We start from the raw sequence: 56207 nt of genomic DNA on the forward strand, positions 1-56207 counted from the left end.
ATCTCAAGCATTTCATCCTGATTTTCGATATGCTCGAAAACATGCCAAAGAGTAATAGCGTCCAGACTGTGATCTTCGATAAGATTAAGATCATTCAAAATTTTCGCCTTTGAAATTTTACTTTGAGCGGCTTTTCTTGCATCTGCATCCGGTTCAAATCCGAAAGTTTCGAAATCGTTTTCAATATATTTTACAAATTCCCCTGCGCCGCAGCCATAATCCAGAACTTTTGATCCTTTAGGAATACGATCCAGCAGAATGGTTTTTTTATATTGTAAATTAAATGACTGTAAAAATTTATAGAGCTTCTCTTTTAAGCTTCCTGAATCCTGATGATGGGAAATATAATCTTCGCTTTCGTAATATTTTGAAATATTCGGTGGGATAGGGAAGGTTCTGAAAACCCCTTTGGTATCTGTTTCTTTTATTTCAAAAACTTCCCGGGAAAGAAAATGATCTTTTATTTTCATTTGATGGTTTTCTTTTATATTAAAAAATTAAGATATTCAGAGCATCTGCCAAGCTCATAAATACCTTAATTTTTGCCTTTAATTTTTAAATGTTTCACGTGAAACATTTTTATTTTAACGTCCTAAATACACCAGTAAAACATTAATATCTGCAGGTGACACCCCACTGATCCTTCCGGCTTGCGCTATGGTCTTCGGTCTTACATTGGTCATTTTCTGTTTAGCCTCTGCGGAAAGACTGGATATCTTTGAATAATCAAAATCTTCAGGAATTTTAATGTTTTCCAGACGGTTCAGTTTGGCTACATTTTCCTTTTCCTTTTCAATATATCCTCTGTATTTAATATTCACTTCAGCCTGTTCCCGTACTTCTTCATCATAGTTGGAGGAAACTTCGTTAATAAAATCGATTTCATCCAGTTTTTCCAGCGTCATATTCGGCCTTGTAAGAATCTGTGCTGCGCGGTACGCCTGATCTACAGGACTGCTTTCGATGGTCTCGAGGATCGGGTTGATAATTCCCGGCTTTAAAGAAGTTTCCCGTAAGAAGGCTTCAAGTTCTTCACTCTTAGTTACTTTCTCCTGTACTCTTTGCAGACGGTCTTCTTTTGCTAATCCTAAATCAAATGCTTTCTGGGTTAATCTGATATCGGCATTGTCCTGTCTCAATAAAAGCCTGTATTCTGCTCTGGAAGTAAACATCCGGTATGGTTCTTCTGTTCCTTTTGTAATCAGGTCATCAATCAGGACCCCGATATAGGCTTCGTCCCTGTTAAGGATAAATTCGTCTTTTTCCTTTACTTTATTATGGGCGTTGATCCCTGCAATCAGACCCTGTCCGGCGGCTTCTTCATAACCTGTAGTTCCGTTGATCTGACCCGCAAAATATAAATTATCGATCAGTTTGGTCTCCAAGGTATGCTTGAGCTGGGTAGGAGGGAAGTAGTCGTATTCAATAGCATAGCCCGGACGGAAAACTTTTACATTTTCAAATCCCGGGATGTGTTTCATAGCTTTGATCTGTACATCTTCCGGAAGGGAAGAGCTGAATCCGTTTACATAGATTTCTACGGTTTTCCAACCTTCCGGCTCGACGAACAGCTGATGCCTGTTCCTTTCGGCGAAGCGGTTGATCTTATCTTCAATACTCGGGCAGTATCTTGGCCCTAAGCTCTGGATCGTTCCGTTGAACATCGGACTTCTGTCGAAACCTTCACGTAAAATATCATGAACCGTTTCGTTGGTATAAACGATATGACAGCTTAATTGTTTGGTTAATTTAGGCGTATCCAGATAACTGAACTTTTGCGGGTTTTCATCACCTTTCTGTTCTTCCATTTTAGAATAGTCCAGGCTTCTTCCATCCACTCTCGGTGGAGTACCGGTTTTCATTCTTCCTGCTTCGAAACCTAAAGAAACCAATTGCTCCGTGATTCCGAAAGCACGGGGTTCACCCATTCTTCCACCTCCCAGCTGCTTGTCTCCAACATGGATCAGACCATTGAGGAAAGTGCCGTTGGTAAGAACCACCGACCGGCCTCTGATCTCGATACCTAAAGAGGTAACCACACCTGTCACTTTGTTATTTTCAACAATAAGCTGTTTTACCATGTCCTGAAAGAAATCAAGATTAGGTGTATTCTCTAATGCCAGACGCCATTCTTCCGCGAAGAGCATCCGGTCGTTCTGTGTTCTGGGAGACCACATAGCAGGACCTTTGGAAAGATTCAGCATTTTGAACTGTATGGCAGATTTATCCGCTATAATTCCTGAATATCCGCCCATGGCATCAATCTCCCGTACGATCTGCCCTTTGGCAATTCCGCCCATGGCAGGATTACAGCTCATTTGTCCGATGGTCTGCATATTCATGGTAATAAGCAGGGTTTTCGAACCTAAATTTGCAGCTGCGGCAGCAGCTTCACATCCTGCATGCCCGGCACCTACTACGATTACGTCATATATTTCTGAAATCATTTTATCGCTTGTTTTAAGCCTTATATTTTATTATTTTTTTACAAATGTTTCACGTGAAACATTATCTGTTTTTCAGTCTTAAACTGTTTACATTATGTTCTCATCTAGCCCCGGTCGCAGCTTTTGTCTGAGCTCGTTTTCTTTTCTGAAAGAAAACAGCGAGTGCGGAGAGCGGGATGAAGCTCCTTAAAAATAAGCAGGGCCTTACAGGTATTTGACTAAATAATGATCTTCTTTCTCCCGCATCTGCTTTTCCTCTTCCTCTGTTTTATCTTTGTACCCGCAGAGATGAAGGATCCCGTGAGCCAATACACGCCTCAGTTCTTCTTCATAATTGCCGGATAGGGTAGAGGCGTTATCGGAAATGCGCTGCAAAGATACAAAAATCTCTCCGCTTATGGTCCTGCCTTTTACATAGTCAAATGTAATGATATCAGTATAGTAATCGTGCTGGAGATAGTCCTGGTTTACTTTCAGCAGATAGTCGTCATCACAGAAAATATAGTTGATTTCGCCCAGCTTTTTTTCTTCCGAAAGAATGATTTCTTCCAGCCATGCCGTATAATTCGTATTTACCGATTCCGGTAAGTTTTCGTAAAAAAATTGTATCATTGTAATTAAAACCAGTGTCCTAAAATAACACTGAATATGCCTTTTTGATTGTTTTTAAGAGAGTGACTGAAGTTCACTTTGATTTGTCCGAAAGGAGATTTGTATCCTGCCGTAAGTCCTACGGAGCTGTAGTTTAATTTCACCGCATCCTCAAAAGAAATATCATTGGAAAGATTGGCAAAAGAAAAGTTTCCGCTCAGAAAATAATTTTTATTGAATTTGAACTGGAGATCGTTCGAAGCCAGAATCACATTGTTGGTATTCAGCTGGGCAAAATAAAACCCGGAGAAACTTCTGAAGTTCACAATATTCTGCTCAAAGATTCCGCCCAGCCTGTATTTATAAAATTCCGGAAGGTTTTCACCCAGCGTGATTCCTCCGTAAAGATTCAGCCTGTAAGAAAACTGTTTTGAAATAGGGATATTTATCCTGATGTCCGCTTTAATCTGAACCAGCCTGCGGTCTACTTCGGATTTAAGCAGATCGATCACTTTCCCTTCTGCATTGATGTAGATGCCGCGGGTAGGGAAGTCCCTGTCATTCTGGGTATCGCTTTTCAGAAATACATAAGGATTCAGGAAACGGTTGTATCTTTTATTGTCGCCGTTAAATTCCGCTTCGAAATAGTCGTGGCTGATTCCGCCGCCGACCGCAAATTTATCTTTCCAGATCGACTGCAGGTAGACTTCGTTCCGGAGCCATTCCCATTTGTCCACTTCATTATTGCCGGCATCCCTCAGGTTGAAGCTCATCCCGGAGGAGTAGATTCCGAAGCCGGGAATGTATCCGTTGTCGATAAAATAGTTTAAATAATATCTGGGTTTGTCTCCTACGATGACATCCAGGGAAAGATTGGAATTGCGGAATAAAAGCCGTTTTGCTGAATAATTAACCAGCAGGCCGGTTTTGAAAATTTCGTCGTAATGCAATCCGAATTTGATGAAATGTCTGGCATCATCTTCGGTAACGTAGAGCTTCAGATAATTGGCTTTGCTGTCAGAAATAATATCATAGTTGATGAATTTATAATTATTCGTAGCAACCAGTTTGTCAATTTTTTTATTGATGCTTCCGTAGGTTTGAAGAGAAGGGAGGCGCAATCCCATTTTTCCGAGGATATAGTTTTTCCCGTAGATTCTGTTTCCTTCGACGGCTACGCTATCGATCTTGTAAACATTGGAATAAATAGGGCTCATTTGCTGCCTTATACGGTCAAACGGCCGCTTAGGGAGCTGGTCCAGAATATCTGCATATTTTAAGCCCTCTGCATACCCGCTGTCAAGAATTTTTTTCTTGTCATCATAGCTCGTAGCAGTCATGCCCTGTAGATTGGGTTTGATATTGATATCGGTATATTTATACTGCCGCTCTGTATCTTTTTTTATTCCGAAATCGATAACCTGGTTCAGAATAGCGATAATGCTGTTCAGGTCTTCTCTTTTGGAGAGATCCTGATTAAGATCTACTCCGATGACGATATCGATTCCTTTATCTTTTAAAGGCTTTGAAGGGTAGTTTACCGTCATAGCTCCGTCGATATAAATACTGTCGTTGATTTTTACAGGATCCATAAGCGAAGGAAAAGCGGAACTCGCCATGATGGATTGTACGAGATCTCCTTTTTCAAAAATCTGCATGTTCCCGCTTTCCAGATTCGTGGCCACACACATAAAAGGAATCGGTAGTTTTGAAAAATCTTCAATGCTGGAAACGTTTTTGAAAAGCTCTTTCAGCAGATAAACATTTTTCTGTCCGGAACTGATGGAGGAGGGAAGGTTGATCTTTCCGTTTTTCAGCGGAATCGATAAAAGGTACTTATCTACCGATTTATTGAAGAATGTCGTTTCCTGGCGTTTGGCTTTCGGATCAGTAATCAGGGAATAGAAATCGGTATCCATGACAATCTTTTCGATTTCCTTTCCGGAATAGCCGGATGCATAGAGGCCACCGACAATTGCTCCCATACTGGTCCCGGCAATATAGTCTACCTTTACGCCTAAAGAATCCAGTACTTTAAGAACGCCTACATGAGAAAATCCTTTGGCGCCGCCACCGGCAAGTGAAAGCCCGATTCTGGGATTTTTGGGAATCACCAGATCTTTTTTTATCTGAGAATGGACAAAGAGCAATTGAAATGCAAATAAAATAATCAGGAGCTTTCTCATAATTTTGTGGCTTAATCTTTTACATAAATCCGTTTTACACGGGGCGAGATAGAAGTCAGAACTTCATAGGTTATGGTTTGGCAGTAGGCTGCAAATTCTTTTAAGGTTGGCTTCGCATTGAATATGGTTACCGCATCACCTTCTTTCACATGTGAAATGTGATCGACATTAATCATCATCATATCCATACAGATGCTTCCGACAATAGGGGCAAGGGTCTTATTAATTCCAACATTTCCTATCTGATTCCCGATCAGTCTCGGGATACCGTCTGCATAACCTACAGGAAGGGTTGCTATCTTTGTCGGATGTTCTGCTTTAAACCGGCGGCTGTATCCTACTGATTCTCCGCTTTGCACCACTGAGATCTGGGAAATGACGGTCTTGAAACTTACCACAGGTTGCAGCTGCCTTTGTATGGCCTTATTTGAGGATTCTCCCAGCATTCCGATTCCGATTCTTACCATCTCAAACTGATATTCAGTATAAGAAGTGATCCCCGAAGAGTTCAGGATGTGGCGGATCGGAGCATAGCCCAGCTTTTCTATAATATACGATGAATTTTTTTCGAATGTTTTTAGCTGATTCAGGGTAAATTCTTTTTCTTCCGGCATATCTGAAGACGAGAGATGGCTGAAAATACTCTGCACTTTAACATTCATTGAATTTAAAGTACTGCTGAGCTGATCCAGTTCATCTTCCTTAAAACCAAGACGGTGCATGCCGGTTTCCAGTTTGATATGAATAGGATATTCTTTGTCACAGCCGGATTTCTGAACGGCATTATAGAATAATTCCAATACCCGTAAACTATAAATTTCCGGTTCCAGATTATAGGCAATCACGGTTTCATAGCTGTGCTGCTCAGGATTCATCACAATGATCGGTATGGTAATTCCCTTTTTACGGAGTTCCACGCCTTCATCTACAAAAGCAACCCCTAAATAATCAATGTGATGATGCTGCAGAAATTCGGAGATCTCGTAACTTCCCAGTCCGTAGGCATTGGCTTTTACCATTGCCATCATCTTCGTAGAAGGTTTAAGGAGGGACTTATGATAATTGATGTTATGGAGAATGGCATTTAAATTGATTTCCAGCACCGTGTCATGCTTTCTCAGCTCAAGAATATCTTTTAATTTCTCGATCTCAAATTTTCTTGCGCCCTTTAACAAGACAAGCTGGCTCTCCAATTCATTAAGATGCCTGCTGTCAATAAGTTCCTGAGTACTGATGAAAGTAAAAATTTTAGATTTAAATAATTCACTGAATTTTGATATTTCATCTCCGATCAGGAAGACTGAATCAAATTGCTGTTCGTTGACCAGATCGGAAACTTCTTCGTAAAGCTCTTTGGAATTGGAGTTTACTCCTAAGATGTCAGTCAGCACCAGAGATTTCTTCGGCTTTTTGTATTCATTAAGAAATTGAAGGGCTGTTTTCAGGGAATCCAGATCAAGATTAAATGAATCATTGATGACGATATTGCCCCTCACGCCTTCGATGGCTTCAAGCCTCATTTCAACGGCCTTCAGCGCGTTGATTTTTTCAACGATCTCGTGATTTCCAATATTCAGCTCCTTTAATACTGTAATAAGTGCCAAAACATTGGTTAATGTCGCTTCGTCTCTCTGATGTACCGGAAATGAAATTTCTTCCCCGAAATATCGGGCTATAACATCTTCATTTTTCTGAAGACTATTTTTATAGTAAACCTGATTGTGCTCTTTAAAGCCGTAGGCAATTAATTTTTTACCGGAATATAATTCTTTGATTTTTTTTTCAACCAGAGGATGATCGCCATTGTAAATGATCACCTTGGAGTTTCTGAAGAGCTTAATCTTTTCGTCAATCAGTTCTTCTTCTGAGCTGAAGTTGGCCAGGTGAGCCGTTCCGATATGGGTAAGCAGACCGATCTGCGGGTGAAAAACAGATTCCAGTATTTCCATTTCTTCCGGCCGGGAAATCCCGACTTCAAAAATTCCAAGTTCGTGAGAACCGTTGACCTGAAGAAGCGATAGGGGAAGCCCGATCTGCGAATTGAAACTTTTCGGGCTTTTTACGGTAGGGAACTCATTCCAGAGACATTGATACAGCCATTCTTTTAGAATGGTTTTTCCGTTGCTACCGGTAATTCCTATCGTTTTCAAACAGGAATTTTCAAAATGATACCGGGCTAATTTCTGGAGAAAGGCCAGTGAATCCTCTACAATGATCCAGGTGATATTTTCAAACTGCGGATCATGATGTTCGGAAATAATGATATCGATGCCACGGTCTATAGCTGCTTCAATAAATTTTTCGCCGGAATTTTTAGACGTATTGATCGCAATAAAAGCCGTGTTTTTGGTAGAATAGATAATCCTGCTGTCAAAAGCAATATTCCGGATGATTAAACTTCCGTTTCCTACAATTTCTGCATTGGTGATCTTTGCAATAGCTTCTGCTGTATAATTCATTTATAAATCGTCTGTGATAAATTTTTTGTCTTCGTCCTGATAATTATTATACAAACGTAATATTTTCAGGGAGTCCGGTTCTAATTTGTAAATAAGGGTCGTTTGTTCCGTGATTAAGAATTTGTGATAATCAGGAAATTTTTCCAGCTTCTGAAAGACTGCTTTTCTGTCAGGAATCAACTCTATTTTATGGTTTAGAATACCTATAAAGTTCCGGTATTCTTTATAAGAAAATCTGGTCCCGATATAATCTTCAATCTGCTCCAGGTCCTGTACTGCAAATTTAGACCACTTTATTTCCATATTTGTTTATAAAGCGTTCTTTGGAAATTTTCATGACTTTATCATGAGAATAGAAAATTCCGTTTTCGAAATCATTTTCGGCTTCTTCAAGAGACTGAAGAAGCGATTTTTCCGGTTCAATAATTTCCGCGATTCTCAGCAGTTCTTCCGGAAGGAACTTTTTCTCTTTCATTTTCCGGAAGAAAGTAGGCTCGGAAATCCCGCTCTTTTCAATAATGTATTTCATTTTGAACGGCGAATTTTTTAGAATCTCGTCAATGGAATTGCTGATTTTTATATAATTTTTGATTTCCAATATCATTTTCCGATAGTTTTTACTATTATATTTTAAGCAAAAATACGAATAAATTTGATATTAAATTAGTTTTTATCCAAAACTTCATCTACAAAAACCCTCCGGCTTACGGCTTCGTAAGCTTCTGTCTCTCCGAGTTCTACCAGGTCTTTGCCTTCGGAAATTCTCATTGAATAATTGGCAAGATTGCCGGTTCTTCTGCAGATGGCATGTACCTTTGTGACGTACTCCGCGGTAGCCATCAGGTTGGGCATGGGTCCGAAGGGTCTTCCGAGGAAATCCATATCCAGCCCGGCAATCACGACCCGGACGCCGCTGTTGGCAAGCTGATTGGCAATATACACAATGCTTTCATCGAAAAACTGGGCTTCGTCTATTCCTACGACATGGCAATTGGAGGCCAGCAGCAGAATCTCGCTGGGGTTTTCTACGGATGTGCTGCGGATCTTGTTCTGATTATGCGAAACGACGTCTTCGTCCGAATATCTCGTATCCAGTTTCGGTTTAAAAATTTCCACATTCTGTCCCGCCATTTCGGCTCTCCTGAGCCTCCGGATCAGCTCTTCTGTTTTTCCGGAAAACATTGAGCCACAAATTACTTCCATCCAACCGCTTTGTTTGGAATGATTAATTGTATTTTCTAAAAACATTTGTTAAATTAGCAGTATATTTTCAAGATCAAAAGTAAGCAATTTTAACAAGATTCTTCTATGCAGAACATCCAAGATTTAAAGGAAAAAATTTTTTTTGAATCCAGGAATATCATTGGTATTCTGGACAAAATAAGCCATGTCGACGAGCTTTCGTCCAAGCTGGATCTGGTGGAAGAGCTGGCCGAAAGAATTTCTTTCCTGCGTCTGCTGGAAAAGAATATTACCTATTTCGGAAATGAAAATTATTCGCCGGTTCCGGAAAATAACGAAAATTTTTACCGATCCGGTGAAAATGATGAAGTAACAGAAGAAGAAGCCATTTTCAACAATGAACTGAATGAAATAAAACCCGGCGGTTACTCAGATCAGGTGACTGAAGAAGAGGCGATTTTCAATAACCAGTTAAATGAAATTGTAGAAGAAGAACTTCACGAAACCTTAGTGAATTTTGCAGAGGAAAATAAAGAAACGGATGTTCAGGAAGTGCTGAATGAAAATTTAGGCATTTTTAACGATCAGCCAGATGAGAATAATGAACCTGAAAGTCCTCATACCAATGCAGAAGAGAATAATTTTCCGGATGAAGAAGAAAATCCTTCTGAATCTGATCCTGATGATGAAAAGACGGAGAAAGAGGCCGTTTTCAATAACCAGCTGAATGAAATCGATGAATTTGAAAATGAAATTTCGGATAATGAAGGGGAAATTTTAAATTCTTTCGAGGAAGAAGAAAGGATCCTGAATAATTTTGAATCTGCTTCGCAACCGATAGAGCACCCGGCTGAAGAATCCAGTAACCCGCCGATTTCGTCCAACGTGATGATGGAGCAGGGGGAAATGGCTACCGATACTTCCGGTATGGAAAATATTGTAAACGATCTTAGAAATGAAACGGCAGAGGAAGAGAGGCAGGAAGAATCTGTTTTGGAGGAAACTAATGACAGAAGAAAAATTGTAGACATTGAAACGCCGGTTTCTGAAGAAGAAAGAAATTCGGATGAAAACTCTGAAAGCCTTGAAGCATACCATGCTTACAATTATGATAAAAAAATAAAGCTGGCCAATATCAGAGGCCTGAAAGCCGTTCAGTCATTTTTTGATGAAGATCATCTTACAAGTGGGCAATCGGCAGAAAAATCAGCTTCTGTAGAAAAAGAAGATACAGGGAGTATTTTAAAAACCAATATTCCGGATAATTTTATGGAAGCGGAAAAGAAAAAGCCTGAGTTCAAACTGGATTTAAATGACCGGATTGCCTTTTCCAAAACCTTATTCGGAGGAAGCCAGTCTGAGCTGAACGAAGTAGTGGCGAATCTCAACAGCTTTAAAACGCTGGAAGAGGCAAAGGAATACCTGAGCGACCTCTATTATTCCAGAAAATGGAATAAAGTGGATGAATATGCCCAAAGGCTTTGGATATTGGTGGAAAATAAATTTTTATAAACTTAATTTTGAGCGGAATCCTATATTTTGTTCCCACGCCGGTCGGGAACCTCGAAGATATGACCTTCAGAGCGGTAAATGTCCTGAAAGAGGTTGATTATATTTTATGCGAAGACACCAGAACTTCCGGAATTCTTTTGAAGCATTTTGAGATTTCAAAACCCTTGAAATCCTATCACCTGCATAACGAGCATCAGGCAACTGAGAAAGTAATCACAGACCTTAAAAACGGCCAGAACATTGCCATCATCACCGATGCGGGGACTCCCGGAATTTCAGATCCCGGTTATCTGTTGGCCAAAGCCGGTTCGGATCATCATATTGAAATGATCTGCCTTCCCGGCGCTACAGCTTTTGTTCCGGCACTCGTGGTTTCAGGATTGCCCAATAACGAATTTCTGTTTGCCGGATTCCTTCCGCAGAAAAAGGGTCGTCAGACCAAGCTGAAACAGTTAGCAGAAGAAAAAAAGACCATTGTCCTGTACGAAAGTCCGCATAAGATCAATACCACCCTGGAACAGATCAGGGAATTCTTCGGTGAGGAGACCAAAGCAAGTCTGAGCCGCGAAATCTCCAAAAAATTTGAAGAGACCAAACGCGGAACAATTCTTGAACTTATTGAATTTTCAAAAAGCAAGACCTTAAAAGGCGAAATCGTCCTCATCGTAAATAATTCCATTTAATTGAAAAAATTAATTTTCGTACTGTTTTCGTCGGTCTGCTTCGGACAGACAGATCAGTATAAGCAGATCCTGTTAACCAGAAAACTGGGTAAAGAAGTCCGTTCCTATTCAAAAGGTTACGGGATATTTACTGATGCCAAAACCGGAAAAGCAGGAATTGTGGATTCACTGGGAAATATTACGTTTGATTATCCGGCAAAAAGTGAAATTTCTCCTCTTTGGAAAAACCGCTTTGTTCTGAAAGCAAAAGCCGGAAAAGAGAATGGAAAAACGGCCGTTATCGATGCTGAAGGAAAAGAAATCATCCCGATGGACCTGTTCAAATTCAGGACCTGGGAAAATAAAGACCGGCTGATCTGTACGAAACAGGGAAGAGATAGAGTCTGTGATTTTAACGGAAAGGAAATTATTCCCTTTTCAGAAAAAATTGTATTCGGAAGCGAGAACAGGTTTTTCGTGAAAAATAACGGGATCTGGCTGATCTATGATTTCAGCGGGAAAAAAATTTCCGGCCGGGAGTTTGCGGAAGATCTCCGGTTTTATAAAGGCAGGGCCTATCTTACCCAGGGGGAAAAATCCGGTGAAGTGATTGATAACAACGGGAAAACCATCAGTACCATTTCCGGCCATAATGTAGATAATATCAATGCTTTTCCTTATCTGATTACCCTGGATGTTGCCAAGGAGAGATACGGAATTATCGATGAAAAAGAAAAGGTGATCGCTGATGAAATATACGAACAGGCATTCGTAGGAAGAGAATATATTTATCTTACAAAAGACGATAAAGTAAGCATCTTTTCAAAGAAAGAAGGCAAACTGTATGATCTTGATTACCATTATGTAAACCCTCTTTTTAATGGTCTTTTCAAAACGTCGCAGGACCAGGCAAACCCGAAGACTGCCGTTGTGCGCCTTAATGGAGAAATTGTCTTTCCAAAAGAATACGACAGGGTGGAAGGGCTTACTATTTCCGGCGGGAGATATCTGTATCTGAGAAAAGAAAAAGAGGAAAAAATTTTAGATAAAGATTTAAAAAATATTCTGAATGACGACTACGGAATCGAAAAAATATTCCCGAATGCCCTTATTCTGAACCGAAATGATACCTATTATACCTTTTCTCCAAAGACCGGGCAGTATAAAGAATTAAAGACCCTTAAAGAAATCAGGGAATCAGAACTTTATCCTGCACTTGTCGGGAAAAACGGCGATAATCTGTACGGAATGATGGATGAAAACGGTAACGAAATGGTTCCTTTCGTCTATGATGACATCACTACTTTCCTGGGGGCCGATGAATTTATAGTGAAGAAAAACAACAAATTCGGAGTAACCAATCATCAGAACGAGCCGCTGACGGAAATAATTTACGATAGATTTCTCCATGATAAAAAGGGTATCAGGCTCACAAAAAGCAAAGAATCCGAATTCATTTATTTCACGGAACAGAAGGACCGGGATTTTACCGATTGATCAACCGTAATGTCTTTATGACAAAAAACAGCTGAGAAATTTTGCTAAAAGAGTGATTTAAAATGTAATGAACAACATTTTATAATATCTTTGCGCACTGTTTTATTTCTGTAAAACTCAATAATAGATAGTAGCCGGATTTCAGAGGTGAATAGATTAGAAAGTAAATAATTGTCATATATATGAAACTATTAGAAGGAAAAGTAGCGCTAATAACGGGAGCTACACGAGGAATCGGTAAAGGAATTGCTGAAATGTATGCTCAACAGGGGGCAAAAATAGCATTCACCTATGCCGGATCGGTAGAGAAAGCAAAGGAATTAGAAGCATCTTTAAGTTCTGTAACGCAAATTAAAGGGTACCAGTCGGACGCATCGGATTTTGATGCTGCGCAAACTTTGGTGGATGAAGTGATGGCTGAGTTTGGTAAAATTGATATTCTGATCAACAATGCAGGAATTACAAAAGACAACCTATTGTTGAGAATGTCTAAAGAAGACTGGGACAAAGTAATCAATGTTAACCTGGATTCCGTATTTAACCTTACAAAAGCGGTAATTAAGCCGATGATGAAGGCAAAAGCAGGATCGATCATCAATATGACTTCGGTAGTTGGTATCAGCGGAAACGCAGGCCAGGCCAATTATGCGGCATCCAAGGCAGGAGTAATCGGTTTTACAAAATCGGTAGCTTTGGAACTGGGTTCAAGAAATATCCGTTGCAACGCTATTGCTCCGGGGTTTATCCAGACTGAAATGACAGATGCTTTGGATGACAAGGCAAAAGAAAAATGGAATGAATCGATCCCAATGAAGAAACTCGGCCAGACCCGGGATGTTGCCAATGCATGTGTATTTTTAGGAAGCGAAATGGCTTCTTACATTACCGGACAGACCTTAAATGTGGACGGAGGCTTGCTAACATAAGAATCATTGTTAAATAAAATATAAACGAAAATCCGTCACAATGGGACGGATTTTCTGTTTTAACTTATCAAGGAATACCTTTGATACCTTATTGAATCCTCAGTCTTTAAATACCTGGTTTTCCTGCTCTTGTACCCTGATGAATGTGGTCCTTTTGGAGAGCTCCTTTAGTTTTGAAGCACCGACATAGGTACAGGTGGAACGGACGCCGCCAAGAATATCCTTTACCGTCTCAGAAACCGGACCTTTATAAGCTACTTTTACCGTTTTTCCTTCCGATGCACGGTATTCTGCCACACCTCCCGAATGTTTATCCATGGCTGTTTTTGAACTCATTCCATAAAAAAGCCTGTATTTCTTGCCGTTTTCCTCTACCATTTCACCTCCGCTCTCGTCATGGCCGGCAAACATGCCTCCCAGCATCACAAAATCGGCACCTCCGCCGAAAGCTTTGGCTACATCGCCCGGAACTTTACAGCCGCCGTCTGCAATAATGTGGCCTCCCAATCCATGAGCGGCATCCGAACATTCGATAATCGCGGAAAGCTGCGGATATCCTACTCCGGTTTTTACCCGGGTAGTGCAGACTGAACCGGGACCGATTCCGACTTTGATGATATCGGCACCTACCAAAAGGAGCTCTTCTACCATTTCCCCGGTTACCACATTGCCGGCCATGATAATCTTGTCCGGATAATTAGCCCTTGCTCTCTTCACAAACCCGACGAAATGTTCGGAATAACCATTCGCTACATCGATGCACAGAAACTCGATTTTAGGATGCCGTTCAAGGATTCTTCCAAGCTTTTCTTCGTCAGCTTTTCCTGTTCCGGTACTTAAGGCAATATATTGATGAATATCTTCGGGATGGCTGTTTAAAAATTCCGTCCATTCCTCTACCGAATAATGCTTGTGGATGGCAGTAATGATCTTTTCTTTTGCCAGCTCCACCGCCATTTCGAAAGTTCCCACCGTATCCATATTGGCCGCGATTACCGGGATTCCTTTCCATTTTTTACGGGTATGCTTAAATGTAAATTCTCTTTCCAGATCAACTTCCGAACGGGATTTCAGAGTAGAGCGTTTCGGACGGAACATTACATCTTTAAATCCCAGTTTAATATCATATTCTATTCTCATATTTGGAAAATTATTTTATTTAAATGTATGAAAAAACTTTGATTGAAACCTTTCAGATCAGGATTGAATTTTCTAAAAAGACATTTTTCTATGGCTAAAAACCTTTTCTTAAAAACCTTTGAGCCGATTATGTGTTCCTGATAAAAATCCCTTGATTATTATGCTTTTGTTCTTAATTAAAAACAATACTTTTGATACCATGGATTTCCCGGTAGCTTTTCATCTTTTTGGCAAAACCATACTCGCACATCCGCTTTTTGAAGCATTGGGGATGTTTATCGGGATGCGCTATTATTTTTATCTAAAAAGAAAATCCAGCGAGAAGGTTTCCTTTAATGTCTCGGCTGCCGTGTTAATCGGGGCAACAGCGGGTGCTTTGTTCGGTTCTAAACTGATCGGGAATCTGGAAAATCCATACAAGTTATTCGGCCATTTCGACTTTAAGACGGTCTGGACCAACAATACGATTGTCGGTGGGCTGGCATTTGGCTTGATGGGAGTGGAGCTGGCCAAAAAAGCGGTCGGTCATAAGGAAAGCACCGGCGATCTGATTGTTTTCCCGTTGATCCTGGCTATGATCATTGGAAGGATCGGCTGTTTCCTCACCGGGATTTACGAAGAGACATATGGTGTTCCCACCGATTTCATTTTCGGAATGCATCTCGGCGATCAGTACCTGAGGCATCCGGTAGCATTATACGAAATTGCTTTTCTGATCATTCTCCGGATTATCTTAAAAACTATTCAAAGGAAAAAAAACTATCCTTCAGGTTTTATATTTCAGGTCTTTATGCTGAGTTACTTTACCTTTAGGTTCCTGCTGGACTTTATTAAGCCCAGGATAGAAATTATCGGAAATTTAGGAACTATTCAGATCGTATGTATTTGTGTAATTATTTATTACATTTATATAATAAAAAATACTGTCCGCTTTATTCACTCAAAAAACAAAACTTATGAAAATCCTCACCCTGTTGGAAGTTGGTAATCTCGGAGGCCTGGTCCTGATGATTATTCTCATCATCCTGTTTGTGGCTTCCATTTTTTCCCTGATTGTTACTTTAATTGTCAAGGTCGTTTACGAATCAAAAGATAACCGGAAATTTTCCAGGAAACAGTTTATTCAGACGATGCTGATTTGCTTGTTGTTCTGTGGATTGGTGAGCGGATTTATTTGCGGAGGAGGAATTTAAATCAAAATTATGCCGGTAAGAAATTATACGTATTACGATTATACGATCAGCCTGTGCCCGGAATGTCTGAAAAGGGTAGGTGCAAAAATTATTATTGAGGATGAAGCGGTTTTCATGACGAAAAGATGTCCGGATCACGGATTTTTCAGGACCAAGATTGCTTCGGATGTCCATTACTACAAAAATATAAGAAATTACAATAAAGCTTCGGAAATGCCGGTGCATTTCGGGACGGAGGTAGCATACGGCTGTCCGTACGATTGCGGTTTGTGTGTGGATCATGAGCAACACAGCTGCCTTTCGATTGTGGAAGTAACGGACCGCTGCAACCTTAGCTGTCCGACCTGCTACGCCATGTCTTCCCCGCATTACGGAAGCCACCGAAGTCTGGAGGAAATTGAGGCGATGTTCGATATCATTGTAAAAAACGAAGGAGAGCCCGATGTGGTCCAGATCAGTGGAGGTGAGCCGACCATCCATCCTGAGTTTTTCAAAATCATGGACATTGCCAAATCGAAGCCTATCAAACATTTAATGCTGAATACCAATGGGGTGAGGATCGCCAATGATTCCGGGTTTGCCGAAAAGCTGGCGACCTACGCACCGGAATTTGAGGTTTATCTCCAGTTTGATTCCTTTAAGCCGGAAGTGCTGCAGGATTTCAGGGGGAGAGATCTTACCGATGTCCGGATGAAGGCTTTGGAGAAATTAAATGCACTGAACCTTTCGACCACGCTGGTTATCGTATTGCAGAAAGGCAAAAATATCGATGAAATCGGCAAGATCATCGAGTTTGCCTTAAAACAGAAATGTGTCCGCGGAATAACCTTCCAGCCGGTGGAAATTGCCGGAAGGAACCGGGAAGATTCGGCGCACGAAAAAATAACGCTTACCGAAGTACGTCAGGAAATCCTGAACCAGTTTCCGCTGCTGAATTCCGATGATCTGATTCCGGTTCCCTGTAATCCTGATGCTTTAGCAATGGGGTATATCCTGAAACTCGAAGGGGAAATCATTCCTTTAACACGCTACATCAATCCTGCTGATCTGCTCAACAATGAAACGCGGAATACCATCGTTTACGAACAGGATACCGGATTGCAGATGCAGCTGCTGGATATTTTCAGCACGGGAATTTCCGTAGATAAAGTACAGCCTAAAGTCAATCAGTTATTGTGCTGTCTTCCTGAAGTTTCCGCGCCTAATCTGGATTACGATAACCTGTTCAGGATCATTATTATGAACTTTATGGATGCCCATGATTTCGACGTCCGTGCCGTAAAGAAATCCTGCGTCCATATCGTAAATAAAGATCTGAAGCTTATACCTTTTGAAACGATGAACCTCTTTTACCGGGATGATAAGAGCAAATACCTGGAAGAATTGAGACGGGATGATAAAGTACTGTTTTGATACAGGTTTCGGTTGTTGATGTCCTGTCTTTTTAAATAGAAAATCCCAAAGAACGATCTGTGGAAATCTGTGAAATCCGTGGGAAAAATTAAGGCGTAAAAAAGTTACGCCTTATTTGTTTTGTTTAATCGAATTTCATTACCTCATTCAGCGTATTCATATACTCATAAGCCGTAAGGTCGAATTTTACAGGAACAATAGAGATATATCCGTTGGCAAGAGCCGTTTCATCAGCATCCTCCGATTCATCCATATTGTTGAAATAACCGGTCAGCCAGTAATATTTTTTACCGTGGGGATTCACCCGTTCATCAAAGCTTTCCTCCCATTTGGCATGGGCCTGCTTGCATACTTTTACGCCTTTGATCTCCTCTTTCGTAAGCTTCGGAATGTTTACATTTAAAACGATCCCTTTCGGCATCGGGTTTTCCAATGTTCTTTTAACGATATTCTGAATGTATTCTTTGGCTTGGCTAAAATCAGCTTCCCAGCTGAAATCCAGCAAAGAGAACCCAATCGCGGGAAGATTTTCCACACCGGCTTCCACTGCAGCAGACATTGTTCCTGAATAGATCACATTGATGGATGAATTCGCTCCGTGATTGATCCCGGAAACCACGATATCCGGTCTTCTCGGCAGAATTTTATCAAGCGCCATCTTTACACAGTCTACCGGTGTTCCGCTGCATGAAAAATCGGTCTGAGGACCTTCCAGATGGACTTCTTCATAGCTTAGGGTAGAATTAATGGTAATGGCGTGGCCTTTACCGCTTTGTGGGGAGTTGGGTGCTACCACCACTACTTCTCCGATTTCGTTCATAAAACTGACAAGGTTTCTGATACCCGGCGCTGTAATTCCGTCGTCATTCGTTACCAGAATAAGTGGTCTTTCCATATACATTTTTAATTTTAACAAATATACTATAAAAGCTTTTCTTTAAAAACCATTGTATTTAAATATTATCAGAACCGGATATTGTTTTGTGTTCACAGATACTCATGGCTTATTACAGGAAATATTCTGTTGATATTTTACCGGTTTACATCCCTATTTATTGTTCAGAATACAAACAAAAAGGCTTGAATCATAACTTTTTAATTTTATCATTTATTCTTTTAATTTTAAATTTTAACAGTCTGAATTAATCAAAACTTCGATATTAATAAAATTCCTTAAAAGTAATTGATAATTGCAAATAAGGTATTAAATTTGATAGTTTGTAACGGTACCAAAAAAAGTACGACCTATCAAACAACTTTTTTAAAAATTAATAAAAAATACATTACAGATTTATGTGGAAAAATTTTAAGCTAAATAAATTTTTACTCCTAATTCCATTAACAAGTCTAATGTTTTGTTTCAACTCGCCAAAGAATGATGACGAAAAGATGCAGACGATAATGGTGAGCGTGAAAAATACACTTTCTTATTTGCACTACAGTCCGAAACCGATTAATGATGCTTATTCAAAGGATGTTTACAAGCATTATTTTGAATTGGTGGATCCGGGCAAAAGATACTTTATTCAGTCGGATATGGATGAGTTTGGCAAGCATGAGACCAAGCTGGATGATTATATCAACCAGGGTGATCTTACGTTTTACAAGCTTACTATCGACAGGCTTTATCAGCGGGTAGATGAAATCGATAAAATTACCCAGGATATTTTCAGCAAGCCGATTAATCTTGAAGAAGATGAAACACTGGTTTTAGAGCCGAAAGTGAAAAAAGTTCCGGCCAACAAACAGGAACAGTATAATGAATGGAAGAAGTTCATCAAATACAATATCCTTCAGGAAATTGAATCGATGAACAGCAAAGAAGAAGCTCAGAAAGAGAAGAAAGATTCCGTACAGAAATACAACCTCAAGGATACCATTAAGTATCAGCCGCTTGCCGCAGATCAAAAACTGAAAAAAGCAACGGATGAGGTAAAAGACCTTGTAAAAGAAACGTTTACAAGATTTAAGAAGAGAAAGAAAATGGACTGGTTTACAGTATATATGAATGCCTATACCGAAGTTTTCGATCCTCATACCAACTATTATTCTCCGAAAGACAAAGAAGATTTCGATACCAATTTCACCGGGAAAGTAATCGGAATCGGGGCAATTATTCAGGAGAAAAAAGGGAATCTTTATCTGGGTGCCCTTACTATCGGAGCACCGGCCTGGAAATCGAAGCAGCTTTCCGAAGGCGATAAAATCCTGAAAGTAAAATCCAAGCCGAAAGAAGATGCCGTAAATGTTGTAGGCATGCTTTCCGACGAAGCGGTACGATTAATCAGAGGAGAGAAAGGGACACCGGTAACGCTTACGGTTCAGAAGAAAGACGGGACGATTAAAGATGTAACGATGATCCGTGAAGAAGTAGCCATTGAAGACACTTTTGCCAGAAGTATTGTGGTAAACTCACCGAACGGAAAAAAATACGGATTTATCAATCTACCGAGTTTCAACGCCGATTTTGAGAATCCGAACGGCAGAAATGCTTCTGATGATATCAAGAATGAGATTGTTAAACTGAAAGCTCAGGGGATTCAGGGAATCGTTTTAGATCTCAGAAACAACGGAGGAGGATCCTTGACAGAAGTAGGGGATATTATGGGACTGTTTATGCAGGCCGGGCCTTATGTTCAGGTAAAAGACAGTAACGGAAAAATTCAGACCTTAAAGAATAAAAACGAGACGCCGATCTGGACAGGTCCATTGGTGATTATGCAGAACGAATTATCTGCTTCAGCATCAGAAATCCTAGCCGGAGTAATGCAGGACTACGGAAGAGCCATGATTATCGGATCGCCTCAGTCTTTTGGAAAGGGAACCGTACAGACCTTCGTGGATTTGAATAGATTCTTAAACACAGAAGATGATTTCGGATCTTTGAAACTGACCATTCAGAAATTCTACAGAATTACAGGAGAATCTACCCAGCGAAAAGGAATTGTTTCCGATATCCAAATGAAAGACTTCTTTACTTATGCTGAGGTAGGAGAACGATATGACGAATATGCGCTTGCATGGGATAAAATACCTTCTACCAGCTTCCAAAAACTGAATTATTTCAATATTCAGGCATTGGAAAAAGCCAGCAATGACAGAATGGCTAAGAATGCGAAGTACCAGCTTCTGCTGGAATCGGCACAGTGGAGAGAAAAACTGGATAAAGAAGAAACGATTACTTTGAACATCAATAAGTTCAACGAACTGATGAAGCAAAGGAAAGCGCAGATCGATAAATTCAAATCGCTGACGAAATTTGAAAACGGACTTCAGTTTACTTTGTATCAGAATGAAATTGAAAGGGAGAAGAAGGATGAAGCATTTAAGAAGAAATCCGAGATCTGGATCAAGAACCTTAAGAAAGATCTTTATCTTCAGGAAGCAATGAATATTATTGCAGACATGAGTGTAAAATCTTAAGATAAAGAAAAGCCGCTGATGAAAATCAGCGGCTTTTTTATTGCAATAAACATAATTATTTTATCTCTACGCATCCCACCCGTCCTCCGGCGTTTCCCGTTGGCTGGGTGTGGAAATCATCGGCTGCAGCATGAATAATCAGGCCTTTTCCGATAATGTTTTTAGAGGAATCTGTACATCCTAAGCACCATTTGTCGGTTTTGAAAGTCAGCATGGCATTTCCGCTCTGGTCTGCGGTAAGATTTCCGATATCGCCCATATGGAAGTGTTCTGCACCCCATTTTCCATGGTCGTCCTTGGCGGGGTTCCAGTGTCCCCCTGTTGAAGTTCCGTCTGCTGCCGAACAGTCGCCTTTCTCATGGATGTGTACGGCATGAATTCCCGGGGTAAGGTTTGTCACGGCAAGCTTCATAATAACCTCGCCTCCTTTCTGGGTAAATTTGGCGGTTCCTCCCGTTTGGGTGTTGCTTTTAGACAGAACCGGATACGTGTTCGTGGTTCCGCACGAAACCGCAAAAAGCGCGCAGCCTGCCAATAATGCTAATGTTTTACTTTTCATTGTTCAAATGTTTTAAAGTGATTGTAGCATAAATTTAATAAACATTTGGCGAAAAGTTTCACGATCCGAGGATTATTTACAGAATAGCAATAAAAGACAAGCTTCTTTCTTCCGAACTTTATACATTTGCTCCAAACGCTCTGGAACGTGGAAGAGTACAAAAAGAGAATCGTAAAAGCCATCCGTTATATTGATGACCATCTGGATACCGACCTGTCGCTGCAGAAAATTGCTGAGGTAGGCGCCTATTCGCCGTTTCATTTTCACAGGATTTTCAGGCTGGTGACTGGTGAAACGCTTCAGCACTACATTACCAGGAAAAGAATGGAAAGGTCAGCGTTTTACCTGGCTTTAAGGAAACAGCTGAGCCTTAAGGATATTTACCTCCAGTTCGGTTTTTCAAGCCATTCCGCTTTTACTAAAACTTTTAAAAACCATTACAGACAGTCACCTTCCGCATTCAGGAAATCTGTCCCGGAACATTTTCATAAGATCCGCTTACAGGAAAGCAAGAACGGACAAGCCGATACGGTTTTCAGCACTTACATTTGCAATATCGAAAACCTTTTAAAATGGACAAAAATGAATTTAAAAATTAAAGTCGCCCATCTTCCTGAAATGCATCTGGCAGCTGTTATGAGCTTGGGAATTACTAATGTAGAGCCTTCTTATACCATTCTGATCGATTGGGCTAAAGGAAAAAATCTGTTTCCCTGTGAAAATGTAAAGATGATTTCAGTATATCACGACAGCTTCACAGTTACGCCTCCGGATAAAGTAAGAATCCATGCCTGTATGCTTTTAGACGAGACGTTAAAGAAACCGGAAGGCGAAGTCTTTGCCGAAACCATTGATGCAGGAAAATTCATCGTTGGAAGCGGGGAAGTCACCCTGAATGATTTCGAGAAAAGCTGGATGTCCCTGTTTCTGTGGATGAAAGAGAACGGCTATTCTGTCCGTAAAGCCTTCCCGTTTGAAATCTACCATACCAACTTCAAAGAACACCCCGAAGGAAAAATAATCGTTGATTTCTGCATTCCGGTTAATTAACTTGCTTGAGAGGTGAATGATGAACGGTCAATTCGCTTTACCTGTCCATTTCAATTTACTGAATATCATGCCTAAAATAGGCAGTAGTAAAGCTTACCCTTAAATTATAAAATCACGGATAATATCTTAAGCTAAATTCCACTCCTTTGAAGGGACGGCAAAAATTCATAGAATTTTGACAGGATTAATTAAGATATACATAATACTTAAAAATTAATATGAACTTAACGTTATTCGATTTATCTTCAGTTAGTTATTGAGCCATGGCTTAAATAGGCTCTGACTGAGTGTAAAACGGTTTCATACTGTTGGCAAAAGAAACTTCCGGCATCCAGTTTCCCTCTTCCAGCCTCTGAATGATGTTCAAGGTAAATACTCCCACAATCTCCAATTCAACCTCCCCGTCACCCCCAAAAATAAAATTTTACTGTTCAGTTTGCAAAACCTACCGTTCAGTTACAAAAATTTATTCCTTCCGGAGTTTCGATCTACTTTTGAATTGAAATAGAAACAGCTATGAAAACAAAACTACTACTTCTCACTACCTTTTTATCTTTCACCTTTCATCTTGCACAGATCAAAATCTCGGGAAAAGTAACCTATAAAAATAAAGAGGCCGGAGAAGTAAGCGTAACCTTAAAAGATACGTATGACGGTGCCACCACAGACGCCAGCGGAAACTTTTCTTTTGAAACCTCTGAAAAAGGAAATTATACCCTCGTCTTTACAAGCCCGAAATATATACCGGCTGAAAAGGCCGTACTTATTGAAAACCAGGATCTGGTAATCAATATGGAGATGAAAGAACAGATCAGCGAGATCGACGCAGTGGTAATTTCTGCAGGTTCCATTGAGGCCAGCGATAAAAGGAGAGCGACTGCTGCTTTGACGCCGATGGATATTTATACGACGGCAGGTTCGCAGGGGCAGACTACCACCGGGTACAAATTTTTACCGGGTGTACAGAACGCTGGAGACAGTGAGGGGCTCTTCGTAAGAGGCGGAACAGGAGCGGAAACCAAGTTTTATATCGACGGCAATTTGGTCAATAACTATTTCAGCAGCTCTGTGCCGGGTTTGGCAGGCAGGGAGCGTTTTAATACTTCTATATTTAAAGGGAGTATTTTTTCCAGCGGCGGCTATTCTGCATTGTACGGCCAGGCTTTGTCTTCGGTTCTGCTTTTGGAAAGCGTGGATATGCCGGATGAAAGTTCCTATTCCTTCAATATTTTCCCTTTTTCCCTGGGAGGAGATTACCAGCATGTTAATGAAAAGAAGACTTTCAGCTATGGGATCGATGTCAATATTTCAGATCTGGGGCTGGTCACGAAATTGCTGAATTTCGAAACAGACTTTATCAAAGCCCCGAGAAGTATTTCGGTAAACGGAAATTTCAGGATTAAAACAAAATCCGGCGGTTTCCTGAAATATTACGGGAGTTTCGATGCCAATTCTTTAACGGTCTCTCAGCCGAGCCTGGAGCAGAATTACGATGAGCAGCAGCCATCCGTTAACGGAAAAAATACTTTTCACAGCCTTACCTACAAAAAGAAAATGGGACGTTACCTGATGAACCTGGGATCTTCTTTCAGCATCAATAAAAGCGACCTGGAAATCGGAATCGTAAATGAAGGAAATAAGATCGGTACCGTGAATATGAATACGGAAGGCCTGTACTGGAACAGCCGGGCGGTCTTTGAACGGAAAATTGCAGCCGTAAGCAATATCAAAGCAGGTTTTGAGCTTCTCTCGGAAAACGATAAATCTTCATTCTCCATATTCGGTTCGCCGCAGCAGCAGAACAGCATCACCAATTTTACCACAGCTTTGTTTGCGGAAAACAACCTGGCTTTCGGGAGAAATTTCTCCACCAGCTTAGGGATACGGGCAGAAAATTCAAGCTTTCTGAACCAATGGAATGTGGCCCCGCGTGTTTCAGCCGCCTACCGTTTATCAAAGAACTGGGTAAGCTCATTCGCCTACGGGATTTTTTACCAGACGCCGGAATCGAAATATTTAACGCAGAACTTTAAGCAGAACTTCCAGAAAGCCACCCATTATATTTTCCAGATTCAGAGAAGCGAAGATAACCGGACATTGAGGATGGAAGCATTTTATAAAGACTATAAAAATCTGGTGAAGACCTTGGTGTCCGGTTTTCAGAATACCATCCTTCCCAATTACGGAAACGGTTTTGCAAAAGGGGTGGAAATACTCTGGAGGGATAAGAAGAGCATCAAAAATGTAGATTATTGGATCTCCTATTCTTACCTGGACAGCAAAAGGGAATTCCTGAATTATCCTACTGAGCTGTACCCGGGCTTTGCAGCAAAGCACAACATGTCCCTGGTGGCCAAGAAATTCGTGACTTCATGGAAAACAGGATTTAATTTTTCCTATACCTATACTTCCGGAAGACCTTTTTACAACATCGTGGCCCAGGGCGGAGAGAATAACCTGCAATCGGAAGGGAAGGTAAAGAATTTTAATTCCCTGAATTTCAGTCTGAATTACCTTCCAAATCTTGGAAAGAAAGATGCAAAAGCATTTACCATTCTGGTAGCCGGGGTTAATAATATTTTAGGAAATAAAAATATCTACGGCTATCGTTTTTCTTCCAACGGCGATAGGAGCGCTCCCGTTCTGCCTGCTGCCCAAACTTTTGTCTACATCGGTGCGCTGATCAGTTTCGGAATCGATAAGACCCAGGAAGCAATAGATAACAACCTTTAGAAATCCATTAAAATCAATACAACAATTAATCTTAAAAATTTAGAAATCATGAGAAAATATGTTTTAAGTTTCGCTTTAGGCTTGATGAGTTTAGTGTCTTACGCTCAGTCCAATTACGAAAAAGCAATGACTGAAAAAATAAACAAGCTGGAAGCCACCAGATCTCCTGAAGAGCTTCAGGCACTGGCCAACGATTTCCAGAGGATCGCCGACAAGGAAAAAGACAAATGGCAGCCGAACTATTACACAGCCCTGGCCTACATCCAGAAAGGAAGATCGCAGATGCAGAGCGGCAATAACCAGGCACTGGAAGAAACGGCAGACCAGGCCCAGAAATTTGTAGACGCGGCTGAATCCCTGGAAAAAAACAATTCCGAAATCCACCTGCTGCAGAAAATGATCTACTCGTTAAAAATGATGGTCAATCCGATGGAAAGGTTCAGGACTTTCGGAGGCAGGGCAGAAGAAGAACTGAAAAAGGCAGAGCAGCTGGATCCTGCTAATCCAAGAGTTACCCTGATCAAAGCAGAGGATACTTACTATACGCCGGAGCAGTTCGGAGGAAGCAAAACCAAAGGCATGGAACTCTTTAAAACCGCTATGGAAAAGTTCAGCACCTTTAAACCGAAAACTGCGCTGGACCCGAACTGGGGGAAAATGGAAGCTCAGTATTTTTTAAGCGGCGCGGCGAGATAATTCCGCCATACCATTTAAAGCCTTCTCCTGGCAGAAGGTTTTTTAATCCCACTCAGCCATAAAAAACAGCGGTTCGGGAGAAAATAATTTGCACTGTTTTTATAATAAGCTATTTTTGAAGCAAGAAAACGGACAATGAAACGTAAGAACCTTATTACTTTATGCTGGATATCGCTGGCCACCTCCATGGTTTTTTTCTTCGGGTTTACGAAGGAAAAAACCATGGAAAATTTCATGCTTACTGTAATAGTGTGTTTTATGTATTCGTTTGTGCTGGGAATGGGGAATAAACTGATCAATGACTTTCTGAACAAGCGGTTTCCCTGGTCCGAAGCAACCACCAAAAGAGCCATCATTAGTGTGGTTTCCATTTTAATTGCCAATATTATCCTGGTGTATTTCTGCAATTACATGAATTTTGTGATTTTCCAGAAAGGGACTACAACAGAAGAGTTTTTCTCAGGGAAATACGGTTTCATGAACTGGTTCACCATTAACATTGCCCTGCTGATCTCTGCTTTTCTCCATGCGAAAGGTTTCATGGAAGAACTGAAGAAAACCTCCCGAAAAGAAGTGGTGGAGCAGAAATTAATTGCTAAGTCGGCTAATGCCCAGTTTGAAACGCTTAAAAACCAGCTGGACCCGCACTTTTTATTTAATTCTTTAAATGTTCTGAGCTCGCTGATCGATGAAAACCCGAAGCAGGCGCAGAAGTTTACTGCTTCCATGTCTAAGATTTACCGCTATGTTTTAGAGCAAAAGGACAAAGAACTGGTGACGGTGGAAGATGAACTGGAATTTGCCAGGACCTATTGCGATCTTTTAAAGACAAGATTCGAGGACAGCGTAGACTTTGCTTTTGACGTTAAAAAAGAGGACTACCGGAGATTTGTCGTTCCCTTGTCGCTGCAGCTGCTGCTGGAAAACTGCATCAAACATAATTTTGCAACCTCGTCAAAACCTCTAATCATTAGAATTTTCTCTGAAAATGATACGCTTTGCATTGAAAATAACCTGCAGGTAAGGGAGCAGATCAAGGAAAGTTCAGGGATCGGCCTGTCGAATATTGTTCAGCGGTATGCACTGCTGACAAAGAGAAACGTATTTATTGAGAAATCGGAAGATTATTTTAAAGTAAAGCTTCCGGTGCTTTCTTCCAAACCCAATGCAGTGAGTATACTGCCGGAAACAAAGAATGAGTCCTATGAAAGGGCACAGAAGCGGGTTAAGGAGATCAAAAGCTTCTATGGAAATCTTGTTTCCTACTGTCTTATTATCCCATTTTTAATTATTGTCAATATCATTACCAGCCCGGGCGACCTCTGGTTCATTTATCCGATGCTGGGATGGGGAATCGGTTTGGCAGCGCACGGAATGGGGGTATTCGGCATCGGTAAAAGGTGGGAAGACAAAAAGATCAGGGAGATTCTTGAAAAACAAAATAAAAGATAATGTAAGCCATGGAAAACATAAGCAAAGACGACATCCGCTACAAAGAAGCCGAAAGGGAGGTAAAAAAAATCAAAAAGTTTTACATTTTCCTGTTCATCTACATCGCAGTCAATATTTTTATTTTAGTCTTAAATTACAGGGAATTAAAGCCCGGTCAAACGATCTGGCAGCTGAAATACTTCTTGCTTCCCATCTTTTGGGGGATTGCGGTCGTGATTCAGGCCATGAGGACCTTTATGCCCAACTTTATGCTGGGAAGCAAGTGGGAAGACCGGAAGATCAAAGAACTGATGGACAAAGAAAAACAGCCGTAATCCTGTTCATACATTTAATTAAAAAATTAAAAAACCTGATGCTATGAAAACTTTGCACATCCTGTTTACCATATCCATGGTTGCGTGGTTCATCACGGAAATCCTGTACAAGAACATTCTGAAATCCGGTGAGAACGATAAAAAAGACAAGGACCGGTTTACCCTGAACATTCTCTGGATGGCGATCCCCGGGTCCATTCTGACTGCTGTTGCAGGTTCTTATCTTACAAGGATTCCAATTTCAGGTGAGGTATGGATTCATTACGTGGGAGCAGCCTGTATATGGATCGGGATTATCGTAAGATTTGTGATCATCCGCTCACTGGGTAAATATTTCACGGTGGATGTCACGATCCGGGAAGATCACAAGGTTAAAAAGGAAGGATTTTACCGATACATCAGGCATCCGTCATATGCTTTTTCACTGCTTACTTCACTGGGGCTTGGCCTGTACCTGAATAACTGGCTTTCCTTGATTCTGGCTTTCAGTATTCCTTTCATTGCATTCAGTTACAGAATAACCGTAGAGGAAAAGGCCTTAATCGAACAGTTCGGTGAAGAGTATCTGGAATACCGCAGAAAAACAAAGAAGCTTATTCCGTTTATTTACTAGATGATGAGATGAAGTTTAATAGAATTCTTTGGAATGCAGATCGATAAGAATTTGGTTATAAACTTATTTGCTTGAGCTTAAACCCTTTAAGAAATCCTTAGTGGTCACTTATTACAATCCCGATTCTCTATTGAGTCGGGATTTTTACAGTTCAGTGTGTATATTCTACGGTTCGGTTATATAAAATTGATTTGGAGCAGTTTCCTGTGCTACATTTGTATCAATAAAAACAAACAATTCATCTTTAAAACAAAAAATATGGAAACTTTTATCAACAAAGAAACACAGGCTTACGAAAAAGCATCAAGAAGAGTAAAAGAGCTTAAAGGCTTTTACGGAAATCTTACTTCCTATGTTTTGGTAATCTCCTTTCTGGTTATACTGAACCTGATAACCTCACCGGGATACCTTTGGTTTATATGGCCGATGATGGGGTGGGGAATCGGTGTTGCTGCACACGCCGCCGGAACTTTCGGAATCGGAAAAGACTGGGAAGAAAGAAAAATCCGCGAACTGATGGACGAAGAAAGAAAAGGTACAAAAATGTTATAATCAATTCATAAACTTAAAAAATAGAATTCATGGACTACAATCAGGCACAACAACGGGTAAAAGACCTTAAAAAATTCTACAAGAACGTTTTATGGTTCGCCATCGTGGCTTTCATCATATTTTTCAATGATATTTTTGAAAAAGGAATCTTCAGTTTTTCATTGTGGGACGGGTCGGTAATCCTGGCAATCTGGGGAATTATTCTCACCGTAAGAGCTGTAAAACTGTTCCTGCTGGATTCCGAATGGGAAAGAAGCGTGATCGAAAAAGAGATGGGAAAACCAAAACAGCCGGTTAAATTTTAAAACCGGTAATTTTTGCTTACTTTTATTCGGAATTTTAAAAACTAAATCTGGAACTTAATGATTAAGACGGTCATCATCGAAGACGAAAAACCGGCTTCAAGGAAATTGGAAAGAATGCTCAGTGAATTTGCTGATATCGAATTGGTTGCTAAAATAGAATCCGTAGAGGAGGGCATCGAATGGTTTTCGGCAAACGAGCATCCGCAGCTGATCTTTTCAGACATCGTGCTTGGCGACGGCCTGTCATTCGACATTTTCGAGAAAGTCCGGACCAAGGCGTTCATCATTTATACCACAGCCTTCGACCAGTATACCCTGAAAGCTTTTAAGCTGAACAGCATCGATTATTTGCTGAAGCCGATTCTGGATGAGGACCTTGCCGCTGCGGTAGAGAAATTCAAGTCTTTCATTCCTTCCGATAATTCGGTCAGTTCTCAGGAAATTAAACAGTTAATTAAAAAAGAAAAATCCACGCTTTCCAGGATTCTGGTAAAAATAGGCTACAACCTGAAAATCGTGCAGACGCATGAAGTAAGCTGCTTTTTCAGCGAAAATAAAATCGTTTACCTGCAGACCCGGGAACGGACTTATCCTTCAGATTTCACGCTGGACGAATTGGAAGAGGTGCTGGATGAAAAGAAATTCTTCCGGGTAAACCGTCAGTTTGTCATCAATTCCGATTACATCAAAAACATCCATACGTCGCCCAATTACAAAGTGGAACTGGAATTCCAGCCGCAGGAAGAAATTACCGTCAGCCGCGAAAGGGTGAAAGACTTCAAAGACTGGTTAGTAAGCTAGCCGGTATCATTCATCATTTATCAATCATAGATATAACTACTTGTAGTCAATCCGGTTGGCTTCCGTGTCTTCAAGCTGTTGTATAATAGACTTCGGAATTTCATCGCTGTCGATCGGGAAGCTGATGGAATCGGTAACATAGGTTTTCCGGTCCGCTTTCTGAAAAATTTCAAAAAGAGCGATCGGTTCTTGGTTGAAACTGATACACGTACTTATAAAATGCAATTCATGGAGCTTATATTCCGGATTTTTAAGCTTTTCCTTGATATCTTTTATCCTTGAGATAAAGTGACGCTGCCGGATGAAGGTATTGCTGTTCATAATGATGAAAACATAGTCGGAATAAGCAGTTACCTTCCCGAAATACTTATGGCGGTCGCCACCGCTTCGCTCGATAAAATACTCGCCGGTGGTTTCCGATTTGTAGATTTCCGTAGCGGAACGCCAGATCCGGTTGTCTTTCGCCTGTGAGGGATTTTCCGGAAGGTTCCGGTTGTAAGAGTACCAGCAGCCCACCAGACGGTCCAGCAGTTCGGTATTCTGCTTTACATTATTCATCTCGATCCGCAGGTCGTTGAAATTAAAGGATTCCGTATTTGAATTGATAAAATCGATATAGCTGGAGTATCCCAATATCTTAACAATCAGACTCAGCTTGGCAAGATTGGGCTTGCTGAGAACCGCATTTTCATTCTGGCTGAATTTTTTTAATTTATTGATGATCAAATGTTCGTAAAGGTAATTCGAACCCAGGAGGTCGGGCGGTTTGTTAGTTTCTTTTTCCTCATATTCTTTAATAATCAAATCATTAAGCTCTGCAGCAATATAGGACCATTCGGTCTTGGAAACATCTTCCCAGCGGTTCTTTTTAAGGAACTGCATGCCGAGAAAATTCATCAGCTTTTCAAGATGCAGGACATCTTCTTTTTTCATTCTGTTTATTTAAGACGAATATAAGATTAATTTAAAACTAAATGAGACCCTGTTAAGACTTTTATATTTTAAAATCAAATGATATTTGAATAGAAACTAAAAGTCAATACAATGAAAACAATCGCCTTATCTGAAAACAATCCGCTGTGGAACAGACTTCAGCATTTCGGGTTAGATCATCCCGGTGCGGAATTTCCTTTTTCCAAAAAACTAGCTAAAGAAGAAAAATGGACGGAAAGCTTTACCCAAAAAGCTATTGAAGAATATAAAAAATTCGTCTATCTGTGCTGTATAGTACCCAACGGTGCTTCTCCAAGCGAAATTGTAGATAAAGTCTGGCATCTGCACCTGACGTATACCCAAAATTACTGGGAAGAATTCTGTCAGGATATCCTGCAGCGGAAACTCCATCATCATCCGTCAAGCGGTGGCCAAAGTGAGAAAGAAAAACACAGCAACTGGTTCAGGGAAACTTTGGAAAACTATCGCAAAGTGTTCGGAGAGATGCCGCCGGAAGAAATCTGGCTTAGGAAAAAACCATCAGGCCTCCGTCCTTTCTCCCGAAAATATTTTCCTATAGCGGCTCTTTTACTTCTGTTGCTTACCGTAATATCCTGTTCGGGAAACGGCAATATGGCTTTTACAGGAATCTTTTTCATCTTCATCATCTGGATAATCATTAAATCGGTAAAAGGAAATAATAAAGACAGTGACTCCGGTGGAAATTCCTGTTTTTCGGGGACCTGCGGAGGCCATGATTCATCCGGTTCCGGCGATTCCTGCGGAAGCAGCTGCGGAGGGTGTGGCGGATGCGGAGGAGATTAATAATGTCACTTCGGGTGTTTTTTGCAGCGAAGCGGAGAAAATGTATCGAGAACCTGTAAAGTAAACCTTTAATTTATAATTCACTTCAGTCTATTGATCCGATTCCTGTCTAAAGTTTACATCAATCGATATAGCAATGAAAAAAATAATTATTTATTCAGCACCGGTTGCCATCAGTCTGATCTGGCTTATTTTTACGGGCCACACCTTCAATCCGTTTGTTTTAAAAGGTCCCGATTTTCTAAGGTTCTATCTGATTCTTCTTTTCGGATTTTATGCTTCCGTTCTTATTTTGAAGATAAGTGGAGAAGCTTTTTCAAAAGCAGCTTTCTACGGAATGATCTTCATTTTTATCCTGGGAGTCCTAAAGCTGATAAGGGGAATGGTTCTGGAGAAACCCGTCGGGTTCCTGATGTTGATTTTAATACTGGAATTCATTGTTTTAATGATCATTAAACAGTCTCATGTCAACCTTTTCAAAAAACAAAAATTTCCGGACGGTTTCAAAAAATAAACCCGGAATAGATTCCGGGTTTAAGGTATAAATTACTAAATATTTTTCTTTTCCGGCTGCGCCCCGTATTTGTTGATCAGGACATAGGTAATTACCACCAGCATGATGCTTAAAGTAAGCTGCGATTTTTCCGGGCTGACGATTTCCTGATACAGCTGATATCCGAAAAATGTTGATACGATAGCAATGATCAGTTGTTGCGCAAACGAATAGTTGTTTTCTAGAATGGTTTTCATAATACTATTTTTTATTGTTATTTACAGAGTAAGTATAACAATTCAAAATAAGTTACAGGAAAAATTAATCTTTTTCTTTTTTTATGAAATTACCCCGCTTCCGATCAGTTCATCTTCTATGTACCAGGCAGCAAACTGGCCTTCTGCAATGGCAGACTGATGCTCTTCGAACTCAATATAAAATCCTCCTTCAAACTGATAGAGGGTTGCTTTCTGCAATGGCTGGCGATACCTGAATCTAGCCATTACTTCCATCGATTCCCCGCTTTTCAGCCTTAAGTCCTCACGAACCCAGTGAAGCTCGGAATTATCGATTTTTAGCGCTCTTTTCAACAGTCCCGGAAACTGATGCCCTTCCCCTACGAAAAGGATGTTGTTTTCCATATCCCTGGAAATAATAAAGCAGCTTTCTTTATGGCCGCCGATTCCTAGCCCTTTACTTTGTCCGATCGTAAAAAACTGGGCACCCTGATGATTTCCGATCGTTTTTCCGTCGGATTTTTTATAATTGATTTTCCGGCTCAGGTAGTCCAGTTTTTCCTGTTTTGAAGAAAATTCAGGAGTTTCCTGGGCAAACAATGGTGAATCTCTGAAAATTTCTACGATTTCACCTTCTTTCGGAACCAGTTGCTGTTGTAAAAACTGCGGAAGGCTTACTTTACCAATGAAGCATAGGCCCTGGGAATCTTTTTTGTCCGCCGTTACCAACCCGATTTCCTTTGCAATTTCCCTAACCTGCGGTTTCGTCAGCTCACCGATCGGAAACAATGCTTTAGACAACTGGTCCTGGCTTAACTGGCATAAAAAATACGACTGGTCTTTGTTGTTATCTTTTCCAGCCAAAAGGTGGAAAATTTCCTTACCGTTTTCATCAATCGTGGAGTCGACTCTTGCATAATGCCCGGTAGCAACTTTATCGGCACCCAGCGACATCGCCGTCTTCAGGAAAACATCGAATTTTACTTCCCGGTTGCACAGAACATCCGGATTCGGTGTACGACCTTTCTGGTATTCATCGAACATGTAATCTACGATTCTTTCTTTGTATAAGTCGCTCATATCGATTACCTGAAAAGGAATCCCAAGCTTTTGGGCAACCATCAGGGCATCATTGCTGTCCTCGATCCACGGGCATTCGTCTTCCAGGGTTACGGAAGCGTCGTTCCAGTTTCTCATAAACAGGGCCACTACTTCGTGTCCCTGCTGTTGCAACAGATAGGCTGTTACACTCGAGTCTACGCCTCCGGAGAGGCCTACTACTACTTTCATTGTATTTCAATTTTACGAAACTCTTAACGGGAGTTCTTAGTTTGACCGTGCAAAAGTACAATTAAAAAGATTCGTAAAAAAATGATAATTTTAGGCATCGATAAAAACAATGTCTATGAAAAAGCTTATTATTTCCTTATCTGTCCTGTTTTCAGGCTTAGTGTTTTCGCAGGAAGCTACAGAACTGCCGGTACAAAATAACAGCCGTTGGACGTTTGGAGGTGGAGTAGGCTTCGGTTTCGGAAGCAACAGTTATTTCAACTTTTCAGCTGCGCCAAGAGTCGGATATATGCTGACCAACGATCTTGAAGGAGGCGTACTGGGCAGTGTGTCCTGGCAGAAATCCAATGCTTACAGCTCAACGATGTTCGGACTAGGGCCGTTTCTGAATTATTATATTGCCAGAACTTTTTTCATAAGTGCCAATTACCAGCATTACTTTATCAATTATAAAGATAAAATTTATGATGTTAAGGCCAGTGCCAACGAAGATGCTCTGTATTTGGGCGGAGGCTATATGCAGAGAATCGGAAATAATTCTTTCCTGCAGTTGGGGCTCATGTACAATATATTATGGAAAGAAAATTCAAGTATTTTTTCAAGCGGACTGTCTCCGAATATCGGATTTGTGATCGGACTGTAATACAAGAATTCCCGGAAAATCAGATCCGGGAATTTCTTTTTGTTTCGACTTATTTATTCAGATTAATAAAGAACGATCCACGTATCACCTCCAAATGTAAATAGGGTACCGTTAAACGGGGTTGACGGGTTAGGGCTTGATACATTAACCGTACTTGGATTTGTGCCACATCCCAGGTTTAATGTATATCCGCCTGCTGTACCGCCTCCCGGTAAACTTGTGCTGAATTTCATACCCGTCCATGTTGTTACGCTACTGAAGACGACAGGGATCTGCTGAGGAGGGTTTGCTCCCAGATTATAGTGATTTCCGTTAAACATCCATCCGTCTATCAGCGGAGTGCTGGGATAAGCCGCATTGAAAGTATTCGAAAAGTTGACATTTCCATCATAATAGGCTTCAACAGCGGTAATTCCGGGATTAGGAGAGGCAGGTAATATTGGGACGGTACCAACAAAAAGTTTGGATTCAATACCTGGATTACATCCAGTGGTAGGGCTCCCGAGATTCGATTTCCATATCGTAAATTCAATATTATAAGGTGATAAATTTTGAATGTGCAAACCCTGCGCAAAAGTAAAATAGGACATACATCCTGCGGCCAGTAATAAAAGCTTTTTCATAAGTTTTAGTTTTGGGATCTGTAGTTTTGATTCATCTGTCTGTTATAGTCTCCGTAAACTTTTACGGCCCATTTCAGGATTTTTTCTCTGTCGTTGGCCGTTTGCCGCTCGATTTCAGCCATACTAACGCCTGAAGATGCGATGAGTTCTTTAGCAACGGGAATCAGAAGATCCTTTTTTTCGTCACTCAGTTCTGCCGAGGTTCTGGTCTGTGAAGGATTCGGTTCTTTCATCATGGCCACCTTTCTTATTTCAGCATTGAATTTTCCGACGGCTTCTGATTGGCTAACCTGGGCAACCGTTGTGCTTGCAGCAGATTCATTGGTACATGAAAAAATGGTAAGTAAGGGGATACCCATTACCAAAAGCATTTTGTTGATTTTCATATTAATTAATTTTGTCCGATAAAATTAATCAATTTTATTAATTAATCATTGTTTAGTGAATAAAATGCAATATTTGTGGTATTTAAAATAAAAAAGCATCGGGAAATTTCCCGATGCTTTTCATATAATTAAATTTTTATTTAAGACTTAGACTTTTCAGCTGCCGACTTTTTCGATTTGGAACTCTTTCCGGTTAATCCGTCTTTAGCTTCATTCAGATCAAGAACTACAGTCTCCCCTTCAGACAATTGCTTGTTGACCAGCATTTCGGCTAATAAATCTTCAATATATTTCTGGATCGCCCGTTTCAGTGGTCTTGCACCGAAGTCTTTATCCCATCCTTTGTCTGAAATGAAATCTTTAGCTTCATCGGTTAATTCAACCTTGTAACCTAATTTTTCAAGTCTGCTGTACAGTTTGTTCAACTCAAGATCAATAATTTTCTTGATGTCATCTTTCTCAAGAGAGTTAAAGATCACGATATCATCAATTCTGTTCAGGAATTCAGGAGAGAATGCTTTTTTAAGAGCATTTTCAATGGTACTTCTTGCTCTTGAATCCGAAGTGGATTTTTTTGCAGAGGTCCCGAATCCTACACCGTCTCCAAAATCCTTAAGATCCCTGGTACCGATGTTGGAAGTAAGGATAATGATCGTATTTCTGAAGTCGATCTTTCTTCCTAAACTGTCGGTAACGTGACCTTCATCCAGGATCTGCAACAAAATGTTGAATACGTCCGGATGTGCTTTTTCAATCTCATCCAAAAGAACCACTGCATAAGGTTTTCTCCGTACGGCTTCCGTCAGCTGTCCTCCTTCTTCGTATCCTACGTATCCCGGAGGCGCACCGACCAATCTCGAAACAGCAAATTTCTCCATATATTCACTCATATCGATTCTGATCAAAGATTCATCAGACTCAAATAATTCTCTTGCCATTACCTTGGCCAGCTCGGTTTTACCAACCCCGGTTGTTCCCAGGAAGATAAAAGTACCGATCGGACGGTTCGGATCTTTGAGACCAGCTCTGTTTCTCTGGATGGCTTTAACCACCTTCTTAACGGCATCTTCCTGGCCAATTACTTTACCGTTAAGGTTACCGTCCATTCCGGCTAGCTTATCCAGCTCGTTTTTGCCGACTTTGGTTACCGGAACGCCACTCATCATAGAAACTACTTCAGCTACATTTTCTTCGCTTACGGTTTCTTTTTTCTCCTTTACATCTTTGTCCCATTTATCCTGAGCGGAATTTAGTTCCATCTGAAGTCTTTCCTCTTCATCTTTCAGCTTTCTGGCTTCAAGATAATCCTGTGCCTTCACTGCTTTCTGCTTCAGTTCTTTGATCTCTTCGATTTTCTTTTCGAAATCAATGATCTCAGTCGGAACTTTCATGTTTTTGATATAAACACGGGATCCTGCTTCGTCCATGGCATCAATTGCCTTATCCGGTAAGAAACGGTCTGTAATATATCTTGATGTCAAATTCACACATGCGGTAATAGCTTCCGGTGTATAAATAACATTATGATGTTCTTCGTATTTATCCTTGATCTGGTTCAGGATCTGGATGGTTTCATCGATGGAAGTCGGTTCTACCATCACCTTTTGGAATCTTCTTTCCAGAGCACCATCTTTCTCAATATATTGACGGTACTCATCTAATGTTGTTGCTCCGATGCATTGGATTTCTCCTCTTGCCAAAGCAGGCTTGAACATATTTGATGCATCAAGGCTTCCTGTTGAGCTTCCTGCTCCTACAATCGTATGAAGCTCATCGATAAATAAGATAACATCTCTGTTTTTTTCAAGTTCCGTCATGATGGCCTTCATTCTCTCTTCAAATTGGCCGCGGTACTTGGTACCGGCAACAAGACTTGCAAGATCCAGAGTAATTACTCTTTTTCCAAAAAGAACACGGGAGACCTTCTTCTGCTGGATTCTTAAAGCCAGTCCTTCTGCAATGGCCGATTTACCAACACCCGGCTCCCCGATAAGAAGCGGATTGTTTTTCTTTCTACGGGATAAGATCTGGGAAACCCTTTCGATTTCCTTTTCACGGCCGATTACAGGGTCTAATTTTCCGTCTCTTGCTAATGAAGTAAGATCTCTTCCGAAGTTATCCAGCGTAGGCGTCTTGCTTTTTGCAGAACCCAGATTCCCCGTCGGCTTTCTCATCTGCTCAAAATCCTCCCGCTCATCATCATCATCATAGGCGCTCATCTGAGGTGCCTGTCCGGAGTTTTTAAGCATGGTCTGATATTCTTTTGAAACACCTTCATAGTCGACGTCATAAGCGCCCAATATATTTGAAGTAGGGTCCTCATATTTGTAAAGAATGCCTAAAAGCAGATGAACGGTATTGATTTCATTGCTTTTGTATTGTCTGCATTCGAGTTCTGCACGCTTAACGGCATGATCAGCCATTTTCGTGAAAGAAATATTGGTAACCTCCTCAGAAATAGGATTTAGACTTGCTGTATTTAAAGTTTCAATTTTTCTTCTGATTTGTGTCAGGTCCGCATTAAGGTTTTGAAGGATTTCTTTTGCAGAGTTTTCTGTTTTTATAATACCTAAAAGTAGATGTTCTGTATTAAGAAATTCACTTTTGAGCCTTTTCGCTTCGCTCTTGCTTTGTTTGAACACCTGGCTCAAACCTTGTGAAAACTTATAATCCATAATATATCTCATTAGAATAACAGCAACATTGCTGTCTATTCATTATCTAAATTACAAATATTTTACCAAAATTCAATAAATGACTTTATGGCAGAAAAAATTTTATTATCTTATTGGAAATGATTAAGTTTGTTGTCCTTTTAAAAATTTCCCATGATTCCCGAAATTGCTACTTATATAGGATATTCTGCCTCATTGTTTATTGTATTGAGTTTTATTCTGAAAGACATCAGGAAAATAAGAATCGTAAACATGATCGGCTGTATCTGTTTTGTCATTTACGGAATCTTCAGTGGAATGCTCTGGCCGGTCATCATCCCAAACGGTTTAATCTGTTTCATCCAGATCTACCATCTTCTGGCGGATAAAAAGAAATAATGCAGCGGAAAAAGATCATCACTTCTGCTTTCAGCAATCTGTATACCGATCAGCGTATCGAAAAGGTATGTCGCACTTTATATGAAAACGGGTACGAGATTGAGCTGATCGGCAACAACTGGAAAGGCGCTGAAAAAATGTCACGCCCTTATTCCTTTTCAAGAATACCATTGATTTCGAAAAGCCTGAAGACCGCCTATTTTGAGTTCAACTGGAAATTATACAGGCAATTAAAGAAGAAAGCAGACTGTAATACCATCCTGCATGCCAATGATCTGGATGTTTTGCTTCCGAATTATATTTTAGCTGAAAAATTGAAAATTCCGTTGGTTTTCGACAGCCATGAAATTTTTTCTGAAATGCCGGCGATCCAGGGCAGAATGTCGCAGAAGCTGTGGCGTTATCTGGAAAAAAAATTGATTCCCGGCCAGCAATTGATGATTACGGCCAGCACAGGATATGCATGTTGGTTCAAGAAAAAATATGGTGTTGATCCGGCTGTCATTCAGAATGCGCCGAGAAAATTGGATTTCAGGCAGAATATTCCTGATAATCATCCTAAAATTATTCTGTACCAGGGAGCTATCAATCCGTTTCGCGGGATCGATAAAGCTATTCTGGCGATGAAATATCTGGAAAATGTCATTTTTAAAATTGCAGGAGACGGCCCGGTGAGAAAGGAATATGAAGCCCTGGTTTCAAAGGAAAATCTACAGCATAAAGTTGAATTCCTGGGCAGGCTGGTGCCGGAGGATCTCCGGAAAGTAACGCTTACCGCCGATTGCGGGATGAGCATCGAAGAGAATGGGGGAGAAAGCTACTATTATTCTTTACCGAATAAAATCCTTGATGGCATTCAGGCACGGGTTCCGGTCATTCTGTCAAATCTTCCTGAGATGCAGAATATTAAGCGACAATTTGACATTGGAGAAACGATTACCAGTCATCAGCCGGAGGATATTGCAAAAGCAATACGGATGGTTTTAAATAAAGGAAGAATGAATTATCTGCCTGAACTTGAAAAAGCAGCAGACTTCTTTTGCTGGGAAAATGAAGAAATGAAACTGCTTGGAATTTTTGATAAGGCCTCCCACATTCAGATCTGAACATAAATTATTTCCGTAGTCCCCTGATTACATTATCTTTTTTAAATTGGCTATCTTTGCCGTAAGAAATTAGTTTAGCATGACCATTAAAGAAAAACAGCAGGAAATCATCGACGAATTTGCGTTTCTTGAAGATTGGGAACAGAAGTATGAATATATTATCGATCTCGGTAAGGAATTGAGAGGTCTTCCTGAAGATAAAAAGTCGGAAGAAAACCTGATTAAAGGCTGTCAGAGCAAAGTCTGGATCGATGCTGAATTCCGGGATGGAAAATTATTTTTCAACGCCGATTCCGACGGGATTTTACCGAAAGGGATCGTTTCGCTTCTGGTAAGCATTTACAGCGGGCATTCCACACAGGAGATTCTGGATTCGGATTTTGATTTTATTTCTGAGATCGGACTGCAGGAATTCCTTTCCCCTTCCAGGGCAAACGGCTTAATGGCCATGACCAAACAGATCAAGTTCTACGCAGTAGCCTATCAATTGAAAGCTTAGTTTTGACACGGATTTTAGCATATCGTTTTTCTGCATTCGGTGATGTTGCCATGACGGCACCGGTTTTCCGCGAGTTTCTGGAACAGAATCCTGAGGTGGAAATTATCATGGTTTCCAGAAAGAATTTTGAAAGCCTGTTTGAAGATATCCCGAATGTTATCTTTAAAGGAGTAAATCTGGACGATTATAAAGGTTTTTTCGGATTAAACCGGCTGGCCAATGAACTGATCAGGGAATTTAAACCTGATATGATAGCTAATCTCCATGATGTGATTCGGACAAAAGTCCTGGACAGGATTTACCGCAGAAAAGGGCTTAAAGTATTTAAAATCAATAAAGGGAAAGAAGAAAAAGAACACCTCACCGATGTCTGGAATCTTAATAAAATTCAGCTGAGAAAAACCGTAGAGCGCTATGCCGATGTTTTCCGTGAAATGGGTTATCAGGTAGAGCTTTCCCATAAGTTAAGACCTGCACCTGGTGAAAAATCAGGAATCGGTTTTGCGCCTTTTGCCCAGCACCGCGGGAAAATGCTTCCGCTGGAGAAATCGTATGAGCTGGCGCGGATTGTAGCCCAAAAACATACCGTCTACTTTTTCGGGGGAGGAAAAGCCGAAACCGAAACATTGGAAAAATGGGAACACGAAATCCCGAATACCGTTAACCTGGCTGGAAAGCTGGGTCTTACTGAAGAATTAAAAAAGATCGCGGGGCTGGAACTTATGATCTCTATGGATTCCGCCAATATGCACCTGGCAAGCCTTGTAGGAACGCGGTGTGTTTCCATTTGGGGACAAACGCATCCTTATGCCGGATTCTTAGGTTTCGGACAAAGCGAAGACGATGTGGTGCAGATCAAAGATCTTACCTGCAGGCCGTGTTCCGTTTTCGGGGACAAAGAATGTTACCGCGGAGACTGGGCTTGCCTGGAAGAGCTGGAGGTACGTAAAATTGTGGAGAAGATTAATTTTTAAAGTGATTTTAAATATATAATTAAATAAAAAAATCTCCCTTAAAAAAGAGAGATTTTCTGTGGGCCCTGAGGGATTCGAACCCCCGACCCTCTGGGTGTAAACCAGATGCTCTGAACCAACTGAGCTAAGAGCCCTGAAATTTTTTTAAAGGCTTCAGTATCCTTTTTGTGGGCCCTGAGGGATTCGAACCCCCGACCCTCTGGGTGTAAACCAGATGCTCTGAACCAACTGAGCTAAGAGCCCCTATACTTGTTTCCTCGTTTAGAGTGGTGCAAATATACGACTTATTTGGAAACCTCCAAATTTTTTTCTAAAAATTCTCCCACAACAAAATTGCTTCCACCAAGAAAAATCATTTCTTCATTTGTACATTCCTCTTTTGCAGAAAGATACGCATCCTGGACCGAATCAAAAATTTTATAAGAAATTTTTGCCCCGATCAGCAAGTCTTCATATTCCTGAGGCGGCCTTCCCCGGAAAATGGCCGGTTTTGCAAAATAAAATGTTGCATTGTTAGGGAGGATTTTTATGACTTCATCTATTTTCTTATCATTAACGAAGCCTAAAATAATATGTTTAGGCTTATCAATTGAATTTAATTGGGCGAAAACATACTCCAACCCCGCTTGATTGTGCCCCGTATCGCAGATGGTAAGCGGATTTTTTGAAAACTCGAACCAACGGCCGATAAATCCGGTATTCTGATGAACATATAAAAGTCCTTTTTCAATATTTTCATCGGAAACTGTGAAATTTAATTTTCTCAGTTCTTCAATTAAATTTAAAACGACTTTGATGTTTTTTTTCTGATAATTCCCTTTCAGGTCAGATTTTAATGTTGTTTGTAACGGGGTAGCGTCAATAAATCGAGCATTTTCCTGATCTGCTTTATTTCTGATGATGTTTTTTACCGTTTCATTTTCATCTCCTGAAATAACCGGAATACCCGGTTTTACAATTCCCGCTTTTTCGGCCGCAATTTCTTCAATAGTATCGCCTAAAATATTCTGATGATCCAGTTGAACATTGGTAATCGCTGAAACCAAGGGTTTAATAATGTTGGTTGAATCCAATCTTCCCCCCAGGCCTACTTCAATAATGGCAATATCGACATCCTGGCGGTAAAAATATTCGAAAGCCATGATGGTTGTAAATTCAAAAAAAGAAGGGAGGATATCTTCGGGCAGGTTTTTTAATTTTTGAATACAGGCCAAAACGAATTCTTTATCACAGTTAGTGCCGTTTACTTTAATACGTTCGGTAAAATCGATAAGGTGGGGAGAATTATATAAGCCGACCTTATAGCCAGCCTCCTGTAAGATGGAAGCAAGCATATTGCTGGAAGAGCCTTTGCCGTTCGTCCCTCCGATGTGGATGCATTTTATTTTTTCCTGCGGATTACCGAAAAAATCGCAGAGCCTTTTGATATTGTCCAGTCCGGGCTTATAGGCTTTCTGCCCATCAATCTGGTAATTGGGAGTCTGTATAAAAAGCCAGTCTACAGCCTCCTGATATTGTTCATGAGTCATAATACAAAATTCTCAAAAGTTTTTTAAAAAGAAACAGCAAAGTGTAACTTTTTTATATTTACTTCGTCTAATAGGGAAAAATATTTCTATGAAAAGAGTTTTGACTATTGTTTTGGGATTAACTTGCCTGGCTGTCAATGCCCAGAAAAAATGGTCTTTGAGAGAATGTGTGGATTATGCAACTGAGCATAACCTGCAGGTTATCCAAAACGAATATTCGAAACAGGTACAGGATCTAAACCTGAAAATTGCGAAGAAAAACTATCTTCCGTCCGTTTCCGCCAATGTCGGAAATACGGTAAGTTTCGGGCAGACCTCTTTCGGTACGGGGAGTTTAAGGAACGACCGTTTCAGCAACAGTGCCAATCTGGGAGCGGATATCCTGGTTTTCAATTACGGAAGACTGGAAAAAACCGTGAGAAAGACAGAGTTTGATGTAGAAGCAAGCCAATATGATATTGAGACGATTAAAAATGATATTTCGCTTCAGATCGCCCAGCAGTATTTAACCACGTTATTGAATAAAGAGATCGTAAAGATTTCACAGGCTGCGGTAGAGAATGCCCAGAAGCAGTATGACCGTTCAAAAATCACCACGGAAGTAGGGACTACTGCCCAGACAGTATTGGCCGAAGCAGAAGCCGGACTGGCGCGAGAAAAGCAGAACCTGAAAACCGCAGAAATCAATGTCGGAAGAAGCCTTTTTGCCCTGGCCCAGCTTTTACAGCTTCAGGAATACAAGGATTTTGATGTGGAAGATGTGAATATCCCTGATCAGCTGACGCCGCAGCTGAAAGAAGTGGATGAAGTGCTGGCTACCGCTTATGAAAACCAGCCTCAGATTAAAGCTGTCGAAAGCCGGATCAGGTCGGCTGTAGCCCAGACGGAGATTAATAAGACCGCATTCTGGCCTACAGTAACAGCCAGTGTGGGAATCGGAAGTTTTTATAATAATCTTTTGAACACCAATAATACCGCCGGATCATCTCTTTTTTATGTAAGGGAGCAGGGATTTTTTTCCCAGTATAAAGACAACTTTGGTCAGCAGGCTGCGATTTCTTTAAATATCCCAATTTTCAATAAAGGAATTACAAAGCTCCAGATAGAGCAGTCCAGATTGAATGAGAATATTGCTAAAGTGACCATGCAGCAACAGAAGCAGATCATCCGTGAAAATGTTCAGAAGGCACAGTTTGATGTAGATGCCAACTATGAAATTTATTTGTCTGCTGTTCAGGCTGAAAAGAGCACCAAACTGGCGCTGGATTTTGCAGATAAAAGTTATGCAGCAGGAAGATCAACGATCTATGATGTAAACATAGCCAGAAACAACTACGCCAATGCTCAGGGATCTGTAGCACAGGCCAAATATAATTATGTGTTCAGTCTTAAATTGCTGAATTTCTACGCAGGAATTCCGCTGAGTTTATAAAATGTCAATCCAACCTTTAGAAAAATACTTACCCCCAAATACCCTTCAATATTTAAAAATCTGGTTTGCCGATTATTACGTTCATATCAAGGTAACGCGTAACCGGGATTCCAAGCTTGGTGATTACCGAAAGCTCCCGGATCATTCACATGAGATTACCATCAATTCCACCTTGGTTCCGCAGCTGTTTTTCTTTGTACTGACCCATGAGCTGGCACACCTGATTGCATTTGAAAAGTATGGACGGAGAATTCTGCCGCATGGCAATGAATGGAAAGAAACGTTCAGAAGAATGTTGTTGCAGAGCCTTGAAGTATACGAAGAGGATTTAAAGCCGATTATCATAAAGTTTTCAAAATCTCCGAAAGCCAATTTTATGGCAAGCCCTGATTTGGTAAAATATTTCCATATTGAAAAACAGGACGATAAGCTTGTTTTTATTGAAACCTTACAGAAAGGCGACTTTTTTATTTACCGAAATGAAAAATACCTGTTAGAAGGTCTGATTAAAAAAAACTATCTTTGTAAGCACCTGGCTACGGGAAGAAAGTATTCTTTCAAACCATTGGCAAGGGTAGAAAAATATACTTAAGAATGTTACAATCAGATAGATATTGTGTAATTATGGCAGGAGGAATCGGCAGTCGGTTCTGGCCTATGAGTACACAGAAATTTCCGAAACAGTTTCAGGATATTTTGGGAGTTGGGCGTACCATGATTCAGCAGACCTATGACCGGATCAGCAAAATTATTCCCAACGAAAATATATTTGTCATTACCAATAAAGAGTATGTAGAGCTTTCCCGTCAGCAGTTGCCGGAAATCCCTCAGGATAATATTGTGGGCGAACCCCTCCTGAAGAATACCGCACCGTGTAACCTGTATATGGCCAATAAAATTGCCGGAATCGATCCGAATGCAACCATGATCGTTTTGCCGGCAGATCATTTGATTTTAAAAGAAGAAACTTTTCTTGAGAAAGTAAAGCTGGCATTTGATATTGCTTCTGAAAACGAATATCTCGTTACTTTAGGAATTACGCCTACCAGGCCGGATACAGGCTACGGGTATATTCAGTTTGTAGACAAACACGATTCGGAATATTATAAAGTAAAAACCTTTACGGAAAAGCCTATCCTTGAAATTGCCAAAAGCTTTCTTGAAAGCGGCGACTTTCTCTGGAACGCCGGAATTTTTATCTGGAACGTAAAAAGCATCCATCATGCTTTTGAAACCTATCTTCCGGATATGACCCAGCAATTTACGGCCTGTGAATATAATGCCGGTAATGAACAAAGCTGTATCGAGCTCATTTATCCGAAAGTTCAGAAAATTTCTATCGATAACGGAATTCTGGAAAAAGCAACGAATGTATATGTGATTCCTGCCGATCTGGGTTGGAGTGATCTGGGAACGTGGACTTCCGTATATGAAAATGCTGATAAAGATGAAAATCTGAATGCCCTCAAAGCCAAGCAGCCGATTCTTACTTATAATGCAAAAGGAAATGTAATCCGGATGAAAAGCAATAATAAAGCGGTGATTATCGATGGACTGGAAAATTATATTATTGTGGACACCGATAAAGCATTGCTGATTTGTCCGAGAGATAACGACCAGTTAATAAAAGACTATGTGCTCGATCTGAAGAGCCTTAAAAAAGGAGACCGGTTCATATAAAATAATCCGCAGTCTTTCTGCGTTCTTTTACTATGTTGAAACTTATCACCAAATTGCATGTACTTGTTTTTCTGTTTTTAGGAATTCTTGGGTTTTCTCAGGAAAAAAAGCAGTTTTCAAGTGTACCGGGGCTTTTGCAGAGAATAGTTCCTAATATAAAAACAGATTCCTGGGTTTTAATTCATAAAAGCTACGGCAGGGATGAGGTTGTAAAAAAGGTAGGAGCGGTAAAGGATTATACTTCCCCATCTTCAGGATTTAATATAGGAATAGCAGAAGAAGATGAATTTTATTACATTGTGTACTCCACAGGAGGAAAGACCGGATACGTTACCGATCTGGAGGGATTGAAAAAATTTGTCGGAAAAGCGGATGATGTGCAGGAAGCGGCAATCCTTGCTGCGGCAGACGGCTACATTATCGATGAAGAGTTCAAAGATATGGCCGGCAATTATTATGAAGATTCATCCAATTATTACCTGGATCTGGGTAAACTCACCTCAACGGAATGTCCTTATCAGAAAAAGCATTATACATTAACGGTCAACAAATCTTCAGAAACCGTTACCAGTGTAAAAGACAACGGCGCTTATATAGAGCTCTACAATAAAAAATGCACCAATAATCCGAGGCTATTAAAAATCGAGAAAAAAGAAGAACCTCAAGATGAGCCAAAAAAGAAATCTTCAAGACCTGCAAAACGCCGCTGATTCCTACGAAACGGAGCGGCTTCTCCTTCGTCCGATGTCACCGGAAGACGCCGAATTCATTCTGGATCTGTATAACCGGCCGAAATTTATCCAGTTCATCGGAGATCGGAACCTGAAAACAGTTACCGATGCAGAAGACTATATTAAAAACCGTTTTCTACCTCAGTTTGAACGTTTGGGTTACGGGAATTACCTGATGGTCACAAAAGAAGGACATCACAAGATCGGTGGGGTAGGGATTTTCGAAAGGGAAGGACTGGAGGTAGTAGACATCGGTTTCTCTTTGCTGGATGAGTTCGAAGGAAAAGGTTATGCATACGAAGCCGCTTCAAAAATAAAATTGGTCGGGATGAATAACTATGGGCTGAAAAAGATTTCTGCCATTACGACAAAAGATAATTTCTCTTCTCAAAAATTAATTGAGAAACTGGGCCTGCGATTCCAAAGATGGGTTACGATCCCCAACGATCCGGAAGAGCTGATGTATTATGAAACCGAGTAATTTCAATGCAGAAAAAGAATATCTTGTCCTGTAAGACACCCTTTTCCGTTATACCAAAAGAGATTTGTAAATTAGTATATTATCCTTCCAGAATCTGTGCTGCATGATCTTTGGTTTTCACTTTATCGATTATCTGGGTGCAGGTTCCGTTTTCATCAAAAAGGAAAGTCGTTCTCACGATTCCCATAAATTCCCTGCCCATAAACTTTTTCAGCTGCCATATCCCGAATTTTTCAATGATATCGCGGTTTTCGTCTGCGATGATGTCAAACGGCAGTTCATATTTTATACTGAAATTTTTCTGGCTCTTCACTGGGTCTGCACTTATGCCCAGCAACTGGAAGCCCTGATCCTGCAGCTCGGAATAATGATCGCGCAGATTGCAGGCTTCAGCGGTACATCCGGGGGTATTTGCTTTCGGGTAAAAGAAAACAACAAGTTTCTTTCCGTTAAAATTTTTCGAATCAATGGTTTCGCCGTTCTGATTTATTCCTTTAAATTCCGGTAATTGGTCTCCGACTTTCAACATAATGATTTATTTTTGTTCAAATTTAATGGTTACATGACAAAAAAGCAAAGAGCCGAAACAGTTCTGACAGAATTGGAAAAATTATACCCGCAGGTTCCCATCCCGCTCGATCATACCGATCCGTTTACCCTATTAGTGGCTGTTGCCCTTTCAGCACAGACCACAGACAAGAAAGTGAATCAGGTAACACCTGACCTTTTTCAGGTGGCCGGGACCCCGCAGCGGATGGCAAAGCTGGAAGTTTTTGAAATCAAGGAACTGATTAAAGAGATCGGACTTTCCAATCAAAAGGCCAAGAACCTGAAAAGAATGGCAGAACTGCTGCTGGAAAAGCATGATGGCGTAGTGCCTCAAACCTATGAAGAACTGGAAGCATTGCCGGGCGTAGGCCATAAAACCGCTTCGGTAGTGATGAGCCAGGCTTTCGGATTTCCTGCATTTCCGGTAGATACCCATATTCATCGCCTGATGACAAAATGGAAGCTGACCTCCGGCAAAAATGTGGTGGAAACGGAAAAAGATGCCAAGGCATTATGGCCGGCAACGGCTTGGAATAAACTGCATCTTCAGATCATTTATTACGGAAGGGAATATTCTCCTGCCCGGGGCAATGGGGAAAAGGATTTTATTACGAAAATGCTGTTTGAAAAGTAATTAAACTAATTATTGGTTATCAATCATTTAGCTTGTTTTTTTTAAGTTAATCTATTGTTCATCCAGCATTCTGCGGTGATAATTAATCTGTCCTAAATGATAGCCCAGATGACCGAAAAGATGGATCAGGAAATAGCCTGTGGTCATGGTAAATCCCAGCGGTTCTCCCGGAAATTCTTTTTCAAGGTCTTCGGCAGATAAATTTTCCAGGGTAATGGTTACGGTTTCAGTTGTTTTTTCAATCTGCTGAATTAATTCTGTTCTAGGAATATTTTTTAATGAAAATTCAAGATCCCTGTTTCTTACATAGCCGGAATTTCCTAAAACCGCTCCCACAAAATGGCTGAGGTTCCCAACCAGGTGCAGTGCCAGGTTTCCCGCGGAATTTGAAATATTTTTGTCTGTTTTCCAGATCGTTTCCTCGTTTTGATAGGCTTCGATTTCTGTTCTTAATTTGGTCAAATCTCTAATGAACAGAGACTGCAGGCTTTCAGTAATCATTTTTATTTAATTTTTGTTTTAAAATATCCCTTGATATCCTTTGAAACCAATGAGTCGATTTGGGTTGTATAGTTGATAAAACCATAAATGCTGTCATTTTTTTGAAAAGACATTTTATGAAGAATCAGTTTCTGACGAACAGGAGCGGAATTGATGAATCTGATTTCATTATTCAATGTTTTCGGATCAATATCTTTAATTAAAAATCTACTGTTAAAAACTTTTACCAATACCCCGTTTCCAAAATATCCGTTGTTATTATTCAGCCAGATATTGATCGTATCTCCAATGTTTTCAGCCTTACATGTATAATCTTCAAACTGAAATGACCACGTATGATGAAGTCGTCAGAAAAGCTTAATCTTTGTACAAGGGAAGCGGTCCTTGCCGGACTTTCTGTTTTTTCATGAATAAACAAATTAAGCTCAGGATATTTTGAAAGAAGTCTTATCATATCATTTTCCGGAAGATTTTCGTCAACGGCAAATTCCTCATAACGGTCAGTCTTTTTTTCGGATTGACAATTAAGGAGAAACAATATCCAAAATAACATAGATATGACATCATACTTTTTCACAGTTAAATGTAAACAAAATCCCACAAAATCATTTGGTATTTGAGACTGTTATCGATATGTTGGCAGAAAAAACTTCCGGCATCCAGCTTCCTTCTTCCAGATTTTTAAATCCAGCTTCTGCTTCGAGTTCACATTATCACTTCTGCTTTTTCGCCCAAAGCTCCATTTTCCGGTTCAGTACATCCAGCGGAAGACATCCCTGGCTCAGGACTTCATCATGAAATTTTGCCAGACTGAATTTGGTGCCCAGTTCCTTCTGATATTTTTCCCTCAGCTCCCGGATACGTAACGATCCGATTTTATAGCCTAAAGCCTGTCCGGGCATGGCCATGTATCTTTCCACCTCGGCCGTGGCACCGGCTTCGTCGTAAGAAATATTACTCAGAAAATATCGGATGGCCTGTTCCCTCGTCATTTTTCCTGTATGTATGCCGGTGTCTACTACCAATCGTACGGCCCTCAGCATCTGGTCGCTCAGATAGCCCATCTTCTGGTAAGGATCGGTGTACAGCCCGAATTCCGGACCTAAGGTCTCACAATAATGAGCCCATCCTTCACCGTACGCCCCGAACCATCCGAAACGCATAAACTTGGGAAGTTTGGTATTTTCCTGCTGCAGGGAAACCTGGTAATGATGTCCCGGAATGGCTTCATGAAGAAACAGGGATTCCATTCCTGAGGTAACATTGAATTTAGTCGGATCAGGAAGGGGAACATAAAAAATTCCCGGCCTTTTTCCGTCCGGTGTTCCCTGGATGTATTCTGCACTGGCGCTGGCTTCACGGAACTTCTCGGTCTGCCTGATTTCAAAACCGGTTTTTGGAGTCACGGAAAACATGGTTTTCAGTTTCGGAGTAATTTTCGTTAAAATCCCGTTGAAAGCCGTAAGAACTTCTTTTGACGTTTTGTAAGGCATGGCCTTAGGATCCGTCTTTACATAATTAATAAATTCTTCCAGCGTTCCGGTAAAACCCACCTGCTGTTTTACCTTTTCCATTTCAGCACGGAGCATGGCTACCTGCTGAAGCCCGATTTTATTGATTTCTTCAGGAGATTTGGTTGTAGTCGTCCAGCTTTTCGCATAATACCGGTAAATTTCTTTCCCGTTCGGCAGGCTGTTGTAGCCATCCGTCTCCCTTGCTTTCGGCAGGTATTCCTTTTCCAGGAAATCGCCCATTTTCGTATAGGCAGGGATGATTTTCTGAATAACGGCTTCTTTATAAAGGGCTGTAAGCCGGTCTTTCTGTTCCTTGGTAAAATCTTTCGGGAATTTTCTGATCGGTCCGAAGAAAATATTGTTTTCAGGGTCCTTCGTCGTAATTTCTTCCGCTCTCATCTGCGGGATCATTTTTACGACCAGCTTTTTAGGCAGAACCATTTTATTATTGATTCCTTCACGGAAATTTTCGGTAGCGGCATCCATCCATTCCGGGAATTTTTCCATCCTTTTCAGCCAGTCGGTGTAATCTTTTTCTGTTTTAAAAGGCTGGCTTCCTTCTCCGCTTCCATACAGCGGAAAATTCAGCGGCAGGCCGCCGAACTGGGTAAAAGGAATATATTCAGGATGGTAATTGGAAGCCTCGATTTTATCCTCTAGGGTAAAGTTCAGCACATCAAAAACCACTTTGTTTTCATCAGAAAGATTTTTATAATCCACATTTTCAAGCTGTTTTTGCACCGATGTGTAGAAAGCCACTTCCCCGGAAATAAAATCTTTATCGATATTGATGGGCAATTGGTCATTATATCTCAGGTCTCCCTGCGAAGTCGCTTCCAGCGGATATAATTTCAGGTACTGTTCATAGTAATTAGAGGCGATGGAATCCAGATTGGACGGCGTCACTTTCGTTAACGGCGAATCGGACTTTTTGCATGAAGTAAGACCGGCAATTAAGCTGAGTCCCACAATTCCTTTTGCTAAAATATGTTTCATATTTTCAGAATTCTTTATCAAACAAATGTAAATATTTAAAACAGAAAGTCGGAAAGATTATTTCAGATCGTCCCTTTCTTTGATATTACGGTATCGGTCGCCGCTTAATCATTATAAATTTCAGTGCTTTCTGGTTTTTCATCATCAAAATTCACCTTTCAGGTGCTACAGTTAGTAATTATCATTGATTTTCCTAAAAATACTTTCAAAAAATTTTTCACATTCAATCTATTTTTTATCTTTGTTGAAAACGTTTAACAATCATAGTATTACAGCTCTTTTTTTTAAGAAATAATGAAAGGGATTTTAAAAATTTACCATCCGGAGGAAACGCTAAAGTACAATATCAGAAACACTTATTGTAAAGCGGTTTACAGCAACCAGCAGCATCTCCTAGAGGTTGAGATTATCACGGATGACGGGTTGGATCATGTAGAAGATGATTCTTTACAGTATAACTTTCCCCAGCTTTCTCTTGAAGTTTTCGATTTCCCGATCGATTCTGCGGAGATTGAGGGAAAAACCATTACCATAAACGATTCTGATGAAGACACCTACACAGAGGTCAATCTTTTTGATGACGAAGACGCTTTCATTTATGACAACGAGCTTCTGTTTGAGAAAAACGAGGAAGGCGAGCTTCAGGTAATCTGGAAAGGAACAATCGACGACTTCTATACAGGTTCGGAAGCCCCGATTCCTTTCAGGCTTAAATGCGAGTTCAAACAGGAAGAAATTGAAATAGACGAAGATTAGTCTTCTTTTGTCTGATCTTTATAAAGATTTCTTTTCAAAATATATTTTGGAAAGAAATCTGTTGCTTTATGGAATAGCAGAATTTAAGTTGTTTTTAAGCAATTTTTAAGAGCACAATTCATAATATTCCATTATTTTTGTCGTTACAACTTTTATAAAATACACATTAATGCTGTTAACGGAACTTACTCAGATGTTATTTGCCCAGGTTGCCGCCCCCGCAGTGGCGGCAGATGATTTAGAATTCTCATTTTGGAAAATCATGTTTCACGGAGGCGCTTTTGCTAAGATCGTAATGATCACCGTGTTGCTGCTGGGTGTATTTTCCGTATACCTTTTCTTTGAGCGCTTTTTCTTTATTAAAAGATTAACGTCTAAAACGGATTCCAATTTCATGGATAATATTGAAGACTTTATCCGGGAAGGGAAAATGGAAGCGGCCCTGGATTACTGCAAAAGGCAGAATTCTCCGGAGGGCAGGATCCTCGAAAAAGGAATCTCAAGACTGGGGCGCCCCGTTTCCGATATTGTAAGCGCCATGGAATCCCAGGCCCAGGTAGAAGTCGCCAATATGGAGAAAAACCTGAACCTTTTAGCCGTGGTTCCGAGTATTGCGCCGATGTTAGGGCTTTTGGGAACGGTAATCGGGATGATTATTGCTTTCTTTAATCTGTCACATGCCAGCGGGTCATTCTCTCCGAAAACCTTGTCTGAAGGGATTTATACGGCATTGGGGCAGACGGCAGTAGGTCTTGCGGTAGCGATCCCGGCCAACTTCTTCTACAATATTTTATTAACGCGGATTGATAAGTTTGTCCTGAAGGCCCAGAATATGTCCGGCGAATTTTTAGACCTTATCAACAAACCTTTGTAGTTTTTAATGTAAAGGTTCCATCTGACTAAAAAAATAAAAGATGAAAATTCAGAGAAGAAATAAAGCAAATCCGGAATTCAGTCTGGCGGCGATGACAGACGTTATCCTGCTAATGCTGATCTTCTTTATGGTAACATCTTCGGCGGCCAACCAAAGCGCCATCGATGTAAAATTACCTAAAGCAGATACCGCAGCTGATAGTATCCCGAATCCTCTGGTCGTAAGCGTAAAGCCGGACGGCTCCTATTTTGTGGATGATGTTCCCGTAAACAGGGGCGAACTGGAGCAGACGGTTGTGAATAAATTAGCCAGCCAGACCAACAAGTCTTTTACGATACGGGCAGACGAAAATACATTGCATAAAGATGTTGTTTTCATTATGGAAATTGCTGAAAAAAACAAATTGAATATTGCGATTGCAACCGTTAAAGATAAATAACACCTCCGGAAGTCCCGGGAAAACAGACAATGAAAAGTTATACGATAAACAAAGACGAGCAAAACAAAGACCGGATAAAGAGCGCAGTGCTTTCTATCCTCATCTGGTCTGCCATTCTGCTGTTTGTATTTTTGTATAAATTAAAACCCGAACTGGATGAGCAGCCGGAAGTGGTTACCACAATGCTGGTCAATTTCGGGGATAACCGGAACGGAAACGGAGTGGAAGAACCTGCCGATCAGCCGGGAAGTCTCGCAGCCGCTACAGAAGAAGTAAGCACGGAGCCTACAGAAACAGCGGTTCCTGAGACCAGGACGGTAGTTCAGCCCGAGCCGCAGCCCGAAACCAAGAAGTCGGACGCAAAGGATAAAATCATTACCGGAAACAATACGAAGGTTTCGGTGCCTAAAAAAGAAGAATCCAAAGCAGATAATAAAAAGTCGGCACCCAGTACATCGGCTACGAAAAATACAAAAAAAACCGGAGCTACCACTGCAAATTCCAAAACGGGAAACGGTGATGGTAAAGGAAATGCAGCCATCGGAAACCTGATCCGGGGCCGTGGTACCAAAGCCGGCAGTCAGGGTGATGGAACTGGAATCGGCAATGCGGGGGACCCTTTAGGCGGCGACGGAAACGGTGACAGCAAAGTGGGGATCGACAGAAGGCTGGTAGGGTTTATCCCGGGAACGATGGGAAGAGGAGGCGCACAGCCGGCCAACAGCTGTACCGCCAGCGGGACCATTACCATTGCTTATACCGTAGACAAAGCCGGAAACGTGGTCTCAGCCAGAAGATCGGGAGGAACATCAGATCCCTGTATTACTTCCAATGCCGTTTCATGGGTAAAGAAATACGTCAAGGCCGAGAAAGCCAGTGTATCTTCTACCGGAACGTATAAGATTACATTTTAGGATGAGGCTGGAAGAGGGAAGATGGATGTATCCCTGCCGACATCAAAGCTAGATTCCTGTTATTAACTGACTGAAGTTAATTGAATTATCGATTCGCATAGAATACAAAAGCACTTATTCAAGTGCTTTTTTTATTTCCGAGATCCTGTTGATGATGGGAAGGGCAAAAATGCCGCTGGTCTGAAGATAAAGTTCATAAAAGGTTTTTGCTTTGTCCAGGAAGTCGTTGTTGGCTTCTGTTTTTCCCTTGAAATAGAAAAGGTTACCCAGCATTTCGTAATAATCTTTATGATCCCTTTCTTGCCTTTCGTTTACGATTCCGATAATCTCTTCTTTTGATTTTGATGAAAGCGTAGTAAAATCAAACTTAAAAATATCCCGCATCAAAGAGTTGAAATCCAGCTCTTTCTGCATCAGGCTTTCTTCAGGCTTATCTAAAATCAGTTTTTCCAGCGCCTGGCTTAGCTGGCGGATCAGTCTTAATGTAAATTCTTTATCGGTAATCATAGAGATTTAAAGTTTAAGGTTTTATGTTTAAAGTTATTGTAATTCAGCTGATTAAAATCACCGGAATTTTAAATTTTTGACTATTGGCGGCTGAAGTTACCCAAGTCATGCTTTTTATGCAAAAAACAAATAAGCCAGCAAGATCGAAGTAATAATCCCCACCAGATCGGCCAGAAGCATGGCAATTACGGTATATCTCGTATTCTTTACGGCTACGGCACCGAAATAAACGGCAATCACGTAGAAGGTCGTATCTGAGCTCCCTTGGAGAACGGCTGCCAGTTTCCCCTGGAAACTGTCCGGCCCGAACGTTGCCATCGTATCCATCATCATTCCCCGGGCTCCGGAACCCGATAATGGTTTAATCAATGCGGTTGGAAGCCCATCCACAAACCGGGCATCCAGATTGGCGGCATTGGCCATCCATTTCATCCCGTCAATAATAACATCGAATACTCCGGAAGTTCTCAAAAGCGAAATGGCAATCAGCATCCCGACCAGATAAGGAATAATCTTCACACTGGTCGTGAAACCTTCTTTTGCACCATCTACAAACGCCTCGAAAACATTGATTTTTTTATAAACAGCCCCAAGAACAATAGCCAGGAAGATAAAAAGAATCAGCCCGTTGCTTAAAATCTGGCTGAAGGTATCCAGGTGTTCCTTGCTGAGTCCGGTTAAATACCAGACCAACAGTCCGACCAGAGCAGAAATTCCTCCGACATACGCCAGGACTACCGGTTTTAGTAAATTGATTTTCTGGTATAAAGAAACGATAATCATGGCGGCCAGTGTTGCGGCAAAGGTGGCGATCATGCAGTACAGGAAAATGTCGGTGGGGTTCTTGGATCCGGCAGAAGACCGTAGCGCAATAATGGAAACCGGAATCAGCGTCATTCCCCCGGCATGAAGGCATAAGAACATGATCTGGGAATTGCTTGCCGTATCTTTATCCGGATTCAGGGTCTGCAAACTTTCCATCGCTTTTAATCCAAATGGGGTTGCGGCATTGTCCAGACCGAGCAGATTGGCACTGAAATTCATCAGCATATGTCCGAAAGCGGGATGGTTTTTAGGAATTTCAGGGAACAGCTTAGAGAAAAAAGGCTGGATCAGCCGGCTCAGAAGGTTGATGCCCCCTGCTTTTTCTGCAATGCTCATAAATCCCATAAACAGCGCCATGATTCCGATAAGGCCGAGGCAGATTTTCACTGCTGTTTCAGAAGTTCCGATAACGCCGTCGGCTTCCTGCACCCGGTACACTTTTACTTCCTGTTGTAACGGGTCGGTTTTATAGTGAATCCGGTTGTCCTCGAAATCCGGTTTCTTCATCAGGCTGTCCCGTAAAACAGGAGAGAGGGTACTCATTTTCTGCGTGGCAATCTGCACGGTATCACCGCCTTTTCCCACCACCATATCGTTGAAAATGGTTTTGTAAGAGCTTGATGAAATGTATTTTATACTGGCAATGGCAATGGCAATGATAATGAATGCCGACCAGATTCTGCTAAGGACCATTCGATAGAATTAAATAGGGGTTAAACTTATCAAAAAAACTCCAGATTACAAAGCGTGAATGGCCAATAGTGAATTCCTTTGAGCCAATAGTGAATTTTAGGACGTACTAATTCACCTGCACAGCAAAAATTAACCAACAGAGCGAAATTCAACGTTCCACTTTACTTTTCCTCCAGATAGACCAAAAATCCTTTGAAATCATCTTCCTGATCCTTCAGCACTTTAGCATCCTTCATTTTATTTTCCAGACCCTCGATGAAAAAGCTTTTTTCAAAAAACTGGCGGTGGACGCCTTGCAGCATTTCCATGAAATAATCCATCCCGATTTTATTGTTGTGAAGATCCATCTTGGTTTCCAGCGGTTTATTCGGAAAAAGTTCTTCGT

Annotated in this window: 58 protein-coding genes and 2 tRNA genes (2 of these 60 only partly in view); 34 read left to right on the plus strand and 26 right to left on the minus strand. The window is 40.8% G+C overall.

Annotation, left to right across the window (positions count from 1 at the left end; all coding sequences use genetic code 11):
• From FY557_RS03815 to FY557_RS03850, 8 genes are all read right to left on the minus strand, one after another.
• A protein-coding gene (locus FY557_RS03815) for a class I SAM-dependent methyltransferase (protein WP_149245963.1) crosses the window boundary here: on the minus strand, positions 1-470 show its 5' portion. Its footprint begins 352 nt before the window's first position; the window shows 470 of its 822 coding nt (coding positions 1-470); its start codon is at positions 468-470; the stop codon falls past the left edge of the window.
• Positions 471-584: 114 nt separating this feature from the next.
• Positions 585-2447: a tRNA uridine-5-carboxymethylaminomethyl(34) synthesis enzyme MnmG gene (gene mnmG / locus FY557_RS03820; RefSeq protein ID WP_149245964.1), complete on the minus strand. Its 1863-nt coding sequence runs from the start codon at positions 2445-2447 to the stop codon at positions 585-587.
• Between the two features lie 204 nt (positions 2448-2651).
• Positions 2652-3059 (minus strand): rRNA maturation RNase YbeY, encoded by a 408-nt coding sequence (gene ybeY / locus FY557_RS03825; protein ID WP_149245965.1) that lies wholly within the window; start codon positions 3057-3059, stop codon positions 2652-2654.
• 5 nt (positions 3060-3064) lie between these two features.
• Positions 3065-5224, minus strand: coding sequence for a patatin-like phospholipase family protein (locus FY557_RS03830; protein ID WP_149245966.1), 2160 nt, complete (start codon positions 5222-5224; stop codon positions 3065-3067).
• An 11-nt stretch (positions 5225-5235) separates the two neighbouring features.
• Positions 5236-7683, minus strand: coding sequence for a bifunctional UDP-N-acetylmuramoyl-tripeptide:D-alanyl-D-alanine ligase/alanine racemase (locus FY557_RS03835; RefSeq protein ID WP_149245967.1), 2448 nt, complete (start codon positions 7681-7683; stop codon positions 5236-5238).
• Entirely contained in the window at positions 7684-7986 is a 303-nt protein-coding gene (locus FY557_RS03840) for a type II toxin-antitoxin system RelE/ParE family toxin (protein WP_149245968.1), read from the minus strand.
• The gene (locus tag FY557_RS03845; protein WP_149245969.1) at positions 7967-8287 is read right to left on the minus strand and encodes a hypothetical protein; all 321 of its coding nucleotides are present in this window, start codon (positions 8285-8287) and stop codon (positions 7967-7969) included. Before FY557_RS03845 ends, FY557_RS03840 begins: the two co-directional genes overlap by 20 nt.
• A 59-nt stretch (positions 8288-8346) precedes the next feature.
• On the minus strand, positions 8347-8931 hold the full coding sequence (locus FY557_RS03850) for a thymidine kinase (protein ID WP_149245970.1): 585 nt from the start codon (positions 8929-8931) through the stop codon (positions 8347-8349).
• A 60-nt stretch (positions 8932-8991) separates the two neighbouring features.
• Between FY557_RS03850 and FY557_RS03855 the strand changes: the two genes are divergently transcribed.
• From FY557_RS03855 to fabG, 4 genes are all read left to right on the plus strand, one after another.
• The gene (locus FY557_RS03855) at positions 8992-10377 is read left to right on the plus strand and encodes a hypothetical protein (protein WP_149245971.1); all 1386 of its coding nucleotides are present in this window, start codon (positions 8992-8994) and stop codon (positions 10375-10377) included.
• An 8-nt stretch (positions 10378-10385) separates the two neighbouring features.
• The gene (gene rsmI, locus FY557_RS03860) at positions 10386-11060 is read left to right on the plus strand and encodes a 16S rRNA (cytidine(1402)-2'-O)-methyltransferase (protein ID WP_149245972.1); all 675 of its coding nucleotides are present in this window, start codon (positions 10386-10388) and stop codon (positions 11058-11060) included.
• Positions 11061-12536, plus strand: coding sequence for a WG repeat-containing protein (locus FY557_RS03865; RefSeq protein WP_149245973.1), 1476 nt, complete (start codon positions 11061-11063; stop codon positions 12534-12536).
• 182 nt (positions 12537-12718) lie between these two features.
• Positions 12719-13462: a 3-oxoacyl-[acyl-carrier-protein] reductase gene (gene fabG, locus FY557_RS03870; protein WP_149245974.1), complete on the plus strand. Its 744-nt coding sequence runs from the start codon at positions 12719-12721 to the stop codon at positions 13460-13462.
• 99 nt (positions 13463-13561) lie between these two features.
• Here the strand turns inward: fabG and FY557_RS03875 are convergent, their stop codons facing one another.
• Positions 13562-14602 (minus strand): GMP reductase, encoded by a 1041-nt coding sequence (locus tag FY557_RS03875; protein ID WP_149245975.1) that lies wholly within the window; start codon positions 14600-14602, stop codon positions 13562-13564.
• Positions 14603-14762: 160 nt separating this feature from the next.
• Between FY557_RS03875 and FY557_RS03880 the strand changes: the two genes are divergently transcribed.
• The 3 genes from FY557_RS03880 to FY557_RS03890 are packed head-to-tail and all read left to right on the plus strand — an operon-like array spanning position 14763 to position 17208.
• Positions 14763-15590 (plus strand): prolipoprotein diacylglyceryl transferase, encoded by an 828-nt coding sequence (locus FY557_RS03880; protein ID WP_228451695.1) that lies wholly within the window; start codon positions 14763-14765, stop codon positions 15588-15590.
• Positions 15559-15795: a hypothetical protein gene (locus FY557_RS03885; protein ID WP_149245976.1), complete on the plus strand. Its 237-nt coding sequence runs from the start codon at positions 15559-15561 to the stop codon at positions 15793-15795. The genes FY557_RS03880 and FY557_RS03885 overlap by 32 nt, the downstream gene beginning before the upstream one ends.
• 9 nt (positions 15796-15804) lie before the next feature.
• Positions 15805-17208 carry a radical SAM protein gene (locus FY557_RS03890; RefSeq protein WP_149245977.1) on the plus strand — a complete coding sequence of 468 codons (1404 nt, stop codon included), beginning with the start codon at positions 15805-15807 and terminating at the stop codon, positions 17206-17208.
• 124 nt (positions 17209-17332) lie between these two features.
• Here the strand turns inward: FY557_RS03890 and surE are convergent, their stop codons facing one another.
• Positions 17333-18103, minus strand: a complete 771-nt coding sequence (gene surE / locus FY557_RS03895) for a 5'/3'-nucleotidase SurE (RefSeq protein WP_149245978.1) — start codon at positions 18101-18103, stop codon at positions 17333-17335.
• A 398-nt stretch (positions 18104-18501) separates the two neighbouring features.
• Between surE and FY557_RS03900 the strand changes: the two genes are divergently transcribed.
• Positions 18502-20631, plus strand: a complete 2130-nt coding sequence (locus FY557_RS03900) for a carboxy terminal-processing peptidase (protein WP_149245979.1) — start codon at positions 18502-18504, stop codon at positions 20629-20631.
• 55 nt (positions 20632-20686) lie between these two features.
• Here the strand turns inward: FY557_RS03900 and FY557_RS03905 are convergent, their stop codons facing one another.
• Positions 20687-21190 (minus strand): superoxide dismutase family protein, encoded by a 504-nt coding sequence (locus FY557_RS03905; RefSeq protein WP_149245980.1) that lies wholly within the window; start codon positions 21188-21190, stop codon positions 20687-20689.
• A gap of 147 nt (positions 21191-21337) precedes the next feature.
• Between FY557_RS03905 and FY557_RS03910 the strand changes: the two genes are divergently transcribed.
• From FY557_RS03910 to FY557_RS03950, 9 genes are all read left to right on the plus strand, one after another.
• Positions 21338-22240, plus strand: a complete 903-nt coding sequence (locus tag FY557_RS03910; RefSeq protein ID WP_149245981.1) for a GyrI-like domain-containing protein — start codon at positions 21338-21340, stop codon at positions 22238-22240.
• 516 nt (positions 22241-22756) lie between these two features.
• Complete coding sequence (locus FY557_RS03915) at positions 22757-24973, plus strand: TonB-dependent receptor (RefSeq protein WP_149245982.1); 2217 nt, start codon at positions 22757-22759, stop codon at positions 24971-24973.
• Between the two features lie 48 nt (positions 24974-25021).
• Positions 25022-25669: a hypothetical protein gene (locus FY557_RS03920; RefSeq protein WP_149245983.1), complete on the plus strand. Its 648-nt coding sequence runs from the start codon at positions 25022-25024 to the stop codon at positions 25667-25669.
• A gap of 135 nt (positions 25670-25804) precedes the next feature.
• A complete protein-coding gene (locus FY557_RS03925; protein WP_149245984.1) occupies positions 25805-27121 on the plus strand; it encodes a 2TM domain-containing protein in 1317 nt (438 codons plus the stop codon).
• A gap of 8 nt (positions 27122-27129) precedes the next feature.
• The gene (locus FY557_RS03930) at positions 27130-27435 is read left to right on the plus strand and encodes a 2TM domain-containing protein (protein WP_149245985.1); all 306 of its coding nucleotides are present in this window, start codon (positions 27130-27132) and stop codon (positions 27433-27435) included.
• 43 nt (positions 27436-27478) lie between these two features.
• Positions 27479-28048, plus strand: coding sequence for a methyltransferase family protein (locus tag FY557_RS03935; protein WP_149245986.1), 570 nt, complete (start codon positions 27479-27481; stop codon positions 28046-28048).
• Positions 28049-28306: 258 nt separating this feature from the next.
• Complete coding sequence (locus FY557_RS03940) at positions 28307-28600, plus strand: 2TM domain-containing protein (RefSeq protein ID WP_149245987.1); 294 nt, start codon at positions 28307-28309, stop codon at positions 28598-28600.
• 29 nt (positions 28601-28629) lie between these two features.
• Positions 28630-28905, plus strand: coding sequence for a 2TM domain-containing protein (locus tag FY557_RS03945; protein ID WP_149245988.1), 276 nt, complete (start codon positions 28630-28632; stop codon positions 28903-28905).
• Positions 28906-28962: 57 nt separating this feature from the next.
• A complete protein-coding gene (locus FY557_RS03950) occupies positions 28963-29706 on the plus strand; it encodes a LytR/AlgR family response regulator transcription factor (RefSeq protein ID WP_149245989.1) in 744 nt (247 codons plus the stop codon).
• 36 nt (positions 29707-29742) lie between these two features.
• On the opposite strand, the gene FY557_RS03955 is transcribed toward FY557_RS03950, so the two are convergent.
• Positions 29743-30639 (minus strand): hypothetical protein, encoded by an 897-nt coding sequence (locus FY557_RS03955; protein ID WP_149245990.1) that lies wholly within the window; start codon positions 30637-30639, stop codon positions 29743-29745.
• Positions 30640-30750: 111 nt separating this feature from the next.
• On the opposite strand from FY557_RS03955, the gene FY557_RS03960 reads away from it, so the two are divergent.
• The gene (locus tag FY557_RS03960) at positions 30751-31464 is read left to right on the plus strand and encodes a glycine-rich domain-containing protein (RefSeq protein ID WP_149245991.1); all 714 of its coding nucleotides are present in this window, start codon (positions 30751-30753) and stop codon (positions 31462-31464) included.
• 136 nt (positions 31465-31600) lie between these two features.
• The gene (locus tag FY557_RS03965; protein WP_149245992.1) at positions 31601-31978 is read left to right on the plus strand and encodes a hypothetical protein; all 378 of its coding nucleotides are present in this window, start codon (positions 31601-31603) and stop codon (positions 31976-31978) included.
• A gap of 35 nt (positions 31979-32013) precedes the next feature.
• Here the strand turns inward: FY557_RS03965 and FY557_RS03970 are convergent, their stop codons facing one another.
• Together FY557_RS03970 and mnmA are read right to left on the minus strand one after the other, a co-directional pair.
• Positions 32014-32214: a hypothetical protein gene (locus FY557_RS03970; RefSeq protein ID WP_149245993.1), complete on the minus strand. Its 201-nt coding sequence runs from the start codon at positions 32212-32214 to the stop codon at positions 32014-32016.
• Between the two features lie 81 nt (positions 32215-32295).
• Entirely contained in the window at positions 32296-33483 is a 1188-nt protein-coding gene (gene mnmA, locus FY557_RS03975; RefSeq protein WP_149245994.1) for a tRNA 2-thiouridine(34) synthase MnmA, read from the minus strand.
• Positions 33484-33598: 115 nt separating this feature from the next.
• Here mnmA and FY557_RS03980 point away from each other — a divergent pair, with 115 nt between their 5' ends.
• Positions 33599-34126 (plus strand): hypothetical protein, encoded by a 528-nt coding sequence (locus FY557_RS03980; RefSeq protein ID WP_149245995.1) that lies wholly within the window; start codon positions 33599-33601, stop codon positions 34124-34126.
• 62 nt (positions 34127-34188) lie between these two features.
• Here the strand turns inward: FY557_RS03980 and FY557_RS03985 are convergent, their stop codons facing one another.
• The 3 genes from FY557_RS03985 to FY557_RS03995 all read right to left on the minus strand — a co-directional run bounded on the left by FY557_RS03985 (position 34189) and on the right by FY557_RS03995 (position 37810).
• Entirely contained in the window at positions 34189-34749 is a 561-nt protein-coding gene (locus FY557_RS03985; RefSeq protein ID WP_149245996.1) for a hypothetical protein, read from the minus strand.
• A 5-nt stretch (positions 34750-34754) separates the two neighbouring features.
• The gene (locus FY557_RS03990; RefSeq protein WP_149245997.1) at positions 34755-35135 is read right to left on the minus strand and encodes a hypothetical protein; all 381 of its coding nucleotides are present in this window, start codon (positions 35133-35135) and stop codon (positions 34755-34757) included.
• 140 nt (positions 35136-35275) lie between these two features.
• Positions 35276-37810 carry an ATP-dependent Clp protease ATP-binding subunit gene (locus tag FY557_RS03995; RefSeq protein WP_149245998.1) on the minus strand — a complete coding sequence of 845 codons (2535 nt, stop codon included), beginning with the start codon at positions 37808-37810 and terminating at the stop codon, positions 35276-35278.
• A 153-nt stretch (positions 37811-37963) separates the two neighbouring features.
• Between FY557_RS03995 and FY557_RS04000 the strand changes: the two genes are divergently transcribed.
• The 4 genes from FY557_RS04000 (at position 37964) to FY557_RS04015 (ending at position 40767) form a co-directional block, all read left to right on the plus strand.
• A complete protein-coding gene (locus FY557_RS04000) occupies positions 37964-38188 on the plus strand; it encodes a hypothetical protein (protein ID WP_027378606.1) in 225 nt (74 codons plus the stop codon).
• Complete coding sequence (locus FY557_RS04005) at positions 38188-39294, plus strand: glycosyltransferase family 4 protein (protein ID WP_149245999.1); 1107 nt, start codon at positions 38188-38190, stop codon at positions 39292-39294. The genes FY557_RS04000 and FY557_RS04005 overlap by 1 nt, the downstream gene beginning before the upstream one ends.
• 79 nt (positions 39295-39373) lie before the next feature.
• Complete coding sequence (locus FY557_RS04010) at positions 39374-39793, plus strand: SufE family protein (protein WP_149246000.1); 420 nt, start codon at positions 39374-39376, stop codon at positions 39791-39793.
• 50 nt (positions 39794-39843) lie between these two features.
• Complete coding sequence (locus FY557_RS04015) at positions 39844-40767, plus strand: glycosyltransferase family 9 protein (RefSeq protein WP_149246056.1); 924 nt, start codon at positions 39844-39846, stop codon at positions 40765-40767.
• Between the two features lie 59 nt (positions 40768-40826).
• On the opposite strand, the gene FY557_RS04020 is transcribed toward FY557_RS04015, so the two are convergent.
• The 3 genes from FY557_RS04020 to FY557_RS04030 form a co-directional block, all read right to left on the minus strand.
• Positions 40827-40901: transfer RNA gene (locus FY557_RS04020), tRNA-Val, on the minus strand.
• 34 nt (positions 40902-40935) lie between these two features.
• Positions 40936-41010, minus strand: a tRNA-Val gene (locus tag FY557_RS04025).
• Between the two features lie 41 nt (positions 41011-41051).
• The gene (locus FY557_RS04030; protein WP_149246001.1) at positions 41052-42296 is read right to left on the minus strand and encodes a bifunctional folylpolyglutamate synthase/dihydrofolate synthase; all 1245 of its coding nucleotides are present in this window, start codon (positions 42294-42296) and stop codon (positions 41052-41054) included.
• A gap of 88 nt (positions 42297-42384) precedes the next feature.
• On the opposite strand from FY557_RS04030, the gene FY557_RS04035 reads away from it, so the two are divergent.
• The 5 genes from FY557_RS04035 to FY557_RS04055 are packed head-to-tail and all read left to right on the plus strand — an operon-like array spanning position 42385 to position 46620.
• Entirely contained in the window at positions 42385-43728 is a 1344-nt protein-coding gene (locus tag FY557_RS04035) for a TolC family protein (RefSeq protein ID WP_149246002.1), read from the plus strand.
• A 1-nt stretch (position 43729) separates the two neighbouring features.
• The gene (locus FY557_RS04040) at positions 43730-44320 is read left to right on the plus strand and encodes a SprT-like domain-containing protein (protein WP_149246003.1); all 591 of its coding nucleotides are present in this window, start codon (positions 43730-43732) and stop codon (positions 44318-44320) included.
• Between the two features lie 2 nt (positions 44321-44322).
• Positions 44323-45408 carry a mannose-1-phosphate guanylyltransferase gene (locus FY557_RS04045; protein ID WP_228451697.1) on the plus strand — a complete coding sequence of 362 codons (1086 nt, stop codon included), beginning with the start codon at positions 44323-44325 and terminating at the stop codon, positions 45406-45408.
• A gap of 32 nt (positions 45409-45440) precedes the next feature.
• A complete protein-coding gene (locus FY557_RS04050) occupies positions 45441-46118 on the plus strand; it encodes a hypothetical protein (RefSeq protein WP_149246004.1) in 678 nt (225 codons plus the stop codon).
• The gene (locus FY557_RS04055) at positions 46075-46620 is read left to right on the plus strand and encodes a GNAT family N-acetyltransferase (protein ID WP_149246005.1); all 546 of its coding nucleotides are present in this window, start codon (positions 46075-46077) and stop codon (positions 46618-46620) included. The genes FY557_RS04050 and FY557_RS04055 overlap by 44 nt, the downstream gene beginning before the upstream one ends.
• Before the next feature lie 79 nt (positions 46621-46699).
• Here FY557_RS04055 and bcp read toward each other — a convergent pair whose 3' ends face one another.
• Positions 46700-47149 carry a thioredoxin-dependent thiol peroxidase gene (gene bcp, locus FY557_RS04060; protein ID WP_149246006.1) on the minus strand — a complete coding sequence of 150 codons (450 nt, stop codon included), beginning with the start codon at positions 47147-47149 and terminating at the stop codon, positions 46700-46702.
• A 33-nt stretch (positions 47150-47182) separates the two neighbouring features.
• On the opposite strand from bcp, the gene nth reads away from it, so the two are divergent.
• Positions 47183-47803 carry an endonuclease III gene (nth, locus tag FY557_RS04065; RefSeq protein ID WP_149246007.1) on the plus strand — a complete coding sequence of 207 codons (621 nt, stop codon included), beginning with the start codon at positions 47183-47185 and terminating at the stop codon, positions 47801-47803.
• Positions 47804-47854: 51 nt separating this feature from the next.
• On the opposite strand, the gene FY557_RS04070 is transcribed toward nth, so the two are convergent.
• Positions 47855-48304 carry a DinB family protein gene (locus tag FY557_RS04070; RefSeq protein ID WP_149246008.1) on the minus strand — a complete coding sequence of 150 codons (450 nt, stop codon included), beginning with the start codon at positions 48302-48304 and terminating at the stop codon, positions 47855-47857.
• Positions 48305-49017: 713 nt separating this feature from the next.
• Entirely contained in the window at positions 49018-50814 is a 1797-nt protein-coding gene (locus tag FY557_RS04075; protein ID WP_149246009.1) for a DUF885 domain-containing protein, read from the minus strand.
• A gap of 294 nt (positions 50815-51108) precedes the next feature.
• Here FY557_RS04075 and FY557_RS04080 point away from each other — a divergent pair, with 294 nt between their 5' ends.
• The 4 genes from FY557_RS04080 (at position 51109) to FY557_RS04095 (ending at position 53797) form a co-directional block, all read left to right on the plus strand.
• Positions 51109-51570, plus strand: a complete 462-nt coding sequence (locus tag FY557_RS04080; protein WP_149246010.1) for a hypothetical protein — start codon at positions 51109-51111, stop codon at positions 51568-51570.
• A 169-nt stretch (positions 51571-51739) separates the two neighbouring features.
• Positions 51740-52444, plus strand: a complete 705-nt coding sequence (locus FY557_RS04085) for a MotA/TolQ/ExbB proton channel family protein (protein ID WP_149246011.1) — start codon at positions 51740-51742, stop codon at positions 52442-52444.
• A gap of 40 nt (positions 52445-52484) precedes the next feature.
• The gene (locus FY557_RS04090; protein ID WP_149246012.1) at positions 52485-52883 is read left to right on the plus strand and encodes an ExbD/TolR family protein; all 399 of its coding nucleotides are present in this window, start codon (positions 52485-52487) and stop codon (positions 52881-52883) included.
• Between the two features lie 29 nt (positions 52884-52912).
• Positions 52913-53797: a ferric siderophore ABC transporter substrate-binding protein gene (locus FY557_RS04095; RefSeq protein ID WP_149246013.1), complete on the plus strand. Its 885-nt coding sequence runs from the start codon at positions 52913-52915 to the stop codon at positions 53795-53797.
• A gap of 114 nt (positions 53798-53911) precedes the next feature.
• On the opposite strand, the gene FY557_RS04100 is transcribed toward FY557_RS04095, so the two are convergent.
• The 3 genes from FY557_RS04100 to FY557_RS04110 form a co-directional block, all read right to left on the minus strand.
• Positions 53912-54304: a hypothetical protein gene (locus FY557_RS04100; RefSeq protein ID WP_149246014.1), complete on the minus strand. Its 393-nt coding sequence runs from the start codon at positions 54302-54304 to the stop codon at positions 53912-53914.
• A gap of 114 nt (positions 54305-54418) precedes the next feature.
• Positions 54419-55822: a nucleoside recognition domain-containing protein gene (locus FY557_RS04105; protein ID WP_149246015.1), complete on the minus strand. Its 1404-nt coding sequence runs from the start codon at positions 55820-55822 to the stop codon at positions 54419-54421.
• 161 nt (positions 55823-55983) lie between these two features.
• Positions 55984-56207 carry the final stretch of a DUF6973 domain-containing protein gene (locus FY557_RS04110; protein WP_149246016.1) on the minus strand. Its footprint extends 289 nt past the window's final position, so the window shows 224 of its 513 coding nt (coding positions 290-513); its start codon lies beyond the right edge, outside the window — the gene reads right to left on this strand; the stop codon is at positions 55984-55986.

The organism is Chryseobacterium sp. SN22 (assembly GCF_008329705.1).
Lineage (GTDB): Bacteria > Bacteroidota > Bacteroidia > Flavobacteriales > Weeksellaceae > Chryseobacterium.

Bases quoted from the DNA above. Each gene is read 5' to 3' on its own strand.
- mnmG (WP_149245964.1), bottom strand. From the start codon at position 2,447: ATGATTTCAGAAATATATGACGTAATCGTAGTAGGTGCCGGGCATGCA.
- ybeY (WP_149245965.1), bottom strand. From the start codon at position 3,059: ATGATACAATTTTTTTACGAAAACTTACCGGAATCGGTAAATACGAAT.
- FY557_RS03830 (WP_149245966.1), bottom strand. From the start codon at position 5,224: ATGAGAAAGCTCCTGATTATTTTATTTGCATTTCAATTGCTCTTTGTC.
- FY557_RS03835 (WP_149245967.1), bottom strand. From the start codon at position 7,683: ATGAATTATACAGCAGAAGCTATTGCAAAGATCACCAATGCAGAAATT.
- FY557_RS03840 (WP_149245968.1), bottom strand. From the start codon at position 7,986: ATGGAAATAAAGTGGTCTAAATTTGCAGTACAGGACCTGGAGCAGATT.
- FY557_RS03845 (WP_149245969.1), bottom strand. From the start codon at position 8,287: ATGATATTGGAAATCAAAAATTATATAAAAATCAGCAATTCCATTGAC.
- FY557_RS03850 (WP_149245970.1), bottom strand. From the start codon at position 8,931: ATGTTTTTAGAAAATACAATTAATCATTCCAAACAAAGCGGTTGGATG.
- FY557_RS03855 (WP_149245971.1), top strand. From the start codon at position 8,992: ATGCAGAACATCCAAGATTTAAAGGAAAAAATTTTTTTTGAATCCAGG.
- fabG (WP_149245974.1), top strand. From the start codon at position 12,719: ATGAAACTATTAGAAGGAAAAGTAGCGCTAATAACGGGAGCTACACGA.
- FY557_RS03875 (WP_149245975.1), bottom strand. From the start codon at position 14,602: ATGAGAATAGAATATGATATTAAACTGGGATTTAAAGATGTAATGTTC.
- FY557_RS03880 (WP_228451695.1), top strand. From the start codon at position 14,763: ATGCTTTTGTTCTTAATTAAAAACAATACTTTTGATACCATGGATTTC.
- FY557_RS03885 (WP_149245976.1), top strand. From the start codon at position 15,559: ATGAAAATCCTCACCCTGTTGGAAGTTGGTAATCTCGGAGGCCTGGTC.
- FY557_RS03890 (WP_149245977.1), top strand. From the start codon at position 15,805: ATGCCGGTAAGAAATTATACGTATTACGATTATACGATCAGCCTGTGC.
- surE (WP_149245978.1), bottom strand. From the start codon at position 18,103: ATGGAAAGACCACTTATTCTGGTAACGAATGACGACGGAATTACAGCG.
- FY557_RS03900 (WP_149245979.1), top strand. From the start codon at position 18,502: ATGTGGAAAAATTTTAAGCTAAATAAATTTTTACTCCTAATTCCATTA.
- FY557_RS03905 (WP_149245980.1), bottom strand. From the start codon at position 21,190: ATGAAAAGTAAAACATTAGCATTATTGGCAGGCTGCGCGCTTTTTGCG.
- FY557_RS03915 (WP_149245982.1), top strand. From the start codon at position 22,757: ATGAAAACAAAACTACTACTTCTCACTACCTTTTTATCTTTCACCTTT.
- FY557_RS03920 (WP_149245983.1), top strand. From the start codon at position 25,022: ATGAGAAAATATGTTTTAAGTTTCGCTTTAGGCTTGATGAGTTTAGTG.
- FY557_RS03925 (WP_149245984.1), top strand. From the start codon at position 25,805: ATGAAACGTAAGAACCTTATTACTTTATGCTGGATATCGCTGGCCACC.
- FY557_RS03930 (WP_149245985.1), top strand. From the start codon at position 27,130: ATGGAAAACATAAGCAAAGACGACATCCGCTACAAAGAAGCCGAAAGG.
- FY557_RS03935 (WP_149245986.1), top strand. From the start codon at position 27,479: ATGAAAACTTTGCACATCCTGTTTACCATATCCATGGTTGCGTGGTTC.
- FY557_RS03940 (WP_149245987.1), top strand. From the start codon at position 28,307: ATGGAAACTTTTATCAACAAAGAAACACAGGCTTACGAAAAAGCATCA.
- FY557_RS03945 (WP_149245988.1), top strand. From the start codon at position 28,630: ATGGACTACAATCAGGCACAACAACGGGTAAAAGACCTTAAAAAATTC.
- FY557_RS03950 (WP_149245989.1), top strand. From the start codon at position 28,963: ATGATTAAGACGGTCATCATCGAAGACGAAAAACCGGCTTCAAGGAAA.
- FY557_RS03955 (WP_149245990.1), bottom strand. From the start codon at position 30,639: ATGAAAAAAGAAGATGTCCTGCATCTTGAAAAGCTGATGAATTTTCTC.
- FY557_RS03960 (WP_149245991.1), top strand. From the start codon at position 30,751: ATGAAAACAATCGCCTTATCTGAAAACAATCCGCTGTGGAACAGACTT.
- FY557_RS03965 (WP_149245992.1), top strand. From the start codon at position 31,601: ATGAAAAAAATAATTATTTATTCAGCACCGGTTGCCATCAGTCTGATC.
- FY557_RS03970 (WP_149245993.1), bottom strand. From the start codon at position 32,214: ATGAAAACCATTCTAGAAAACAACTATTCGTTTGCGCAACAACTGATC.
- mnmA (WP_149245994.1), bottom strand. From the start codon at position 33,483: ATGAAAGTAGTAGTAGGCCTCTCCGGAGGCGTAGACTCGAGTGTAACA.
- FY557_RS03980 (WP_149245995.1), top strand. From the start codon at position 33,599: ATGAAAAAGCTTATTATTTCCTTATCTGTCCTGTTTTCAGGCTTAGTG.
- FY557_RS03985 (WP_149245996.1), bottom strand. From the start codon at position 34,749: ATGAAAAAGCTTTTATTACTGGCCGCAGGATGTATGTCCTATTTTACT.
- FY557_RS03990 (WP_149245997.1), bottom strand. From the start codon at position 35,135: ATGAAAATCAACAAAATGCTTTTGGTAATGGGTATCCCCTTACTTACC.
- FY557_RS03995 (WP_149245998.1), bottom strand. From the start codon at position 37,810: ATGGATTATAAGTTTTCACAAGGTTTGAGCCAGGTGTTCAAACAAAGC.
- FY557_RS04000 (WP_027378606.1), top strand. From the start codon at position 37,964: ATGATTCCCGAAATTGCTACTTATATAGGATATTCTGCCTCATTGTTT.
- FY557_RS04005 (WP_149245999.1), top strand. From the start codon at position 38,188: ATGCAGCGGAAAAAGATCATCACTTCTGCTTTCAGCAATCTGTATACC.
- FY557_RS04010 (WP_149246000.1), top strand. From the start codon at position 39,374: ATGACCATTAAAGAAAAACAGCAGGAAATCATCGACGAATTTGCGTTT.
- FY557_RS04015 (WP_149246056.1), top strand. From the start codon at position 39,844: ATGACGGCACCGGTTTTCCGCGAGTTTCTGGAACAGAATCCTGAGGTG.
- FY557_RS04030 (WP_149246001.1), bottom strand. From the start codon at position 42,296: ATGACTCATGAACAATATCAGGAGGCTGTAGACTGGCTTTTTATACAG.
- FY557_RS04035 (WP_149246002.1), top strand. From the start codon at position 42,385: ATGAAAAGAGTTTTGACTATTGTTTTGGGATTAACTTGCCTGGCTGTC.
- FY557_RS04040 (WP_149246003.1), top strand. From the start codon at position 43,730: ATGTCAATCCAACCTTTAGAAAAATACTTACCCCCAAATACCCTTCAA.
- FY557_RS04045 (WP_228451697.1), top strand. From the start codon at position 44,323: ATGTTACAATCAGATAGATATTGTGTAATTATGGCAGGAGGAATCGGC.
- FY557_RS04050 (WP_149246004.1), top strand. From the start codon at position 45,441: ATGTTGAAACTTATCACCAAATTGCATGTACTTGTTTTTCTGTTTTTA.
- FY557_RS04055 (WP_149246005.1), top strand. From the start codon at position 46,075: ATGAGCCAAAAAAGAAATCTTCAAGACCTGCAAAACGCCGCTGATTCC.
- bcp (WP_149246006.1), bottom strand. From the start codon at position 47,149: ATGTTGAAAGTCGGAGACCAATTACCGGAATTTAAAGGAATAAATCAG.
- nth (WP_149246007.1), top strand. From the start codon at position 47,183: ATGACAAAAAAGCAAAGAGCCGAAACAGTTCTGACAGAATTGGAAAAA.
- FY557_RS04070 (WP_149246008.1), bottom strand. From the start codon at position 48,304: ATGATTACTGAAAGCCTGCAGTCTCTGTTCATTAGAGATTTGACCAAA.
- FY557_RS04075 (WP_149246009.1), bottom strand. From the start codon at position 50,814: ATGAAACATATTTTAGCAAAAGGAATTGTGGGACTCAGCTTAATTGCC.
- FY557_RS04080 (WP_149246010.1), top strand. From the start codon at position 51,109: ATGAAAGGGATTTTAAAAATTTACCATCCGGAGGAAACGCTAAAGTAC.
- FY557_RS04085 (WP_149246011.1), top strand. From the start codon at position 51,740: ATGCTGTTAACGGAACTTACTCAGATGTTATTTGCCCAGGTTGCCGCC.
- FY557_RS04090 (WP_149246012.1), top strand. From the start codon at position 52,485: ATGAAAATTCAGAGAAGAAATAAAGCAAATCCGGAATTCAGTCTGGCG.
- FY557_RS04095 (WP_149246013.1), top strand. From the start codon at position 52,913: ATGAAAAGTTATACGATAAACAAAGACGAGCAAAACAAAGACCGGATA.
- FY557_RS04100 (WP_149246014.1), bottom strand. From the start codon at position 54,304: ATGATTACCGATAAAGAATTTACATTAAGACTGATCCGCCAGCTAAGC.
- FY557_RS04105 (WP_149246015.1), bottom strand. From the start codon at position 55,822: ATGGTCCTTAGCAGAATCTGGTCGGCATTCATTATCATTGCCATTGCC.